The sequence below is a fragment of the Staphylococcus equorum genome (assembly GCF_029024965.1).
In the GTDB taxonomy this organism is placed as follows: domain Bacteria; phylum Bacillota; class Bacilli; order Staphylococcales; family Staphylococcaceae; genus Staphylococcus; species Staphylococcus equorum.
Map to the genome: position 1 here is coordinate 1,441,787 of NZ_CP118982.1, position 57,671 is coordinate 1,499,457.

At 32.0% G+C, this 57,671-nt stretch carries 54 protein-coding genes and 1 riboswitch (2 of these 55 running past the window's edge); of the genes, 35 read left to right on the top strand and 19 right to left on the bottom strand.

Annotation, left to right across the window (positions count from 1 at the left end; genetic code table 11):
* The 13 genes from PYW44_RS07055 to sucB all read left to right on the top strand — a co-directional run.
* A protein-coding gene (locus PYW44_RS07055) for a DegV family protein (RefSeq protein ID WP_002507604.1) crosses the window boundary here: on the top strand, positions 1-564 show its 3' portion. The gene continues 276 nt to the left of window position 1, outside the view; the window shows 564 of its 840 coding nt (coding positions 277-840); its start codon lies off the left edge, out of view; its stop codon occupies positions 562-564.
* A 134-nt stretch (positions 565-698) separates the two neighbouring features.
* Positions 699-1,226, top strand: a complete 528-nt coding sequence (gene msrA / locus PYW44_RS07060) for a peptide-methionine (S)-S-oxide reductase MsrA (RefSeq protein WP_002507605.1) — start codon at positions 699-701, stop codon at positions 1,224-1,226.
* Positions 1,219-1,647, top strand: a complete 429-nt coding sequence (msrB, locus tag PYW44_RS07065; protein WP_002507606.1) for a peptide-methionine (R)-S-oxide reductase MsrB — start codon at positions 1,219-1,221, stop codon at positions 1,645-1,647. The genes msrA and msrB overlap by 8 nt, the downstream gene beginning before the upstream one ends.
* Before the next feature lie 14 nt (positions 1,648-1,661).
* Positions 1,662-2,162, top strand: coding sequence for a PTS sugar transporter subunit IIA (locus PYW44_RS07070; RefSeq protein WP_115075999.1), 501 nt, complete (start codon positions 1,662-1,664; stop codon positions 2,160-2,162).
* Positions 2,162-2,383, top strand: a complete 222-nt coding sequence (locus tag PYW44_RS07075; RefSeq protein ID WP_064782920.1) for a YozE family protein — start codon at positions 2,162-2,164, stop codon at positions 2,381-2,383. The genes PYW44_RS07070 and PYW44_RS07075 overlap by 1 nt, the downstream gene beginning before the upstream one ends.
* 154 nt (positions 2,384-2,537) lie before the next feature.
* A complete protein-coding gene (locus tag PYW44_RS07080; protein ID WP_064782921.1) occupies positions 2,538-4,016 on the top strand; it encodes a S41 family peptidase in 1,479 nt (492 codons plus the stop codon).
* A gap of 21 nt (positions 4,017-4,037) precedes the next feature.
* Entirely contained in the window at positions 4,038-4,547 is a 510-nt protein-coding gene (locus PYW44_RS07085) for a GNAT family N-acetyltransferase (RefSeq protein WP_071665245.1), read from the top strand.
* Between the two features lie 10 nt (positions 4,548-4,557).
* The gene (locus PYW44_RS07090; RefSeq protein ID WP_021339183.1) at positions 4,558-5,631 is read left to right on the top strand and encodes an undecaprenyldiphospho-muramoylpentapeptide beta-N-acetylglucosaminyltransferase; all 1,074 of its coding nucleotides are present in this window, start codon (positions 4,558-4,560) and stop codon (positions 5,629-5,631) included.
* A 16-nt stretch (positions 5,632-5,647) separates the two neighbouring features.
* Entirely contained in the window at positions 5,648-6,262 is a 615-nt protein-coding gene (locus PYW44_RS07095; protein WP_064782923.1) for a phosphatase PAP2 family protein, read from the top strand.
* Positions 6,263-7,094: 832 nt separating this feature from the next.
* A complete protein-coding gene (locus tag PYW44_RS07100) occupies positions 7,095-7,757 on the top strand; it encodes a response regulator transcription factor (protein ID WP_115076000.1) in 663 nt (220 codons plus the stop codon).
* On the top strand, positions 7,754-9,109 hold the full coding sequence (locus PYW44_RS07105) for a HAMP domain-containing sensor histidine kinase (protein ID WP_021339182.1): 1,356 nt from the start codon (positions 7,754-7,756) through the stop codon (positions 9,107-9,109). The genes PYW44_RS07100 and PYW44_RS07105 overlap by 4 nt, the downstream gene beginning before the upstream one ends.
* Positions 9,110-9,307: 198 nt before the next feature.
* Positions 9,308-12,109, top strand: a complete 2,802-nt coding sequence (locus PYW44_RS07110; protein WP_021339181.1) for a 2-oxoglutarate dehydrogenase E1 component — start codon at positions 9,308-9,310, stop codon at positions 12,107-12,109.
* A 13-nt stretch (positions 12,110-12,122) separates the two neighbouring features.
* Positions 12,123-13,388, top strand: a complete 1,266-nt coding sequence (gene sucB / locus PYW44_RS07115) for a dihydrolipoyllysine-residue succinyltransferase (RefSeq protein WP_115076001.1) — start codon at positions 12,123-12,125, stop codon at positions 13,386-13,388.
* Positions 13,389-13,927: 539 nt separating this feature from the next.
* On the opposite strand, the gene PYW44_RS07120 is transcribed toward sucB, so the two are convergent.
* Both PYW44_RS07120 and PYW44_RS07125 read right to left on the bottom strand, forming a co-directional pair.
* Positions 13,928-14,476, bottom strand: a complete 549-nt coding sequence (locus tag PYW44_RS07120; RefSeq protein ID WP_071665247.1) for a helix-turn-helix domain-containing protein — start codon at positions 14,474-14,476, stop codon at positions 13,928-13,930.
* A gap of 513 nt (positions 14,477-14,989) precedes the next feature.
* A complete protein-coding gene (locus tag PYW44_RS07125) occupies positions 14,990-15,865 on the bottom strand; it encodes an AraC family transcriptional regulator (RefSeq protein ID WP_115076002.1) in 876 nt (291 codons plus the stop codon).
* A 120-nt stretch (positions 15,866-15,985) separates the two neighbouring features.
* On the opposite strand from PYW44_RS07125, the gene PYW44_RS07130 reads away from it, so the two are divergent.
* The 6 genes from PYW44_RS07130 to PYW44_RS07155 all read left to right on the top strand — a co-directional run bounded on the left by PYW44_RS07130 (position 15,986) and on the right by PYW44_RS07155 (position 21,754).
* Positions 15,986-16,852 (top strand): sugar phosphate isomerase/epimerase family protein, encoded by an 867-nt coding sequence (locus PYW44_RS07130; protein ID WP_021339177.1) that lies wholly within the window; start codon positions 15,986-15,988, stop codon positions 16,850-16,852.
* Between the two features lie 123 nt (positions 16,853-16,975).
* Positions 16,976-17,863 (top strand): sugar phosphate isomerase/epimerase family protein, encoded by an 888-nt coding sequence (locus PYW44_RS07135; protein WP_021339176.1) that lies wholly within the window; start codon positions 16,976-16,978, stop codon positions 17,861-17,863.
* The gene (locus tag PYW44_RS07140; RefSeq protein WP_021339175.1) at positions 17,863-19,005 is read left to right on the top strand and encodes a Gfo/Idh/MocA family protein; all 1,143 of its coding nucleotides are present in this window, start codon (positions 17,863-17,865) and stop codon (positions 19,003-19,005) included. Before PYW44_RS07135 ends, PYW44_RS07140 begins: the two co-directional genes overlap by 1 nt.
* 38 nt (positions 19,006-19,043) lie before the next feature.
* Positions 19,044-20,051 carry a Gfo/Idh/MocA family protein gene (locus tag PYW44_RS07145; protein ID WP_064782930.1) on the top strand — a complete coding sequence of 336 codons (1,008 nt, stop codon included), beginning with the start codon at positions 19,044-19,046 and terminating at the stop codon, positions 20,049-20,051.
* A gap of 283 nt (positions 20,052-20,334) precedes the next feature.
* Positions 20,335-20,898 carry a dihydrofolate reductase family protein gene (locus PYW44_RS07150; RefSeq protein ID WP_021339173.1) on the top strand — a complete coding sequence of 188 codons (564 nt, stop codon included), beginning with the start codon at positions 20,335-20,337 and terminating at the stop codon, positions 20,896-20,898.
* Positions 20,899-20,965: 67 nt separating this feature from the next.
* Complete coding sequence (locus PYW44_RS07155) at positions 20,966-21,754, top strand: ATP-binding cassette domain-containing protein (protein ID WP_226957231.1); 789 nt, start codon at positions 20,966-20,968, stop codon at positions 21,752-21,754.
* 252 nt (positions 21,755-22,006) lie between these two features.
* Here the strand turns inward: PYW44_RS07155 and PYW44_RS07160 are convergent, their stop codons facing one another.
* The gene (locus PYW44_RS07160) at positions 22,007-22,243 is read right to left on the bottom strand and encodes a hypothetical protein (RefSeq protein WP_275113465.1); all 237 of its coding nucleotides are present in this window, start codon (positions 22,241-22,243) and stop codon (positions 22,007-22,009) included.
* 481 nt (positions 22,244-22,724) lie between these two features.
* Positions 22,725-22,925, bottom strand: a complete 201-nt coding sequence (locus tag PYW44_RS07165) for a hypothetical protein (RefSeq protein ID WP_064782933.1) — start codon at positions 22,923-22,925, stop codon at positions 22,725-22,727.
* Between the two features lie 206 nt (positions 22,926-23,131).
* Between PYW44_RS07165 and PYW44_RS07170 the strand changes: the two genes are divergently transcribed.
* From PYW44_RS07170 to PYW44_RS07195, 6 genes are all read left to right on the top strand, one after another.
* A complete protein-coding gene (locus tag PYW44_RS07170) occupies positions 23,132-23,944 on the top strand; it encodes a VOC family protein (RefSeq protein ID WP_064782934.1) in 813 nt (270 codons plus the stop codon).
* Between the two features lie 18 nt (positions 23,945-23,962).
* The gene (locus PYW44_RS07175; protein ID WP_021339169.1) at positions 23,963-24,166 is read left to right on the top strand and encodes a DUF6501 family protein; all 204 of its coding nucleotides are present in this window, start codon (positions 23,963-23,965) and stop codon (positions 24,164-24,166) included.
* Between the two features lie 190 nt (positions 24,167-24,356).
* Positions 24,357-25,148: an ATP-binding protein gene (locus PYW44_RS07180; protein WP_002507631.1), complete on the top strand. Its 792-nt coding sequence runs from the start codon at positions 24,357-24,359 to the stop codon at positions 25,146-25,148.
* A gap of 12 nt (positions 25,149-25,160) precedes the next feature.
* Entirely contained in the window at positions 25,161-27,050 is a 1,890-nt protein-coding gene (locus PYW44_RS07185; protein WP_064782936.1) for a vWA domain-containing protein, read from the top strand.
* A 124-nt stretch (positions 27,051-27,174) separates the two neighbouring features.
* Positions 27,175-28,518, top strand: a complete 1,344-nt coding sequence (gene brnQ3 / locus PYW44_RS07190; protein WP_071665250.1) for a branched-chain amino acid-like transporter carrier protein BrnQ3 — start codon at positions 27,175-27,177, stop codon at positions 28,516-28,518.
* A 644-nt stretch (positions 28,519-29,162) separates the two neighbouring features.
* The gene (locus PYW44_RS07195; protein WP_021339165.1) at positions 29,163-30,692 is read left to right on the top strand and encodes a BCCT family transporter; all 1,530 of its coding nucleotides are present in this window, start codon (positions 29,163-29,165) and stop codon (positions 30,690-30,692) included.
* 173 nt (positions 30,693-30,865) lie between these two features.
* Here PYW44_RS07195 and PYW44_RS07200 read toward each other — a convergent pair whose 3' ends face one another.
* Genes PYW44_RS07200 through PYW44_RS07210 form a run of 3 tightly spaced genes read right to left on the bottom strand, consistent with a single transcriptional unit; the run spans position 30,866 to position 32,931 of the window.
* A complete protein-coding gene (locus PYW44_RS07200; RefSeq protein ID WP_064782939.1) occupies positions 30,866-31,999 on the bottom strand; it encodes a toxic anion resistance protein in 1,134 nt (377 codons plus the stop codon).
* A gap of 28 nt (positions 32,000-32,027) precedes the next feature.
* The gene (locus tag PYW44_RS07205; RefSeq protein ID WP_002507636.1) at positions 32,028-32,648 is read right to left on the bottom strand and encodes a 5-bromo-4-chloroindolyl phosphate hydrolysis family protein; all 621 of its coding nucleotides are present in this window, start codon (positions 32,646-32,648) and stop codon (positions 32,028-32,030) included.
* Between the two features lie 13 nt (positions 32,649-32,661).
* A complete protein-coding gene (locus PYW44_RS07210) occupies positions 32,662-32,931 on the bottom strand; it encodes an acylphosphatase (protein ID WP_021339163.1) in 270 nt (89 codons plus the stop codon).
* A gap of 349 nt (positions 32,932-33,280) precedes the next feature.
* Here PYW44_RS07210 and msaA point away from each other — a divergent pair, with 349 nt between their 5' ends.
* Both msaA and cspA read left to right on the top strand, forming a co-directional pair.
* Positions 33,281-33,589: a regulatory protein MsaA gene (msaA, locus tag PYW44_RS07215; RefSeq protein ID WP_021339162.1), complete on the top strand. Its 309-nt coding sequence runs from the start codon at positions 33,281-33,283 to the stop codon at positions 33,587-33,589.
* A 182-nt stretch (positions 33,590-33,771) separates the two neighbouring features.
* Positions 33,772-33,972 (top strand): cold shock protein CspA, encoded by a 201-nt coding sequence (gene cspA, locus PYW44_RS07220; RefSeq protein WP_002507639.1) that lies wholly within the window; start codon positions 33,772-33,774, stop codon positions 33,970-33,972.
* A gap of 489 nt (positions 33,973-34,461) precedes the next feature.
* Here cspA and lysA read toward each other — a convergent pair whose 3' ends face one another.
* From lysA to PYW44_RS07270, 10 genes are all read right to left on the bottom strand, one after another.
* On the bottom strand, positions 34,462-35,727 hold the full coding sequence (gene lysA, locus PYW44_RS07225) for a diaminopimelate decarboxylase (RefSeq protein ID WP_021339161.1): 1,266 nt from the start codon (positions 35,725-35,727) through the stop codon (positions 34,462-34,464).
* 3 nt (positions 35,728-35,730) lie between these two features.
* The gene (locus PYW44_RS07230; protein ID WP_021339160.1) at positions 35,731-36,804 is read right to left on the bottom strand and encodes an alanine racemase; all 1,074 of its coding nucleotides are present in this window, start codon (positions 36,802-36,804) and stop codon (positions 35,731-35,733) included.
* Complete coding sequence (locus PYW44_RS07235; RefSeq protein WP_021339159.1) at positions 36,801-37,958, bottom strand: M20 metallopeptidase family protein; 1,158 nt, start codon at positions 37,956-37,958, stop codon at positions 36,801-36,803. The genes PYW44_RS07230 and PYW44_RS07235 overlap by 4 nt, the downstream gene beginning before the upstream one ends.
* A gap of 301 nt (positions 37,959-38,259) precedes the next feature.
* Positions 38,260-38,979 carry a 2,3,4,5-tetrahydropyridine-2,6-dicarboxylate N-acetyltransferase gene (dapD, locus tag PYW44_RS07240; RefSeq protein ID WP_002507643.1) on the bottom strand — a complete coding sequence of 240 codons (720 nt, stop codon included), beginning with the start codon at positions 38,977-38,979 and terminating at the stop codon, positions 38,260-38,262.
* A gap of 22 nt (positions 38,980-39,001) precedes the next feature.
* Entirely contained in the window at positions 39,002-39,724 is a 723-nt protein-coding gene (gene dapB, locus PYW44_RS07245) for a 4-hydroxy-tetrahydrodipicolinate reductase (protein WP_021339158.1), read from the bottom strand.
* Positions 39,721-40,608: a 4-hydroxy-tetrahydrodipicolinate synthase gene (dapA, locus tag PYW44_RS07250; RefSeq protein WP_064782943.1), complete on the bottom strand. Its 888-nt coding sequence runs from the start codon at positions 40,606-40,608 to the stop codon at positions 39,721-39,723. Before dapA ends, dapB begins: the two co-directional genes overlap by 4 nt.
* A gap of 1 nt (position 40,609) precedes the next feature.
* A complete protein-coding gene (locus PYW44_RS07255; protein WP_021339156.1) occupies positions 40,610-41,599 on the bottom strand; it encodes an aspartate-semialdehyde dehydrogenase in 990 nt (329 codons plus the stop codon).
* 55 nt (positions 41,600-41,654) lie between these two features.
* Positions 41,655-42,857 carry an aspartate kinase gene (locus tag PYW44_RS07260; RefSeq protein ID WP_002507647.1) on the bottom strand — a complete coding sequence of 401 codons (1,203 nt, stop codon included), beginning with the start codon at positions 42,855-42,857 and terminating at the stop codon, positions 41,655-41,657.
* 86 nt (positions 42,858-42,943) lie between these two features.
* A riboswitch (Lysine riboswitch) is annotated at positions 42,944-43,122 on the bottom strand.
* Between the two features lie 180 nt (positions 43,123-43,302).
* Positions 43,303-44,133: an aldo/keto reductase gene (locus PYW44_RS07265; protein ID WP_115076003.1), complete on the bottom strand. Its 831-nt coding sequence runs from the start codon at positions 44,131-44,133 to the stop codon at positions 43,303-43,305.
* Positions 44,134-44,542: 409 nt separating this feature from the next.
* Positions 44,543-46,144, bottom strand: a complete 1,602-nt coding sequence (locus PYW44_RS07270; RefSeq protein ID WP_002507649.1) for an ABC-F family ATP-binding cassette domain-containing protein — start codon at positions 46,142-46,144, stop codon at positions 44,543-44,545.
* Between the two features lie 157 nt (positions 46,145-46,301).
* Here PYW44_RS07270 and cvfB point away from each other — a divergent pair, with 157 nt between their 5' ends.
* The 6 genes from cvfB to phoU all read left to right on the top strand — a co-directional run bounded on the left by cvfB (position 46,302) and on the right by phoU (position 52,176).
* Positions 46,302-47,201, top strand: coding sequence for an RNA-binding virulence regulatory protein CvfB (cvfB, locus tag PYW44_RS07275; protein ID WP_021339152.1), 900 nt, complete (start codon positions 46,302-46,304; stop codon positions 47,199-47,201).
* 397 nt (positions 47,202-47,598) lie between these two features.
* A complete protein-coding gene (locus PYW44_RS07280) occupies positions 47,599-48,549 on the top strand; it encodes a PstS family phosphate ABC transporter substrate-binding protein (protein WP_115076004.1) in 951 nt (316 codons plus the stop codon).
* 145 nt (positions 48,550-48,694) lie between these two features.
* The gene (gene pstC / locus PYW44_RS07285) at positions 48,695-49,624 is read left to right on the top strand and encodes a phosphate ABC transporter permease subunit PstC (protein ID WP_002507652.1); all 930 of its coding nucleotides are present in this window, start codon (positions 48,695-48,697) and stop codon (positions 49,622-49,624) included.
* Between the two features lies 1 nt (position 49,625).
* Positions 49,626-50,537: a phosphate ABC transporter permease PstA gene (pstA, locus tag PYW44_RS07290; RefSeq protein ID WP_002507653.1), complete on the top strand. Its 912-nt coding sequence runs from the start codon at positions 49,626-49,628 to the stop codon at positions 50,535-50,537.
* Positions 50,538-50,640: 103 nt separating this feature from the next.
* Entirely contained in the window at positions 50,641-51,522 is an 882-nt protein-coding gene (pstB, locus tag PYW44_RS07295; RefSeq protein WP_021339150.1) for a phosphate ABC transporter ATP-binding protein PstB, read from the top strand.
* A 3-nt stretch (positions 51,523-51,525) separates the two neighbouring features.
* The gene (gene phoU / locus PYW44_RS07300; RefSeq protein ID WP_002507655.1) at positions 51,526-52,176 is read left to right on the top strand and encodes a phosphate signaling complex protein PhoU; all 651 of its coding nucleotides are present in this window, start codon (positions 51,526-51,528) and stop codon (positions 52,174-52,176) included.
* A 112-nt stretch (positions 52,177-52,288) separates the two neighbouring features.
* Here phoU and pepF read toward each other — a convergent pair whose 3' ends face one another.
* On the bottom strand, positions 52,289-54,097 hold the full coding sequence (gene pepF, locus PYW44_RS07305; protein ID WP_021339149.1) for an oligoendopeptidase F: 1,809 nt from the start codon (positions 54,095-54,097) through the stop codon (positions 52,289-52,291).
* 249 nt (positions 54,098-54,346) lie between these two features.
* On the opposite strand from pepF, the gene PYW44_RS07310 reads away from it, so the two are divergent.
* Both PYW44_RS07310 and PYW44_RS07315 read left to right on the top strand, forming a co-directional pair.
* Positions 54,347-54,694 (top strand): DUF2651 family protein, encoded by a 348-nt coding sequence (locus PYW44_RS07310; protein WP_021339148.1) that lies wholly within the window; start codon positions 54,347-54,349, stop codon positions 54,692-54,694.
* 1,020 nt (positions 54,695-55,714) lie between these two features.
* The gene (locus tag PYW44_RS07315) at positions 55,715-56,236 is read left to right on the top strand and encodes an HdeD family acid-resistance protein (RefSeq protein WP_021338822.1); all 522 of its coding nucleotides are present in this window, start codon (positions 55,715-55,717) and stop codon (positions 56,234-56,236) included.
* 357 nt (positions 56,237-56,593) lie between these two features.
* On the opposite strand, the gene PYW44_RS07320 is transcribed toward PYW44_RS07315, so the two are convergent.
* On the bottom strand, positions 56,594-57,671 hold the 3' portion of the coding sequence (locus tag PYW44_RS07320) for an aminoacyltransferase (RefSeq protein WP_002507659.1). It continues 182 nt past the right edge of the window; the window shows 1,078 of its 1,260 coding nt (coding positions 183-1,260); its start codon lies off the right edge, out of view; it ends in the stop codon at positions 56,594-56,596.

The following is a 57,671-nucleotide window of genomic DNA, read 5'->3' on the forward strand; positions in this document are numbered from 1 at the left end:
AGTGGTACTTATCAAACTGCGCTACAAGCCAGTCAAATTACTGATAGCAATGTAACTGTTATAGACTCTAAATCAATTTCTTTTGGTTTAGGTTATCAAATTCAGCACGTTGTAGATTGGAATAATGAAGGTATTCCAACTGAAAAAATTATTGAAAAATTGAATGAATTGCAAAAAAACATTAAACTTTATGTCGTTATAGGCCAACTTAATCAACTTATTAAGGGTGGACGTATTAGTAAAACAAAAGGTTTAATTGGGAATATGATGAAAATTAAGCCAATCGGTACAATTGTTGATGGAAAACTTGAAATGTTACACAATTCACGTACGCAAAATGCAAGTGTTCAATTTTTAAAGAAAGAAATAAGTCACTTTATAGGTGATAAGAATATAAAATCTATTGGTATTGCTCATGCCAATGTCATCGAATTTGTAGATAAGGTTAAAAAGCAATTTTCTGAAGAATTTAATTTCAATCATTTTGATACTAATGTAACAACACCTGTTATTTCAACACATGCAGGTCAAGGTGCAATTGGTTTAATTGTTTTAAGATCTTAATATAATCTTGATTCATATACGTAGTTACTATTATTAAGAAAATTTACAGTATTTATATTATTTATAAACAATTTGATAGCATATCTCTTAAAATAATGGTAACTTTATGACAAAATAGATATAGGAGGTATATTATGGCTTATGCGACATTAGCTGGCGGTTGTTTCTGGTGTTTAGTTAAACCTTTTACTTCTTATCCAGGTATCGAAAATGTTGTTTCTGGTTATAGTGGTGGCCATTTGGATAATCCTACTTACGAAAGTGTAAGCACGAACCAAACTGGTCATGTAGAAGCAGTACAAATCACATATAACTCTGAAATCACTTCCTTCGAAAATATTTTAGATGTTTATTTCAAAACATTTGACCCAACTGATAATGGTGGCCAATTTTTTGATCGTGGTGAACACTACGAACCAGCCATTTTTTATCACAATGAAGAACAAAAGAAAGCTGCAGAGGCAAAAATACAGCAATTAAATGAACAGGCTATTTTTAATAATCCGGTAATTACACCCATTAAACCTTATAAAAACTTTTATCCTGCTGAATCACAACACCAAGATTATTATAAGAAAAATCCACTGCATTATGAGCAATATCAACGTGGATCAGGACGTAAAGCATTTATAGAAAAACATTGGGGGGAACAAAATGATTAAAAAAAGTAAAGATAGTTTAAATGAAATGGAATACCTAGTCACTCAAGAAAATGGAACAGAACCTCCATTCCAAAATGAGTACTGGAACCATTATGAAAAAGGCATTTATGTCGATAAAATTTCAGGAAAACCTTTATTCACCTCAGAAGAAAAATTTGAATCAGATTGTGGTTGGCCTAGTTTTTCTAAAGCTCTAGATGATGAAGAAGTAGTTGAACTTGTAGACAAAACTTTCGGCATGGTACGTACAGAAGTACGCTCAGAAGATGCAAATAGTCATCTAGGTCATGTATTTAATGATGGACCGAAAGAAAGTGGCGGTTTAAGATATTGTATTAATTCCGCGGCAGTTCAATTTATTCCTTTCGAAAAGCTTGAAGAATTAGGCTATGAAGATTTAATATCACATTTTGAAAAATAAGGAGCGAACAAGATATGTTTAAAAAATTATTCGGCAAAGGTAAAGAAGTCAATAAGGATAGCGTTATTTATGCGCCAATTACAGGGGAATATGTAAAAATCGAAGATATTCCAGATCCAGTTTTCGCACAAAAAATGATGGGCGAAGGTTTTGGAGTAAACCCAACAGAAGGCGAAGTCGTATCACCAATCGACGGAAAAGTAGATAATGTATTTCCTACTAAACATGCTATTGGTTTAAAAGCTGATAATGGTTTAGAATTACTCGTTCATATCGGTTTAGACACAGTTCAATTGGATGGTAAGGGATTTGAAGTTTTAGTCGAAAGTGGAGATGTAGTAAGCATTGGAGATCCATTATTACGTTTTGACTTAGATTATATTAAAGAAAATGCGAAATCTGTAATATCACCAATCATTATCACAAATTCTGATAATACATCATCTCTTAATATTGAGGATGTAAATTCTATTATTAAAGGCGAAACAAAAATCGTTGATGTGACAATGAACTAATGAAAGATCATTCATTTTATCAATTTGTGCTAACGGCAAGAGGTCGTAAAAATGAAAAAGGTGAATTAGCAGAAGCAATTTTTGATGATTTATCTTTTCCAAGGCAAGAGAAAGATTTTCATAATATATCTGATTATATAGAGACACAAGGTAATTATCCCATTTCAATGGCTGTGTTCGATGATTTATATGAAGAATATACAGAATGGCTAAAATTTTAAATCACTTAATATTTGTGTAAATAGATTCAAATATATTAAAATATTATAGTGTCATATAAGTAGCTGGGATTAATCGAATATGGTTCAATCCCAGCTTTTTTATTTTAGCTGAACTTTAACAGTAATTTTTACATATGTAGTAGGAAGTGATTAAATGTCAGATCATAATGACATATATGAGGAAAATAACAACGACAGTAATAACGATAATAATCACCAAAATAAATCTAAATTTTTAAATTTCAAACGCAGTCATTTTATTTTATTAATAATAGTTACTGTGATTATCACAGCACTCATTGCAGTATTTGCAACAATTGGCGTTAGTAATTGGAAAAGCGGATTAAATAGTGATCAACGAACAGAAATGCAAAAGGTCCAAGAAGTTTATAAAACTTTAAATGATGAATACTATAAAGAAACAGATTCCGAAAAATTATCTGAAGCTGCTATTAATGGAATGGTAAAAGAATTAGATGACCCGTATTCTGATTATATGACTAAAAAAGAAACAAAATCTTTTAATGAAGATGTTTCTGGAGACTTTGTAGGCATCGGCGCAGAAATGCAAAAGAAAGGTAATAAAATTGAAATTACAAGTCCAATGAAAGATTCACCAGCTGAAAAAGCAGGTATACAACCTAAAGATGTTGTGACTAAAGTTGATGGTAAATCTATTAAAGGGCAACCATTGGAAGCCATCGTAAAAAAAGTACGTGGCAAAAAAGGAACGAATGTTACTCTAACAATTGAAAGAGCTAATCAAGCCCATGATATTACAATTAAGCGTGATAAAATACACGTGAAAAGCGTTGAATATGAAAAACAAAATGACATTGGCGTTTTTACTATCAACAAATTCCAAGATAGTACTGCAGGTGAATTAAAATCTGCGATTATCAAAGCACATAAAAACGGCGTCCGCAAAATTGTTTTAGACTTAAGAAATAACCCAGGTGGTTTATTAGATGAAGCAATTAAAATGGCTAATATTTTTATTGATAAAGGTGAAACTGTCGTACAACTTCAAAAAGGCGATCACAAAGAAGAAATAACAGCTTCTAATGACGCGTTAAAAGAAGCAAAAGACATGGAAGTATCAATTCTTGTTAATAAAGGCTCTGCAAGTGCTTCCGAGGTGTTTACAGGCGCTATGAAAGACTATGACAAAGCCAAGGTTTATGGTTCTAAAACATTTGGTAAAGGTGTTGTTCAAACAACAAATGAATTCGATGACGGATCATTATTAAAATTTACCAATATGAAATGGCTAACACCAAATTCACACTACATTCATGGCAAGGGAATTAAGCCAGATGTGAAAATTAGTGAACCAGAATATCAAACTTTAAATGTTATACCTAATGATAAAACATATGAGTTAGGGGATAGCGATAAAAATGTTAAAACAATGAAGTTAGGATTATCTGCATTGGGCCATAAAGTAAATAATAACTCTAATGAATTTGATAATGCTTTGCAAACTGCTATTGAATCATTCCAAAAAGAAAATAATTTGGAAGTACATGGCACATTCGACAAAAAAACAAATGAAAAGTTCACTCAAGCGCTTGTCAACAAAGCCAATAAAGAAGACACTGTTTTACAAAAACTTCTTAAAAAATTAAATTAACTATAGTGAGGTACTATTTCTATGATTAGAATTGCCAACAAAAATGATTTATCAAGTGTGCTAAAAATTGTAAAAGAAGCTAAAGCAATCATGAAACAAGATAATAATAATCAGTGGGATGAAAAATATCCTTTGGAACAGCATTTTAAAGATGATATACAAAAAGGAACACTTTATGTACTAGAAGAAAATTCTATAATTTATGCTTTTATAGTTGTCGACCAACAACAATCAGAGTGGTATGATGAATTAGAATGGCCAATTGACAGAAGTGGTGCATATGTAATCCACAGACTTGCTGGATCAGCAACTTATAAAGGGGCTGCTACTCAGTTGTTTAACTTTGCCGTTAAACTTGCACTCGACCATGATATTCACGTTTTGGTGACAGATACATTTGCATTAAATAAGCGTGCACAAGTTCTGTTTAATAAATTTGGTTTTAAAAAAGTAGGCGAGACAGAAATTGATTATCCTCCTTTTAATAAAGGGGAACCCTTTTATGCCTATTATAAAAAATTAGAAGAATAGAGGTTATAATATGACTAAAATCGCATTTACTGGGGGAGGCACTGTTGGACATGTCTCAGTCAATTTAAGTTTAATACCCACTGCCTTAGAAGAAGGTTATGAAGCCTTTTACATTGGTTCAAAAAAAGGGATTGAACGCGAGATGATTGAATCTCAATTACCTGAAATCAAATATCATTCAATTTCTAGTGGTAAATTAAGACGTTATATTTCTTGGGACAATATAAAAGACGTATTCAAAGTACTAAAAGGTATATTAGATGCGAGAAAAGTATTAAAGAAAGAAAAACCTGATTTATTATTTTCAAAAGGTGGTTTTGTATCGGTCCCAGTAGTTATGGCTGCAAAATCTTTAAAAATTCCTACAATAATTCATGAATCAGATTTAACTCCTGGCTTAGCTAACAAGATTTCACTCAAATTTGCTAAGAAAATCTACACTACTTTTGAAGATACATTACAGTATCTTCCTAAAGATAAAGCAGATTTCGTTGGTGCAACAGTACGTGAAGATTTGAAAACTGGTGATAAAAACCGAGGTTATCAACTTACTAAATTTACTAAAAATAAAAAAGTATTGCTCGTTATGGGAGGCAGTCTAGGCAGTAAAAAATTAAATGAAATCATACGACAAAATTTAGATGCACTTAATGAAAACTATCAAGTTGTACATTTAACTGGTAAAGGATTGTTAGAAAAACAATATTCAAATAAAGAGGGGTATACTCAATTTGAATTTGTGAAAGATGATTTAACAGACTTATTAGCAATTACTGATACAGTTATTAGTCGTGCTGGCTCAAATGCGATTTATGAATTTTTAGCACTTAGAATTCCTATGCTATTAATTCCACTTGGTTTAGATCAGTCCCGTGGTGATCAAATTGATAACGCTAAGAATTTTGAATCTAAAGGTTTTGGTAAAACATTACCAGAAGATACGTTAACTGAAACACAATTAATAACACAGCTCAGTGAAATTGAAGCTAACCGTGAATCAATAGTTAAACAAATGCAAACATATAAAGAAAGCTATACGCGTCAAGATTTATTCAACAAAATTATTAATGACGCACTAAACTAATGGGAGGTCATATGCAATGAGTCGATGGAAACGAATATCATTACTAATCATTTTCACTTTAATATTTGGCATCATTGCATTTTTTCATGAATCTAGATTAGGAAAATGGATTGATAATGAAGTATATGAATTTATCTATTCTTCTGAAAGTTTTATTACGACTACTTTCTTCTTAGGCGTTACTAAGATTGGTGAAGTATGGGCGATGGTCTGTTTATCACTATTATTAATTGCTTATTTAATGCTAAAACGATTAAATATTGAAGCTTTATTTTTTACTATTGCAATGAGTTTATCTGGCACTTTAAACCCTTTGCTAAAAAACCTCTTTGATAGAGAACGTCCAACATTGCTAAGGCTCATCGATATTTCTGGGTTTAGTTTCCCAAGTGGTCATGCTATGGGCTCCGCCACATTCTTTGGCAGTACAATGTATATCGCTAATAGAGTACTACAAGGTAAATCTAGAGCATTTATGATAGGATTATCTGCATTATTTATCATCCTAATATCATCATCTCGTGTATACCTTGGTGTACACTATCCAACTGATATCATTGCTGGTGTAATTGGTGGCGCGTTCTGTGTCGTACTACCAACGCTTATTTTAAGACATAAACTACAAGTCTAGTGTTTATTGATAGTTATTAACAATAAGACAGGGAATGAGACAGAAATCTATCGTTTCTAACAAGTTTCTTGTCGTCGCACCCCACAGCACACCTGACTAAAAAATGAAATACAAGAGCCGAAGCGCTTGTATAATAACTACTTGTCTTCATAAACGAAGTAGTAGTACTTTAAAAGCTTGCTATAAGTACACTTTCAAATTAGTCAGCCACTGTCAATATAATGATTGAGGCTGAGACATGTATTTATGCCCGATCCTCTAAATAGCTGCCGAAAAGTTAGTGACTTTTCGGCAGCTATTTATTTATGATTCTGTAAAGATCTTGTCTTAATTTAATCGAAAAAAACAAGCCAAACGTCAATATTAACGTTTGGCTTGCCTAAATTCTTAGCAACTCGATATATAACTCAACTTGTTGCTTTTGTGTCAAAATTTATTATAAAAACCGATTTTACAAAGTAAAACCGGTCTTTATATTCACTTTGTCTCGCAACGTTAGTCTTTTACGGGCATATAAAAGGGGATATTTCTGAAAATGATCAATCCAATAAGATCGAAATTCGTGTGGGGGGAATGTCTTATGTTTGGAATTGATAATCATTTTCAATTACATTATACAACACTGAGAATTATTGTCAATTAGAATTGGGTATTTTTTATAATTTCTTATATATCAAAATTCAATATCCTTTAAAAGGTTAACATAGCGCTATATTATATGATTTATTAGTTTGAATATTTCTCGTATAAAAGCAACAAAAATTATACAATTATTAGTAATAACTTCCTACATGATGTATTTTCATTTAAAATATAATTTGAGGTGCAACTTATGACAAAAATATTAATAGTAGAAGATGAACAAAATCTTGCTCGCTTTATAGAACTTGAACTTGAACACGAAGATTACACTGTAGATATAGAATACGATGGACGTCCTGGTCTAGAAAAAGCATTATCCAATAATTACGACCTTATACTCTTGGATTTGATGCTACCAAATATCAATGGCTTAGAAATTTGTCGTCAAATTCGTCAAAAACAAACAACACCAATTATTATTATTACTGCAAAAAGTGATACATATGATAAAGTCACAGGTTTAGATTATGGCGCTGACGATTATATTGTTAAACCATTTGATATAGAAGAATTACTAGCTAGAATACGTGCTATGCTTCGTAGACAGCCACAAAAGAATGTCATCGATATCAAAGGTATCATTATAGATAAGGATGCTTTTAAGGTCACTGTAGAGGGGGAATCATTAGATTTGACGAAAACAGAATATGATTTATTATATTTACTTGCTGTTAATAAAAATCATGTTTTACAAAGAGAACAAATTATTACTGATGTCTGGGGATATGATACTGAAGTTGAAACGAACGTTGTAGATGTTTATATTCGTTATTTAAGAAACAAACTCAAACCCTATGGTAAAGATAAATACATCGAAACAGTTCGTGGTGTTGGCTATGTGGTTAGACAATGAAGCAAAGAAAATTAAAAACAAAATGGATGATGATTACAACAACAATAACGTTTTCAACGATATTTATTTTTAGTTTAATTATTATATTCTTCTTGAGTAATAGTTTACGCCACAATGAATTTACTGAGGCAGAACGTAGTTCGTCAGATATTGTAAATCTTTTTGAAACTAAACAAATTGAAGATATAACACCCTTAGATTTAAATGCTTCTTTAGGCAACTTTCAGAAAGTGATACTATACAATGACGACGGCAACAAATTAATGGAAACTTCAAATGATAATACGATAGGCTACACGCCCAATTTTGCGACTAAAGATGCAAATCAAGCGTCCATTAAAAATCACCATAATACAGAATACTTGACTATAACGCAACGTATCGATTCTCAAAGTTTCAAAGGATATAGTGTCATTGTCCATTCATTAGAAGACTATAATACACTCGTAAACTCTTTATATTTTATTGCGCTTATTTTCGGCATCATTGCAACGTTTATCACTGCCATTGTTAGTTACTTTTTCTCATCACAAATTACAAAGCCATTAATATTGATGTCTAACAAAATGCAACAAATACGTAGAGATGGTTTCCAAGAAAAAGTAGAATTAAATACAAACTATGAAGAAACAGATAATTTAATCGTTACGTTTAACGAAATGATGTTCCAATTGGAAGAATCTTTTAATCAACAAAGACAATTCGTGGAAGACGCTTCTCACGAATTACGTACGCCATTGCAAATTATCCAAGGTCATTTAAATTTAATTCAACGTTGGGGAAAAAAAGATGCAGCAATACTCGAAGAATCTTTAGACATTTCCTTAGAAGAAATGATGAGGATTACAAAATTAGTAGAAGAACTTCTCTTACTCACAAAAGATAATAATAATAGTCGTGATGGAGAAATCGAAAATGTAGATATCAATCAGGAAATTACTTCTCGCATAAAATCATTAAAACAATTACATCAGGACTATAAATTTGAATTTGAAGCTTTTCCTAAACCACTTAATATTAAAATTAACCGTTATCAATTAGAGCAAATACTAATTATTTTCATTGATAACGCTATGAAATATGATCAACATAACAAACATATTCATATTCAAACCAATCTGAGAAATAAACAAATTTCTATTGAGATAACAGACCATGGTGTTGGTATTCCTAAAGAAGACATCGAATTTATCTTTGACCGTTTTTATAGAGTCGATAAATCACGATCTCGTAAATTAGGTGGAAATGGACTTGGTCTATCTATTGCTAAAAAAATAATTGAATTGAATCATGGCACCATTCAAGTTGAAAGTGAAATAGGTAAATATACAACTTTTAAAATCACTTTTTAACACGTATAATCTAGCATTTAAAAAGTTAAAATTTAGCAAAACCTACGTCACATTATTATATATATTACAAAAGTAACAGAATCTATTTCATTTAGGTTCTGTTTTTTCATATAAGTAGGCTATTGGTACTTTAATTTGCGCTTGTTTAATGCTATTATTGATTTGTAAGCGTTTCAACTATTTTGTGGAGGGTGTAATATGAGCAACGAAAGACAGGTTTCCGAGGCACCTGTAAATTTCGGGGCAAATCTTGGATATGTTTTAGATTTATATGACGTATATCTAAATGATCCGACTTCAGTCCCAGAAGATTTGCAAGTCCTATTTAGTACAATTAAAAACGGTGAAGCTAACATCGTAACAAATAAGGAAGGTCAAAGTAATGTGACTAAAGGTGATAGCACAATCAAACGTGTTATGCGCTTAATAGATAATATCCGCCAATATGGGCATTTATCAGCAGATATTTATCCCGTCAATAGACCTGTAAGAGAAAATGTTCCAAAGTTAAACTTTGAAGATTTTAATTTAGACAAAGAAACACTTGAATCTATTTCTGCAGGTATTGTATCAGAGCATTTCAAAGATATTTATGACAATGCTTATGAAGCTATTGTACGTATGGAAAAACGTTACAAAGGACCAATCGCCTTTGAGTACACGCATATCAACAATAATAGAGAACGTGTATGGTTAAAACGCAGAATTGAAACACCGTACAAAGCAACTTTAAATGACAATCAAAAAATCGAACTTTTTAAAAATTTAGCACATGTTGAAGGTTTTGAAAAATATCTACACAAAAACTTTGTAGGCGCAAAGCGCTTTTCAATTGAAGGTGTAGACACATTAGTCCCAATGTTACAGCAAACTTTAAAACTTGCGAGTGACGAGGGTATTCAAAACATTCAAATTGGTATGGCTCACCGTGGGAGATTAAACGTACTCACACATGTTTTAGAAAAGCCATATGAAATGATGATTTCTGAATTTATGCACACAGATCCAATGAAGTTTTTACCAGAAGACGGAAGCTTAAAATTAACTTCTGGATGGTCTGGCGATGTTAAATATCACCTTGGTGGCGTGAAAACAACGCGTTCATATGGTAGTGAACAACGTATTTCATTAGCTAATAACCCAAGTCATTTAGAAATCGTAGCGCCTGTTGTTTTAGGTAAAACACGTGCAACACAAGACAATACAGATAAACCTGGTGCAGTAACAACTGAATTCGAAAAATCAATGCCAATATTAATTCATGGTGATGCAGCTTATCCTGGTCAAGGTATCAATTTTGAAGCAATGAACTTAGGTAGTCTTGATGGTTATTCTACTGGCGGTACACTCCACGTTATTACAAATAACCGTATCGGCTTTACAACAGAACCTGAAGAAGGTCGTTCTACAACATATTCTTCAGATGTTGCAAAAGGATATGATGTGCCAATTATGCATGTTAATGCAGACAACGTTGAAGCAACAATTGAAGCAATTGAAATTGCTATGGCTTTCAGAAAAGAATTCCATAAAGATGTTGTTATTGATTTAGTTGGTTACCGTCGATATGGTCATAATGAAATGGATGAACCATCAATCACAAACCCACTACAATATCATGAAATACGTAAACATGACTCCGTTGAACTTTTATACGGAAGACAACTCGTTGATGAGAATATTATTACAGAAGATCAAATGAATAATATTATGGATGAAGTACAAAAATCATTACGAGCAGCTCATGACAAAATCGATAAAAATGATAAAATGGATAATCCAAATATGCAAAAACCAGACGATTTGGCAGAACCAATTCAAAGTCAAGATACAGAATTAAGTTTTGAACATCTAAAAGAAATTAATGATGCGATGCTTACGTATCCTTCAAATTTCAATGTATTGAAGAAACTTAATAAAGTATTGGAGAAACGTAGAGAGCCGTTTGAAAAAGAAGATGGATTAGTTGACTGGGCTCAAGCAGAACAATTAGCTTTTGCGACGATCACTCAAAACGGCAATCCAATACGCTTAACAGGTCAAGATAGTGAACGTGGTACTTTCAGTCATCGTCACGCAGTATTACATGACCCAGAGACTGGTGAGAAGTATACACCGTTACATCATGTACCTGATCAAAAAGCGACGTTTGAAGTACGAAATTCACCATTATCAGAAGCTGCGGTAGTTGGCTTTGAATATGGTTATAACGTTCAAAATAAATCATGTATGACAATTTGGGAAGCTCAATATGGTGATTTTTCAAATATGTCTCAAATGATTTTTGATAACTTCTTATTTAGTTCAAGAGCTAAATGGGGCGAACGTTCTGCTTTAACATTATTGTTACCTCATTCATTTGAAGGACAAGGACCAGAACATTCATCTGCACGTTTAGAAAGATTCTTGCAACTTGCAGGAGAAAATAATGCGACAATCGTTAATTTATCTAGTTCAAGTAATTATTTCCATTTATTACGTGCCCAAGCTGCTACATTAGGTACAGAATCTATGAGACCTTTAGTAGTAATGTCACCGAAAAGCTTATTACGTAATAAAACTGTAGCAGATCCTATTAGTAAATTTACTACGGGCAAATTTGAAGCGATTTTACCAGAAGAACATCAAAAAGACGCTGTAAGAAAAGTTATTTTAGCTTCAGGAAAAATGTTTATTGATTTAAAAGAGTATTTGGCTAAAAATCCAAATGATTCTATATTAGTTGTTGCAGTTGAAAGACTTTACCCATTCCCTGTAACAGAAATCGAAGCATTATTAAATGAATTGCCGAATTTAGAAAACGTAGCTTGGGTACAAGAAGAACCTAAGAACCAAGGTGCATGGTCATTTGTTTATCCATATCTAAAAGAATTAACTACAGATAAATACGATTTAAGTTATCATGGTCGTATACAACGTTCGGCACCAGCTGAAGGTGATGGTGAAATTCACAAACTCGTTCAAAATATGATACTCGAACAAAGTACAAAAATTAACTAGGGGGAAGTCAAGCATGCCAGAGGTAAAAGTTCCAGAATTAGCAGAATCCATAACAGAAGGTACCATTACAGAATGGTTAAAACAAGTAGGCGATAACGTAGATAAAGGTGAAGCTATCGTTGAACTAGAAACAGATAAAGTAAACGTTGAAGTTGTTTCAGAAGAAGCAGGTGTTCTTCAAGAATTACTTGCAAACGAAGGCGATACAGTTGAAGTAGGCCAGTCTATCGCTGTCGTTGGAGAAGGTAGCGGAAACAACGCTTCAGAAGCATCAGCTAAACAAGATGATGCTAAAGACGATTCATCATCAGAAAAAGCTCAACCACAACAATCTGAAACACAAAATGATAAATCAGAAGAAAAAGATCAAGACAATGGGCAACGTGTTAATGCAACACCGTCAGCACGTAAATATGCTCGTGAAAAAGGTATCGACTTATCTGAAGTAGCAGCGCAATCAAATGATGTTGTAAGAAAAGAACATGTTGATCAAAGTCAAAATCAAGCAAGCTCAAAACAAGAAGCACCAGCCGCTAAAGAAGAAGCGAAAAAACCAGCACAACAAAATCCATCAAAACCAGTAGTGAGAGAAAAAATGTCTCGTCGTAAGAAAACAGCTGCTAAGAAATTATTAGAAGTTTCTAATAATACAGCTATGTTAACTACGTTTAACGAAATTGATATGACTAACGTAATGAATTTACGTAAACGTAAAAAAGAACAATTCATCAAAGACCATGATGGTACTAAACTCGGATTCATGTCATTCTTTACAAAAGCAGCTGTTGCAGCGCTGAAAAAATTCCCAGGTGTGAATGCTGAGATAGACGGCGACGATATGATTACTAAACAATTCTATGATATCGGTGTGGCAGTATCTACTGACGATGGTTTACTTGTTCCTTTCGTTAGAGATTGTGACAAGAAAAACTTTGCTGAAATCGAAGAAGAAATTGGTAATTTAGCTAAAAAAGCACGCGATAAAAAACTCGGCCTAGACGATATGGTAAATGGTTCATTCACAATTACTAATGGCGGTATCTTTGGTTCAATGATGTCTACACCAATCATCAATGGTAGCCAAGCTGCTATTCTAGGTATGCACTCAATTATTACACGTCCAATTGCTGTCGATGCAGATACAATTGAAAACCGTCCAATGATGTACATTGCATTAAGCTATGATCACAGAATCATTGATGGTAAAGAAGCAGTAGGATTCTTAAAAATGATTAAAGATTTAATTGAAAACCCAGAAGATTTACTATTAGAATCTTAATCCAAAACACAAAATAGTTTATTAATCCCAATACAACGGCGCTAAGCGTCGTTGTATTTTTTTAAATTTTAATTACTTTAAAATCCAAATAAGGAGCGTGAACATGAAATCAAAATTCGACTTCGTATTCACGCCCCAAGCTAATCAAAAAATAAAGGCGATGATTAATATTATCAAGCCACACGTTAAACAAATATAACCGGAAGCCTTTGAGCGTTGTCTTAGAAGAAAAATACTAAAACTAATTATGGCAACACTTAAAATCAACGATGTTATTAAGTTTAACCATGAATTTAATAAAAATAGATAGTATTAGAAAACCGAGTTATGTCTTTGACTATACTTAACAGATATATGGAATTATAAAAATATGCTCATTTAAAAGGACATATACAACAACAATAACTCAAAAGGTATATTTAATCACAAAATAAGACATCAACTTAAAATCGCACTTAAATTACAATGTGAGCGATTAGTATGCAGTTACTTATATTTTTATTACAACCTGAAAACAGTTAAATATTTCTGCAAAGAAATTAATAATGCACAATCATATTAAATCGAACTGATGAATTATTTTCATTTGAGTAAAAATGGAAGATATTAGCGTTAAATTTAATAGATTCATCTTTGTGAACCGTATAGTTGTCTCCATCCAATTTAAGCGTTAGTGTACCTTCATAAACCGTTATGTACTCTATAGATCCAGAACCATGTGGCGAATCTTTCATAAGACCGTCAGGCTCTATAATAACCATATGACTCTCAAACTTTTTCTCAATATCAAACTTAAAAAATGGATATACTTTATATTTATTATCTTCTGAAGTTAATGGCTTCAACTCATTCGCAGATATCTTTCTAATATATTCAATATTTTCTTGTGTAAGTTCAGAGAATGAAACTTTTAAACCGTTGGCAATTTTCCATAATGTTGTAATCGATGGAATAGATTCTTTACGTTCAATTTGTCCAAGCATCGTTTTACTTACTTCAGTCAAAGTGGATAAATATTCTAATGAATAACCATTTTGTTTTCTATACAACTTAAGGTTTTCAGCAATAATATCATTAATTTCTTTCATAGATTTTCCCGCCTTTATTTTTATAATCTAACGTAAGGAAACTTCATTTTAAATCATAAAACGTTATAACGTCATTATACACGTTATAACGTTTTATTAAAGAGGGGAGGTAGTAAAGACATTGTATAAAAACTATAAACCTTATGATAGCAGTGTTAGTGTAACTATTTATTAATTTGAATATTCTGGGTTTTAAACACGTAAAACAGCAGATTTCATGTTTGAAATCTATAGTAGCTACGATATTTCTATTTATTCTGATGATCACAGTTCATTATTCTATTTCAATAACTAGCTTATTATATTTTACTTTTGACCATTCAAATAATGATTACTAACCGTTACACATTGCTAGAGTATAAACTTAATTTTTGTATCTTTAAAAGCATAGATGCATTTTTATCATGTTAAGTACTTTTTCATAATCGGTCTTTCCATTAAAAAAAGCCATCACTATAGACTCACTAGCTGAGACAATTTTAAAGTAATGGCATTTCTCTACTATATTAGCATTTAATTTTTGACGTGTTTTTGATAATAATCACGTGGGCTGCATCCATAAGACGTTTTGAATTTTCGATAAAAGTTAGAATAATCGCTAAAACCACATAAGTTGGCAACTTGTTGTGGACTTTCTCCATTTTTCAACATACGTTGCGCATTTTGTAATCGTTTCTGTAATAAATAGCGATAAGGTGGGTAACCTACAAGGCGAGTAAAATGTTGAGTAATTTTATAGCGACTAACATAGAATTTCTTTTCCAAATCTTCTAATGAAATAGGATCTGCATAATGTAACTCCATGTAATCTAATACTTGTCTTACTAACTCCGATTCCGGATCATCTAGCACTGATACCTGTTCATTAGCAATAGACACTCTATTTAAAAGTATAAAAAATTGAGTGAGCAATGCTTCTTCTGCTAATTTCTTCCCGAATTTCTGAATATTTTGTTCATTAATTAAACCCTGAAGCAAATAATATAGTTCTCTTTTTTGCGATTCTGACAATTGTAGTAAATTTTTAAAATTTGGTGATTTTGTGTCAAAGCATCCACTTAAATCACATTTATCTGTAGACAAATATTCTAATAAATGTGCATCAAACCTTAATCCAATACGTTCGGCATGCCCATCCATTTGTTCATTTAATTGATGAAACTCATATGGCGTAATGAGCAATAAAGAACCTACGTCTAACTGATATTTTCTACCTTCAATGGTATATAGCATATTACCTGATAGTGAGAAAAATATTTCATAATGGTCGTGATAATGTAATTCATTGCCAAAGTGACCATCACTTATCCTGTGCCATGCTGCATACTCTCCATCAAAAGGTAACGAGATAGAATCAAATTTAAACTTAATATCCCCATTATCTTTCATTAAATTACCTCCCACTCAAAAAACAATCTTTTTCCCTTTATTTACAATGTTGTTAATTTTCACTCAATATATAATTAAATTATAACACTAAAGCAATATTAAATTGAAAGGATGATTTATATGACTGAACCACAAATTGGAGTTCAAATGATGATGCTTAAAGATAAGGTAGCTGAAGATGGAATATACAACGTTTTAAATAAAGTAAATGAGCTTGGCTACCATGCTGTTGAAGTATCTCAAATAGAAATGACAGAACAGAACATTACTGAAATGCAACGTGCAATTAAAGATTTTGGCATGAATATCGCAGCAATGTCTTGCGGGGTTGAAGATATTTCTGAAGAACAAAAATACCCAGGTGATACATTACAAAATGATTTTGATAAAATTGTAGCAGATTGTAAAGCTGTAGATTGTACAATTTTACGTATTGGCATGCTTCCTATGAATTATATGGGTTCTAAAGAAAGTACGCTTAAATTTGCCGAAATCTGTGAGGAATATGCTAAACGTTTAAAAGAACATGGCATCGATCTATACTATCATGCGCATAACATAGAATTCGTTCGTTATAATGGAGAGCTCATGTTAGATTTAATGCGTGATAATACTGAACATTTAGGCTTTGAGTTAGATATACATTGGATTTGGCGCGCTGGTATAGACCCAGCTAAATTCATACCAACATACGCAAACCGTATTCGTGCCATTCACTTAAAAGATTACCGCATTGGAGAAATTGACTGGAACCAATACCCTGGAGAAGGCGTTGAGAAGGTATATTATATGCTACATATGATTACACAATTTGCTGAACTTGGTGAAGGTACTTTACCTTTACGAGATATCATAGAAGCTGGCCTTGAAAGTGGCAGTGAATATTTCTTTGTTGAGCAAGATGAATTGTACGGTGCCGATCCCTATGATTGCTTAATCACAAGTCGTGACCACTTAATTGATTTAGGTTATAAAACATGGTTCTAATTTAAATTAATCGTCTATTTACACCTTGATAGGTGCTTTTTAAAGCAAAATTATGTAAGCGATTGCAATTAACTATTTTATAAAAGTTAAGTTATATTTATTAAAAATGGAGGTATTTTTATAATGAAAAATATCGCAATATCAGGATTTTCTGATGAAATATCATCAGAATTAGATACTCAGTTAAAAACTGTCAGTGAATTAGGTATGCGCTATATCTCACTGCGCGGTGTTGATGGTGAAAATATTAGCAAATACTCAGTTGAAAGCATACAAAAAGATGTCTTACCAAGGTTGGAAAAATGGAACATTGGTGTTTCATCCATTGGATCTCCAATCGGTAAAATTTATATTAATGATGATGCCGCTTTTGAAGCACAATTAGAAATATTAAAAACATTATGCCAAATATCAAATGCTTTAGATTGTAAATACATTAGAATATTTAGTTTTTATATACCAAAAGAAGATAATTTTGATGATTATGAAAAAGAAGTCATTGCTAAATTAAAGCAATTTGCCAAAATTGCTGAACAATATAATGTGATATTACTTCATGAAAATGAAAAAGATATCTTTGGGGATATTGCTCGACGTTGCAATGTTATTTTAAATGAAGTCGGTTCAGAACATTTTAAGGCAATCTTTGATTTCGCAAATTTTGTTCAATGTGACGAGGATCCACAAGCATGTTATGAATTATTGACTCCACATATTGAATATATTCATATTAAAGATGCTGTTTATGAAGATAGCGTCAATGTCTTATGTGGCACGGGGGATGGTCAAATTGAATCGATACTTAAACAAGCAATCGACCGCGGCTACGAAGGTTTTTTAACACTAGAACCTCATCTCGTTGTGTTTGATTCACTTAAAGATTTAGAACTTGAACATTCCACAGAGACAATCCAAAACACAGTAGCTAAAGATGGTGCTGAAGGATATAAAATGCAATATGAAGCTTTACTTAAAATACTATCTAATATTGAACAAGAGGAGAATGCATAATGGAAAAAGTTCGTTTAGGAATTATTGGTTTAGGTGCACAAGGTGGTACTTATGCAGGTTTTATTCATAGCGGAGAAGTAGATAAACTAGAAATCGGTGCAATATGTGATATTGATCCAGAGAAAAAAGCGTTAAGTGCTGAAAAGTATCCTGATGTACCATTCTACGACAACTATATTGATATGTTAGAAAGTGGTGATGTAGATGCAGTCGTTACGACAGTGCCTCATTACCTCCATACAGAAATAGGCAAAGAAGCATTGTCTAGAGATATTCATGCACTTTTAGAAAAACCTGCAGATATCTATGCTGAAAAAGTTAAAGAAATTAGTGATTTAGCAGCTTCTAAACCGGAATTAACATTTGGTATTTTCTTTAATCAAAGAACTAACCCTTTATATCAAAAAGTTAAAGCATTAATTGATGATGGTGAAATTGGTCAAATTCGTCGTACAAATTGGATTATCACTACATGGTGGCGTCCACAAGCATATTATGATCAAAGTTCTTGGAGAGCAACTTGGGATGGAGAAGGTGGTGGTGTTTTAGTAAACCAAGCGCCACACCAAATCGATCTACTCCAGTGGTTATGTGGCTTACCTGAAAAAGTATTTTCAAATGTCAAATATGGTTACCAAAGAGAATTAAACGTCGATGATGATGTAACAACTATATTAGATTATGGCAACGGAGCAACAGGTGTATTCATTACATGTACACATGACATTATCGGAACAGACCGTTTAGAAATCACTGGCGATAAAGGTAAAATATTAGTAGAAGATAGTAAAAAAATTACACTGACTCGCCTAAAAGATTCTGAAACAGATATGAATCGTAATATGTCGTGGGAAGATGCTGCCAAAATTTTCACTGGCAATGGTTTTGACGATATCTATGATCAAGAAACATTTGAATTTGAAAGTGTGTGGGGTCAACAACACATCAGCGTATTAGAAAACTTTGCAGCTAATATTATCGATGATACACCATTGATTGCCCCAGGCAGTGACGGTATTAATGGTGTTAACTTCGTAAATGCCATTTACCTTTCAAGTTGGTTAGGCAAAGAGGTATCACTACCAGTAGATCCAACAGAATTTAAAAATGCATTACAAGAAAAAATTCAATCAGAACAATAAATTAACTCATAAAAGCATAAATAAACGGAGATGGTCATATGCTTAAAATTGGAATTGTTGGACTAGGTGATATCGCTCAAGTACATATTCAAGCGATTGATGATAATCCAGAAGCTCAATTAGTAGCAGTTTGTGATGAAAATGAATTATTTAAAAATAAAGTGCCTCATGCTCATTTTTATAAAGATTTAAATGAAATGTTAGATTCAGAAGCGTTAGATTGTGTTCATATTTGTTTACCTCACTATTTACACTTATCAGCGACAACGACTTGTGTCGAAAAAGGCGTTCATGTGCTTCAAGAAAAACCACTCGCAATTAATGCCAAAGAAGGACTTGAATTAGTGAAATTAGAACGTAAATACCCAGAAATAAAAATTGGTATTTGCTTTCAGAATCGCTATAACGACACCTTTCAAACACTACAACAAATCGTCGAAAGTGGTAAACATGGCAACATCATCGGCGTAAAAGGTCTCGTAACTTGGTTTAGACCTGAAGCTTATTATACAGAGAAACCTTGGCGCGGTAAGATGGACACTGCTGGTGGTGGCGTGTTAATCAATCAAGCCATTCACACACTTGATTTAATGCAATTACTTTGCGGCAAAATCTCGTCTATTAAAGGCAATGTCTCACAACTATTAGATTACGATATTGAAGTAGAGGATACCGCAGCAGCACATATAGAATTTGAAAATAAAGCAAATGGCATGTTTTTCGCTACAAATGCCAGTATTGGAAATTCTAGTGTTGAGCTTCAAGTCATCTTTGAAAATGAAAAATTCACAATTAAGGATAATATTCTGACACGCGTAAATGAAGACGGTTATAAAATACAAGTTATAGAAGATGCTAAAGCACCTAAAACAAAATCTTATTATGGACCAAGTCATGGTAAACTGATTAATCAATTTTATGACTGCATACATTACGATACGCAAAATTATGTACATGCTGATGATGCACTCGCATCCATAGCTATGATAGATGCAATTCAAATGTCTTCTGAATCAAATCATACCGTAACATTTGCCAGTGATTAAATTTTCACTACCTTAAAGATCTATTCAGCGCAAGGGACATAAATACAACATGTTATTTTATAAATGTAAATAATATATTTCACTGTAGTGGTCTGTATTAATTCAGCAATGTGGGAGCAGGGTAAGAAACCAAAATTTGATTTCTTACCTTGCTCCTTTTTATTCGAACATTTTTGATTTTAAAAGTACATGTTTGCTTGGAATATAGAATGATTGTTTTTTTATTTAAGCTTCATTACAATAAATATATAATAATATATCTTAATGAATGAAGGTGCCTTTTATGATCAATAATAGCAAAATCATATTAGATCTTGCTGTAACTTTAGATGGATTTATAGAAGGGGCCAATGGTGAAATTGATTGGTGCATCATGGATCCAGAAATGAATTTCAATGCATTTTTAAACCAAATAGACGCTATTATTTATGGTAGAAAAAGCTATGACTTATGGGGAACGTTCCAACCGCACGCAGATGATAATATCAATGGAGACCAGTTGATGTGGGACAATATTCATAGCAAAAGGAAATATGTATTTACACGTCAACATATTCCCGATCAAACAACAACTGAATTTATTAATAATCCTGACATTATCAAGTCAGTAGAACAAATCAAATTAGCCCATACAAAGGACATCTGGTTATATGGTGGGTCTAGTATTATCACCTCATTTATAGATAATAATTTAATTGATGAGTATCGTTTATCTATTCACCCTGTAGTGTTAGGTTCTGGAAAACCATTATTTGAAAATATGAGTCAGAGATTGAATTTGTCATTGCTAAAAACACATACTTATCAAAGTGGTGTCGTACAGCTCATTTATGGCAAAGGTAAATAATAAACTTTTATAGAAAAAGGAATGATTTTCAGTGCACATAGCGATTGAAGCTAAAAACGTATCAAAAATGCTTAACCAAAATCTAATCATTAATGATTTGTCCTTTAAAATCCCCAAAAATTCCATAACTTTAGTAAAAGGAATAAATGGAGTGGGTAAAAGCTTAACATTAAAACTTATTTCCAAATTACAGTTACCAAGTAACGGCAATATTTATACTGATTCTAAAATTAGCTATGCCCCGGATACATTTCCTAAAAACATTAAAGTAACAGTAAAACAATTTTTATTATTCATAATTAACTCAAATGATCAAATTAATAAAAAACAAGTACATACTATACTGCAAAATTATTTGGATTTATTTTATTTAACTGAATTTCAAGATTTGAAGTTGCATCGTTTATCTAAAGGAACATTACAAAAAGTTAATATTATACAGTGTCTATTAGCGGATGCTGACATTTTAATTTTCGACGAACCATTTTCAGGTCTAGATAATAAATCAGAAAAACGATTTATAAATCATTTAAAACAATTAGTTAAAACGAAAACAATTATTTTAACAGCGCATGATTACAATTTTGAAAATACTGTAGTCACTCATATACTCAATTTAGATGATTACACATTTAAATCCATCTCTAAGCAAGATACGCAGAAATTAATTATTGTGCAAAGCCATAAACAAAATCACAACAACTTAATTATGGCAAATAATGAAGATTCTATAGTTTCTACAATAAAAATTAGCGACAATAAGTTAGCGATACAAGTATATAAATCAAAATCTAACTTAGTTATACAAAATTTAATAGATTATAATTATGAAATTATAGAAGTAAAGGACTTATAATATGCTACTTACTTTTTTAAAATATGAAAATTTAAAGTTTTTAAAATCTTATATTTTTATACCACCTATTTTTATTTACTTATTATGTCTAATAAGCATCTATATCTATAAAGATGTCCCTGTATTATCTAGTTATGGTTCCACATCAATTGTACTATTTCTTATAATGACTTGGCTTACAATTATTAATTTCAAGCACGATACTATTAACGAACGCTATATTTTATATATCCAATTAAGATCTAAAAACAATTATTTAAAACTTAAAGTTTTATATCTTTTTCTAGTTAGCTGTTTATTAATACTACTTTCACTATCATATCCATTATTAATCCATGTTTTTAATAAAGATGTTACATTAAATTTAATTTCCATAGGTTTAATCACACATATATTAATGGGTTTATTTGGGATATTATTAGGTTCTTTTGTAACAAATACAAAAATTGCTAGTAAAAACTTTAATTGGCTTCTTACAATACTTATCATAATTGTTACACTTACCAAGGATTTATTAATAGAACAATTTTCATTTTTGCAATGGATATTATGGACTCTTCCACCTATAAGCAGTATTTTATATCTATTAAATAAGGATTCCATTCATATATTTAACCTAGACTTTATAATGTTATGCATCCATTCTTTTATATATATAGTTATATTTTTTCAAATGATCAAATATTTTTTCAATAGGCAATAAGATAAGTAAATGTTGTTAATACAAAAAGGGTTTAGTTATACGAAAACAAGTAGACGCTTTACTATCATTAAAAATTAAATAGGAAGCCCAAATCTATCAGTTTTTCTAATAGATTTGGGCTTCCTAATAGAGCATGAGATAATTTTATCCCAAACCTTTTAAATTTTACTATGGCTTTATTATTCAAGTATAACAACTACATGTTATTTTAAATTTTAACTCCAATAATCTCGATTAAATTTACATGTCTTAAAAAATGTAAATTTATTAAGCTATATACACAAAAAGCTCAATAATAGCTAGAATTAAAAATACTAAGAAAACTACGCCATAGATATTATTTTTCTTAACACTTTTAGCATTAGCACTTTTTTGCTTTGCTTTATTATTTATATTTGAAAAGAAAGTAATTCCAGAATACACTGCTATAAGCACAGTGATACCAAATACAACCCATACTGTTAACATTTTAAAACCTCCTTCTAATTCAATAAATCTATTTTCAAATTTGTCATGAACAATAATAAATCACGATATAGATACATTTTAATACATTTTCTTAATTCGTCCAATGTATAATCGTTATAATTTTGTAAAACCATTATTCATCATACAAATAATACTTAAAGTAAGTTATAATTAGTTGAAAAGATATGAATAGAGGGGTTAATATAATGAATGGTCTTAGAAGTGTTACTACAGGGACAAATGATTTAGAAAAAACTAAAACTTTATTTAAAGATATACTCGGACTCAATGTGACAAACAAAGGGCAAGCGCTACGTTTTGGAGATGCTGAACTTAATTCTGGTACACGTATACATTTCGTAGAAATACCTAACTATATTAACAATAATAATCATATAGATAATATTGGTTTGCGCGTACCAAGTGATGAAGGTCTGGATGAGTATAAATCAGTATTAGATAATCAACACATTAACCATGGTGGAATTACAGATTTAAATGGTCATAAATATTTTGATTTTAAAGACCAAAATGATCAAACTTTTAATATTTACTCAAACGAACATAATACTGGAGCACCATTAGGTATGCCATCATTTGAAAGTACTGTAAATCCGTTACACCAAATCCAAGGTTTAGGACCTGTCATATTGAAAGTTAATGAACTCATATTAACGCAATCTATTTTAACTAAAGTTTTTGGACTCATACATTTTGCTGAATACGTACCAACAGACGATGCCGATTACAAAGTACAAGTATTTCGTATTGGAGACGGTGGGCTAGGTGGCGAGCTACATATCTATGCTGCAAAAGATGAAGTTAAAATGCCTGAACATGGTATAGTTGAACAAATTGAATTTGCTACTGAATCAAAAGCACATTTTCAAAATGCATTACAACAACTTGAAGTCATTGGGATTCCTTATCAAACATTAGATCAAGATGGTGAACGTTCTTTAAGAATTAGTGAAAAAAGCGGCATCACATTTATTTTAACTTTAGAAATAAAACAATAAAGAGAGGTTTTTATAATTATGTTACATGAAACTTGGAAAACAAATACACCTATTAAAAAAGTCGAAGTTGAACATGCGGAAGCGAAAAAATTCACGGTATCTGATATGCTAACAGTAGGAAAGCAATATAACGTTATTAATGAAACCGAAGAATATTATCAAATCATCGATAACTCTGGTCTAGTTGGCGGATATTATAAAGAGTATTTTAAAGAAGTATAATATTTTAAATATATCGTATTGAACCATGAAAGCAACGAACAATTACTCACAATAGATTGTGAGTTTATATATTTTCTTATTAAAAATAGACTAGGGCAAAATATGATAATGTATTCTTGTCCCAGTCTATTTTTAATGGTTTTTAACAATTATCAGACAAACATGTAAATGCCAAAGGAGACATTTAAAAATGACAAACGCACAATATATTAATAGAGATGAAACTGTTTTTAATGATGCCAAATCATTAATGCAATTAAATAAAAATATACTGTTAAAAGGACCAACAGGTTCTGGTAAAACGAAACTCGCTGAAACATTAAGTGAAACTTTAAATAGACCAATGCACCAAATTAACTGTTCCGTCGATTTAGATGCAGAAAGTTTATTAGGATTTAAAACAATACAAACAAATGAAAATGGATCACAGGAAATTGTCTTTATAGACGGACCTGTCATACAAGCTATGAAAGAAGGAAATATTCTTTATATCGATGAGATTAATATGGCGAAACCAGAAACGCTTCCAATACTAAATGGTGTATTAGACTATCGAAGAAAATTAACAAATCCATTTACCGGGGAAGTTGTAAGTGCGGCACCAGGTTTTAATGTTATTGCAGCAATAAACGTAGGATACATTGGTACATTACCTATGAATGAAGCATTAAAAAACCGTTTCGTTGTTATTGAAGTAGATTATATTGATGGTGATATTTTAAGTGACGTTATTAAAAATCAAAGTCAGTTAAAAGACGATGCTGTTATCCAAAGCATTATAAAATTCAATGAAGATTTGAGAACAATGACAAAACAAGGTCAAATTTCTGAAGAAGCAGCAAGTATTCGAGCACTAATCGATTTGAGTGATTTAGCAACCATCATGCCAATAGAACGTGCGATACAACGTACGATTATAGATAAATTAGAAGATGAACGTGAACAACAAGCAATTAAAAACGCAGTAGAATTAAACTTTTAGTGAGGGATAACCATGAGTGATCGTTTTATAAAATTTAATGACGAACAGCTTGATGCAAAGCAAGTCATGATGCTACAAGATTTAGCTCGTCTTTTACTGAAAAATGAACAAGCACATGTTAAGATTCAAAAATTTCCATATTATGATCCTATCAACCATACGCTAATTACAAGTTCATTTTGGTCACATAGAAGCAAAGAAATAGAATCAACTGGATTAAAATCAGATGTATTACTTGCTACTTATGGCTATCAAATGATGGATGAAAAGATTGTTAATGAAGTCATTCATAATCGTGAGTTTCAACATCCTAAATTCTTCCAACAACTTTTCAAATTATTAGAAGACAAACGTGTATTAAATACCATAGTACAATTACGTCCATCTACAAAACCTATAATTCAAATGCGTAATGAAGTCAGATTGAACTATACTCAGACACAAATCAAAGTTTATAAAACTAAAACAACCTTTACAGACTTACTTTTTTTATATCTAGAAGCATCTTTTTTAACAGAAAACTTTTATGATGTACCACAAATACACCCTCAAATTGATGATGTTTTAAATCATATGTATCAATATTTACCTAATTTCTTCTATAATGAAACGTCTGAAGATAACATGTATTTAGCAGAACGTATCATGTATCAAATTGATGGTATTTTAAAAGAAGATATGTTGAATGAATATTATCATTTACCGAAAAAAGTTTATGAAGCAATACAAGAACTTAATTTTGAGGATTTAACGAGAACTGATGCAAGTAACTCAGATGGACAGTCTGATGAACAAAACGATGAAGAAGTTGTAAGTGAAGAAATGGAATCTAATAATCAAGATAGTGCGTCTGAAGGTGGCGCTTATTTAGAAATGGAATTGCATGAAGGTGAAAATAGTGATGTCATGGGAGATAATGACACCGCACGTGAAGGCGATGCGAGCGATGATATGACTGATATGCAAACAAAAAAGGGCAAAGGATCTACTGATAATGTTGAAGATGACGAAGGTGGTTCTGTCGGTCATAATCAAGCGTTCGCACTCAAAGGTATCAATCAAAATGTAGAGATTAAATGGAATATCCCAGACATTGAACCACAATATATCAATGATTATCATAACGTTGAATCTGAGGTTCAGTTTGAAACAAAAGATTTAATTCAAATTATTAAGAAAACAATTGATAGAGAATATCAAGATGAACGTCGTAATTTAACTAAAGGAAGATTACAGAAAAATCTACTTAATTGGTTTATTGATGATCAATATAAGTTATTTTATAAGAAACAAGATTTAAGTCAATCCTTTGATGCTACTTTTACATTGTTAGTTGATGCATCTGCAAGTATGCAAGATAAGATGGAAGAAACCATCAAGGGTGTTGTTCTATTCCATGAAACTTTAAAATCATTAAATGTTAAACATGAGATACTTGCATTTAACGAAGACGCGTTCGATGCTGATGATGCAAATCAACCTAATATTATTGACGAAATCATTTCATACGACCGCTCAACCTTAGAAAAAGATGGACCTAGAATTATGGCATTAGAGCCTCAAGATGATAATAGAGATGGCGTAGCAATTAGAATAGGGAGTGAACGATTAATGCGTCGTTCGCATAACCAACGCTTTCTAATTGTATTTTCAGATGGTGAACCTTCAGCATATAATTATAGTCAAGATGGTATTTTAGACACTTATGAAGCTGTTGAAACCGCTAGAAAAATGGGAATTGAAGTATTCAATGTATTTTTAAGTCAGGAACCTATTACAGAAGACATTGAACAAACGATTCATAATATTTATGGTCAGTATGCAATCTTTGTAGAAGGCGTAGAAAATTTGCCAAGTCATTTGTCACCATTATTGAAAAAACTTTTATTAAAATCATTTTAGCTAGACTAATTTTTATAAATAAATCGCTATATATTTAAATATTCTGAAATTTATATAGACGGCATCTAATTAAACGTGATAGAATAGGTAATATTATTTTATTGGATTAAAAGGAGAACGTCATATGAATAAAAATACATGGATTATAGGTTTCACATTGTTTGCAATGTTCTTTGGCGCTGGCAACCTTATATTCCCACCTAATTTAGGTTTAGATAGTGGGGAATATTTCTGGCCATCCATTTTAGCATTTGCATTAACTGGAATCGGATTACCGTTGTTAGGCGTTGTCGTGGGAGCGTTAGATAAACAAGGCTACATCGGTTCATTAAATAAAATTTCACCGAAGTTTTCAGTAGTATTCTTAGTAATTATATACTTAACAATAGGTCCGTTATTTGCAATTCCACGTACAGCATCAACATCATTTGAGATGACTGTTACACCGATTGCACAAACAAATAGTAGTTTAGCATTATTTATATTTACAGTTATTTATTTCTTAATTGTATTATATTTATGTATCAACCCTAGTAAAATGATTAATCGTATCGGCTCATTGTTAACACCATTACTACTTGTTACTATTTTAGCAATGATCATTAAAGGATTTGTAGATTTTGGTGGTAATGCTCCAAGTCAATCTGCCGAAGCGTTTACTTCTGGCTTTGCTGGATTTTCACAAGGTTTTACGAATGGTTACTTGACGATGGACGCTATTGCAGCAATTGCCTTTTCAATGATTGTAGTTAATGCTGTAAAAGCGACAGGCGTTACAAACGCGAATAAGATATTCAAGCAAACATTGCTAGCTGGTCTAATCGCTGCAATTGCCTTAATGTTCATCTATATTTCTCTAGGTTTTATAGGGAATCACATGGATGTATCACAAGAAAAAATTGCTAGTTTAACAGCAAAAGATCAAAACATAGGCACATACTTATTAACTACAATGGCAGGTGTAGGTTTTGGAACTTTTGGTAAATATTTATTAGGCATTATTGTTGCACTTGCGTGTTTAACTACTGCATGTGGTTTAATCGTTTCAGTGTCAGAATATTTCCATAGAATTTTACCGAAAATTTCTTATAAAATGTATGTAATTGGTTTTACTCTAATTAGTTTTATATTAGCAAACCAAGGTCTAAATTCAGTAATTTCAATGTCTGTACCAGTACTTAGCATTGTATATCCAGTAGCAATCACTTCAGTATTGCTGATATTGATTGCACGTTTTGTACCAACTAAGCCAATTGCACAACAAATTCCAGTTGCGATTGTTTCTATTGTTTCAATATTAAGTGTAGTACACACACAAGGCTGGATAAAAATGAGCTTTATTGATAGCTTACCTTTAAAAGACTATTCATTAGAATGGTTCCCAATTGCTATAGTAACTACAATTATAGGTTATATTGTAGCTACCATGGTTAAAAATCAAAAGCCTATCGTTTACGAAAAAGATTAAAAAGTTCATTTAAGTAGATACTGCTCAATATTTAAATGCAACATTTTTGTAATGATCAACCCCTTCAAAGTAATCACTTTTTTAAGTGACTACTTTGAAGGGATTTTTTATGTGTAACACTTTTATTTTGGTGTTGGGAACCTTAATTTAATTCAAAAAATCATTTTTTAAGATGGTGAATTTTCCAAGTGCATGATTAATATATAATTATTTAATCTTAAAAATTATAACAATTTTGCAAAGTCCAATTGATTACTAAGAAGAAGTGGGCTATAATCTTAACTTCAAGTGTTTCGTCAGTGACGATAGTAAGTCTCTTGTCACTATCATAAATAGACTTACATATTTTTTATTAAAGATGGTAAATACACGTATTCATATTCACAAAAACACCATTTGCTATAGCGTGAGATTTCATTTTCATACTTATAATCTTGAATTCTAAAACAATATTCAATGATATTCGTAAGCATTTCAATAAGTATTGAAAAAGCTAACTATTTATTATAAAAGACTTAATATAAAGAAAAATAGAGAGAAACTAAAAAGAGGAGTAGAATAACATTAAATTTTCTTATTGGAAAGATAAACTAGATTGGCCAGTGTTTCTTATTAGCGGTGGCGTACTTGTATTATTTGTAATTATGTCATCACTATTTACTACAGCAACTTCGGATTTCGTGCAAAAAGGATTTGAACTTTCAATTTCATATTTTGGTGCATTTTGGCAAGTTTTATTGCTAGCAACATTTGCAGTAGGTGCTGTTTTAGCTTTTTCAAAGTATGGCCGTGTGAGACTCGGAAATGCTTCTAAACCTGAAATGAGTTACTTCAGATGGGCAGCAATTGTGATTACATCAGGATTAGGCGCAGGCGCTATATTTTGGGCTGCTGCTGAACCTATGTATTATTTTATTGATGTGCCACCAACTATGGATTCAAGTATCAAAGATAGTAGTACAGCAGCTATACCCGCAGCAATGGCCCAAAGTTTCACATCATGGGGCTTTACAGCATGGGCGGTTTACGGTGCTGTAAGTGGCATTATAATCATGTATGCACATTATAATAAAGGGATGAAAATGCGTCCAAGAACAATTTTATACCCAGTATTTGGTGAAAAGATTGAACATACAAAGACAGGCTCAATGATAGATGTCTTTTGTATTTTAGGAGCAGTAGCTGGAACAATTGGAACAATTGGATTTTTCGGTTTTCAATTTAGTTACTGGTTACATAGTATTTTTGGTATTCCAGATAACATTATTACTCAAGTCTTATCTGTTGCAGGACTTATGGTCATAGTATCTATATCTGCAACTACAGGAATAGATAAAGGTATACAGTTTCTTAGCAAACTAAATATATGGTTAGCAATAGCGCTTGCCGTCTTTATATTATTAATAGGCCCTGGTGGCTTTATTATTGATACATTTATTTCTTCTTACGGAACATACATCACTAATTTCTTAGAAATCAGTACCTTTAGAGGTGATAATCAATGGGCTGGCGCATGGATGCTTTTCTTCTTTGGTTGGTTCATAGGCTATGGTCCTTTGATGGCTATGTTAGTTGCCCGTGTATCAAAAGGGCGTACAATTAGAGAAATCTTCATACTTGTTTCAGTCGTAGCAGCTGTGGTTTCTCACTTTTGGTTTTCTATTCTAGGTGGAAGTGGCTTGTTTTATGAATCTAAAAATAACGGTTCAATTAGCGATCCTTTATCTGAAAATGGTTTACCTGCAGCAGTTATCTCAATTGCTACACAATTACCTTTAGGCAACGTACTAGTTATAGCTTTACTCATTTTGACGCTTATATTTGTGATAACAACTGCCGATACAATGTCATATTCAATTTCTATGTCAGTTACCGGCGAGGGAGACCCACCTAAAATCATCAGATTATTCTGGGTTGCCATTATGGGTGTAATCTCAATTATTCTTATTAATATTGGCGAGGGCAGTATTAGCGCAATACAGTCCTTTATAATCGTAACGGCAGTACCTATATCGATTATAATGCTCCCTGTCGTTTGGACAGCACCGAAAATTGCTCACAAACTTGCTGTTGAACAAAATATAGTAACGACTCAATCTACAGACACAGTTGACGATACAGATAATTTAATTAAAAAATCAACAACTCAACATACAGAAGATAGTAAGCATTAAATAGGGAGATTAGAATAAAATCTCTAATCTCAAAATTAAAATACCATTCTATTGGTTTAATCTAATAGAATGGTATTTTTTAATGCATATAGAAAAAGTAGATGGGTATGGGGAAGAAATCTAATTTTGATTTTCTGGCCCAATTCCATCTACTTTTTTTGTTAATAAAAATCTTATTTATTATCTTTCATATCTAACAATTGATTTTGTAATTCTGATTCAAGTTGATTTAATTCTGTTTCTGCTTGCTTACGTTTAGTACGGCCTTGTTCTTGTATTTGAAGTGTCTGTTCAATTGTTTCGATAATATCATTTTGTGTTGTTTTTAGTGTCTCGATATCAACGACACCACGTTCATTTTCAGTAGCTGTTTCTAATGCATTTTGTTTTAATAATTCAGAGTTTTTTAATAGTAAGTCATTCGTAGTATCTGTAACGGCCTTTTGAGCAGATACAGCATTACGTTGTCTCATCAATGTTAACGCAATAGACATTTGGTTTTTCCATAACGGTATACTCGTTAAAATTGAACTTTGAATTTTTTCAGCAAGAGCTTGGTTTACATTTTGAATCATACGTATTTGAGGCGCTGTTTGAATTGCAATTTGTCTTGATAACTGCAAATCGTAAATACGTTTATCTAAACGATCTATAAATTGTTCCATATCAGATGCGGCTTGCACATCCATTTGATTACCTGTCGCTTTTGCTTGTGTTCTAAGTTTAGGCACTTCAGTCTGTTGTAGGGCATGCTGTTTCTTTTTAGCTGCTTCAATATATAAAGACAATTCTTCAAAATAATCTTTATTCATATTGTATAATTCATCTAACATGTCTATATCTTTTTTTAAGTTATTTTTATGCTTATCTAACTCAATAGAAATGCGATCAATCTGAGAACCTACAGACTGCATTTTCGAAAATATTTCATTAACAGATGCTTTCGTGCGTTTAAATATGCGTTTCAACTTAGATTGATTTTCTGGATTAAGTTCTTCTGGATTAACTGATTTTAATTTACTCATTAAACCATTCAGAGATTCACCGACAGGCCCAACATCTGTAGTGTTAACTTCATTTAAAATACGGTGTGAGAACTGCGACATATTTGATTGTGCTTGTGTACCATAATTCAGTAAACCATCATTATCCATTGGCTTTATTTGTTCACTCAACTTATCGATTTTTTGTTGTTCCTCTTGAGTATATTGTGTTTTATTATTGATTATTTCATTTTGATTAGCTGACTGTTCATCAATATATTTGTCCAATGGATGTGAACTTAAAAAATCTTGTTCTTTAGCCATTCAATTTCTCTCCATTCTTAATTCTATGTTATTTATTTCTTTTCTGTTCCATTTTGTTTAATTCCATCTCTATATCTAACTGGCTATAGTCTTCGTTATTAATTCTCTTCAAGTCAGCAACTAAAGTTCTTTTCACTTCGTCTAAAGTAATTCTTGTTTGTTCTAATTTTTGTTTTTCTTCTTTAGATTTTTTAGGTGACTTAGACAATCTTGTATATGCTTCAATTAAATTCAATGCATTATCAATATGTGAATAGAAGAAACCTTCTACTTTGAAAAATGAACCCGGTTGTTGTTTCACTGCAAAATAAATTGCACGAGAAATTCGGTATATTTCATTCACTTGTTTAAAATCTTTAATAGATCTCACATTTACAAATGTTTTCAAAATTCTTCTAATCTTATCTTGTGCATTATTTAACTGGCTATTTACAAAATGATAATCACGACGTGACAGACCAATTTCATTTAAATATTTTCTAGAAGTTAAACGTTGAGTAGGGAAGTAAATTGCCAAAAACGTTACCGCAGAAATAAGAAAATCAAATATAACATAAATATCTAGAGCAAAAACACTAGTAAACCATGCGATAACTGCTACTGGAAAAGCTATAATTGTCCCAAAAATACGTGAAATAGTATATCTCAAACTTCATCTTCCTTTATATAGTTTTAAAATCCTTTAATGTTTCATCAATATTTAATTCTTCTATAGTATAATCTTCAACATGCGAGGCAGGTGACGCACCGTCTATAACTGCATTTAAAAATGAAGTTAATGCTTTTTCATTTCCTTGCGCATAAATATCAACATAATTATCAATATTCTCAACTGTGCCCACAATATTATACTTTCTAGCTATCTTCTGTGTATAGTATCGGAAACCAACACCTTGCACCATTCCAAATACTTTAACATGTTTGCACTGCATATTATCACCTCTTATTAGTATTATACGAAATTTTAGGCCACAAAACTAATATTTACGTTTGAGCAACTGATGTATATAGGTCAAAAGTATGAGTCAGATAACTTGATTTTGTATATTATCTAGTTAAAATATTACTCATAGACAAATTGTGCGACTCTAATTAAATTATATAAAGTATATAACTAGTTTTATTCATATCTATTTATAAACGTGGGGGATTTTATTTAGAGTGAATGTATGAAGACATACATAAGTATAATCAACTTGTTCTATTAAGCTTAAAATTTTGAACATGATATTTAAATGTTTTGAAAATATTTTTGAGCTGACTATGAAAGGGTGAAAGAAAATGTGGACAGTTGCAAAAATTCGGGCTGATTATGAAGGCTGGTGGTTATTTAGTGACTGGACTGATCATATCGTAGAACAACATAATTTTGAGACATATAACGAGATGTTAAGCCAATACCAATCAATCATTTTAAAATGTAAAAAAGATTATGATAATTATTTAGTTGGTAAATATAATATTCATGCTTTTTATAATAATTGCGATTTAGGATTTTGTGAAGATTGCGATGAAGATTTACAAATATTCTATAGTTTTATTGTTTTATATAATAATGAAGTATATTATAAATTACCTATTGTTGAATAAACAGTTTATTCAGATTTGTATTGCAATTTTATTTAAATTGCTTTATACTGTTAGTCAAGCAATAGTTTTATTCCATATTGCAAAGAATATTGTACTAACAGACTTAAACTGTGAAATTGTATTTTTTGTAATATGCGAATAACGCATATTGAATGAATATTAGTCTTGGAGGTTTCACAGTTATGAAACAAGGTACAGTAAAATGGTTTAACGCCGAAAAAGGTTTTGGTTTTATCGAAGTTGAAGGAGAAAACGACGTGTTCGTACACTTCTCAGCAATTAACCAAGAAGGATACAAATCATTAGAAGAAGGTCAATCAGTTGAATTTGAAGTAGTTGAAGGCGACCGCGGTCCTCAAGCTGCAAACGTTGCTAAACTATAATATAGATTGCTATATTGACTTTATGTAAAAAAGAACCTTGTCAAAGGTTCTTTTTTTTATATATAGAAAGCCTTACTCGATGAAATCGAGTTAGTCTTTCTTAATGCATGCGCAAGGCATGTAATCCGCTAATGCTTTTAAGATTACATTTTCAATATGTTAGGGCGCCTTAATGCATGCGACAAGCATGTAAACCTTTATTTCTGTCGATGAAATCGAGTTAGGCTTTCTTAATACATGTGCTTAACATGTAAATTTCTAATATTTTCCAAGATTACTTTTAAGGTTAGAGGTTCTTAATGTCTTCAATATACATACATTCATTCAATACAGGCATTTAAAGAGCTTTCAATTATAATCATGACCAAATTAATCCAGAACTTTATATTGTTTGTTTAAAACGCTTAAAACACCATTTTAAAAACATAAAAAAGGTTGTTAACATGCCCAGTAGGGAATAGCTAACAACCTTTTTTCTTATATAATCATTTATCTTGTATCATTAATGATTAATTGACGCAATGATTGACGTTTAATAACTTCTCTTGCCTTACCATCTTTTAAGAAAAATACGGACGGTTTCTGCATTTGGTTATAATTTGATGCCATTGAATAATGATAAGCACCAGTTGATAAAATAGCTAAATAATCGCCACGTTTAACTGTACTTGGCAATTGTGCATCTTTGATAATAATATCTCCAGATTCACATAATTTACCTGCCAGTGTTACAGTTTCATCCTTTGGATCATTTCGATTGACCAGTAGAGCTTCATACTTCGCATCATAGAGAGAGGTACGAATATGATCACTCATGCCACCATCGATAGACACATATTTATTTACATTAGGGATGTCTTTAATTGTACCTACTTCATATAAAGTAATACCTGCTTCACCAACAATTGAACGTCCAGGTTCAATACCAATTTCTGGAATAGGGTAATCAGCTTCTTGTGCTATCTTTTTAATTGCTTCAGTTATTTCTGCAATACCATCTTCGATAGGGAAGCTCACATCGCCTTCAACATACTTAATACTAAAGCCGCCACCTAAATTGATTAATTCTATTTGAATATCATTTTCTTTCAGCCATTGAACAACTAATTTAGTAGTTTCAATCATAGCTTCAGTACCTTCAATTTGAGAACCTACATGGAAGTGAACACCTTTAAGATTTAAGCGCTTAGCATCTTTAACTTTTTTGACACCTTCAATCGCCAAACCATGTTTGATAGACAAGCCAAATTTACTATCTTCTTGTCCAGTTTGAATAAACTCATGTGTATGTGCTTCAACTCCAGGATTTAACCTTAACACTACATTCACTTCTTCACTTGCATAACGGTTAATAAGATCAATTTCTTCTAAAGAGTCAATAACGATATAACCCACTTTACTTTCTAAGGCATATTGGATTTCACGTTTTGTCTTATTATTACCATGAAAATGTATGTGTTGCGCATCAAAACCAGCAGCTAGTGCTGTGTATAATTCACCTTCAGATACTACATCTAATTCGAGTCCTTCTTCTTCTACTAATTTAACCATTTGTAAACAAGTAAATGCTTTAGAAGCATATGAAATATTATAGTTTAATTCGCTCTTTTGAAAAGCTTCGTGAAAACGTCTCATTTGCGTTCTAATTTGCGTTTCATCATAAACAATTGTAGGCGTCCCAAAACTTTGTGCTATCGTTTTGAGGCTTGTACCTCCAATTGTAAGCTCTCCTTTATCATTGTATTCTACTACCATAATTTATCTATACTCCTTTATTAGTGAGTCATGATTCATCGCGCTTAATTGTTCAGAATTTGCGCCCACACCCTTAAATGTGAACTCATCTACGCGTATATCGTTATTATATAGTATCACTTCATCTTGTGCACGAACATTGCTATCTACTTCCACAAACATATGACTCATCATTAACGCACGTATAGGGTAGCGTTTACCGTTAATCAATGCTTCATGTTGTGCTCTTGATTTAAGTATACCATCGCCATAACCAACATCTACGACTGCTAATCTTGTTTCATCTTGCGTAGCTTCATAAGCAAAACTATACCCACAGTAATCTCCCTGATTAACTTCACGTACTTGAATGACATTACCTTTCACAGTTAATGATTGTTTAATTTCTGTTTCTTCTACATCACTATAGGGTCTTGAACCGTACAATGCAATGCCAACACGCGCATGTGTATGATGGGGGAAAACACCATCTTCTCGATAGTAACTCGCACTATTTTGCGCATGAATTAGATCAAACTGATAACCGTCAGTTAATAACGTATCTACAAGATCTAGCCATGCTTTTCGCTCAATTTCATAATCCGGAACATCAAATTCGTCTGCATATCCAAAGTGTGTCCATAGGCCAGTTATTATCATACGCTGTTCATTTCTATTTTGCGCATGATGTATAAGGACTTCTCTCATTTCTGCAATTGATTTTAATCCTGAACGATGTAATAAATTTTCATATTCTAAATGAACTTGAATATCATATAAATCTTCTACATGTTCATAATAGAAATCTAGAGAAGGTAAAGTCATCTGAATATGATAAGCACGTAATTTATCGAATTCATAAACTGCATTCATTAAAAATATCGTAGCATCGGGCGCAAGTTTACGAATTCGAATTGCTTCCCTTAAAGAAGTTGTACTAAAAGTTTGAATACCAACTTTTTTGAATTGTTGAACAGCAAATTCTAAACCGTAATGATAAGCATTATTTTTAACTACTGCCATGAGCTGGTTGCCTTGCGCTACATTTACTGCATTTTCATAAAATTTCTCTGTGTCTACTGACCAAATGGCTGTCATTGTACACGCACCTCGCTGTAGGATTTTAGAAGTTGTTCATAATAATCTGCAATACGTATGAGCATATATTCATTAAAATTTAAATGAGCAGTATGTAAGCCAGTCACATAACCCTTCGCTTCATCACGTACACCGACAAATACAAAATAACTCGGTGCAAGTTGACTATAAAAACTGAAATCTTCACCAAATAAATAAGGCGTAGGTTTATCTATAATTTCAAAATCTGCATTATCTAATCCATGTTCAACATGTTTACGTAGTAATGGATCATTATAAGTAGGCGGGTAACCTTCTTCAAACTTAACTTCACATTCTACATTAAATAATAAGCTTACACTTTCAGCAATTTTGGCCATTTGTTGTTTTACGATTTCTAAATCACGCACATCATATGTTCTGATTGTACCTTCTAAATAACCATGACTAGGGACAGTATTAATCGCTTCTCCAGCTTCAAAATGACCCATATGGACAATATTTCGTTTTAAACCGTTCAAATGATATTGTTGAATTTGTCCCACTTGGCTTAATACATGCTGTAATGCTTCTCCACAAGAATGTCCTTGTTCTTTATCCGCAACATGACTTGAAAGGCCATTTAAATAAAATCTATATTCCGTAGCACTTGCCGTTATTTCTTCATCTCGAATAACAACTTTGCCTTCATTTTCAAAGGGCATAACATGAATACCAAACACGGCTTCAATATCATAATTTTTAAAGGCACCAGCACGAATTAATCGATTTGCACCGCCACCTGTTTCTTCAGCAGGTTGAAATATAAAAACAATACTTTGCGGTAACGTTCCTTGGTCAGCCATCGCTTTACATCGCTTTACAAACAGCATTAACGCAGTAGTGTGCCCATCATGTCCGCAAGCATGCATCACATTATCTGTTAAACTTTTGTAAGCTACATCGTTTTCTTCAAAAATAGGTAATGCATCAATATCTGCACGATAAGCTATCGTATGCTCACCGTTCCCAGGTAGATAAGCAACTAATCCTGTATCAAGAGGGCGTTCATAACTGATTCCTAATTCATCTAAGAAAGCAGCAATATAGGTAGTAGTCTCATATTCATGTAGACTTAACTCTGGGTTTTGATGCAAATGACGTCTATGTGTTGTTACGAATTCTAATTCATTCACTTAAAATCAAATCCTTTTAGTTTTATTAATTAACTTCAGACTTTATTCTAAAGTCCTTTATTTATATGTATAAAAAAGCGAAAAATATAATATTAAAAAAATGAGGAGGTAAGACGGATTTATCAATGTATAATGGATAGCAACTTTTTAAAAGTTATAAACGCCATCATTAATTACATCTTGTCTCGCCTTAAACCTCCTACATTAATATTTATTGATGTTCGTACTAAGAAGTATAGTCCTTATTTATTTGGAACAATAACTAACTTAGTAAAAGTGGAAATTGCATGAAATTTAAGCTTTAGTCATTCAATTTTCTTAAAGCTGAAACAATTTCACGTTTTGAATCTTCAACTTCACTTGTCTGTTTAATCACTTTAGCAGGTGTACCTGCAACAACTGATCCAGCTGGCACGTCTTGCGTTACAATTGCACCTGCAGCCACAATAGAGCCTTTACCAACACGAACACCTTCAAGAATAACTGCATTCGCACCAATAAGTACATCATCTTCGATTACTACTGGTGAAGCACTAGGTGGTTCAATGACACCAGCTAATACTGAGCCTGCACCAACATGTACATTTTTACCAGTAGTTGCACGGCCGCCAAGTGTTGCATTCATATCTACCATTGTACCTTCACCAACTACAGCACCAATATTAATTGTTGCGCCCATCATAATCACTGCGCCATCTTCAATAATAGCTTGTTCACGAATGAAAGCGCCTGGTTCAATACGTGCATTTGTGTTAGTTAAATCTTTTAATGGAATAGCCGAATTACGACGATCCATTTCAACTTCTATTGTTTCAATGCTAGATTGATTCGCTTCGTAGAATGTTTTCCATTCATCCGCTTCACAGAAAACAACTTTTGAATCAGGTGAACCAAACACTTTGAAACTATCAGGGAAGGTTACATTTTCAAAATTCCCATTAATATAAACCTTTAAGGGTGTAGATTTCTTTGCATCACTAATATATTTAATAATTTCTTCTGCCGTTAAATGTTGTACCATAATTTAATACGCTCCTTAGTTTTTATAGGTTATCAAATGTATAATAGTCATTTGCCTTATTGATTAATTTTTCTGCTGCACCAATTGCACCATTTGCAAAAATATCTTTTGACTGTGCTCGATGCGTAATCTCTATTGTCTCATCAGTACCAGCAAATAGCACGTCATGTTCTCCTACAATCGTGCCACCCCGAATGGAATGGATACCGATTTCATCTTGTGTGCGTTTTTCAGTATGCTCATGTCTATCATAGACTGGTGTAGATTTTTCTCGCAAGTCATCAATCACATCATATAATTTTACTAATGTACCACTTGGCGCATCCACTTTTTTATTATGATGTGCTTCCGTAAGTTCAATGTCAAAATCTTGTAATAGGGGCACTGCCGCTTCTAAAATTTTTGTTAAAGCATGTACACCATAACTCATATTCGCACTGAAAAAGACTGGCATTTGATTACTTAACGCTTGAAGTTTATTGATTATTTCTTCTTTTTCACCAGTCGTTGCTATTACTAATGGTAAATTAAAGTCTTCATCCAATAATGGTAATAACAGTTCTGGGTTTGAGAAATCTATTGCAACATCTGCTTCTTTAGCATCTGCAATACGTTCAAATGTAGGGTACGGGTAATCCTTGGTAGCATCTCGTACAATAACACCAATTATTTCATGTCCTTTTGATTCAGCTAATCTTGCGACACGTTGATTCATCGCACCATAGCCTATTAATACTATCTTCATGCTTTGTCACCTGCTTTAAATTGTTCGTACGCATTTTCTAACGTTTTACGGTCTTCATCTTCTAAAGGTACAAGTGGTAAACGCACCTCATAATTTCCGAAACCTTCTACCGCTGTGAGTGCCTTCACTGGAATAGGGTTCACATCCACTGCTAATGCATCTAACAATGTTTGAATCGGTTGGAATTGTTTTTCAATATCTTCTCCATTTTGTTTTGCATCGTATAACGCTTGAAAAGATTTTGGGATCACGTTAGCAACTACTGAGATAACGCCATGTCCATCTTTATTAAAATAGTTAACTACATTGTCATCATTACCACTATAAAGCGCAAAGTCATTTAAGTTGATACGTTTTTTTACTTCTTCTAAATATTCAAAATCGTTGGTCGCATCTTTTAATGCAATAATATATTCATTCTTGCTTAATGTTTCAACTGTATCTGGTTCTATAGTCATATTTGTACGAGAAGGCACATTGTATAACACGACTGGTAATTTAATTGCATCTGCTATTTTCGTAAAATGAGCAATTAAACCACGTTGATTCGTCTTATTGTAGTAGGGTGTGATCAGCATAATTGCATCTGCACCCATTTCTTTAGCACGAACTGAAGCTTGAATTGATTTTTGTGTATTATTCGTACCTGTTCCAGCAATTACAGGAATGCGTCCATCTACATAATTTACGACTGCTTCTAGTATTTGATCTTTTTCGCCATCAGTTAATGCTGGATTTTCAGCTGTAGTACCATTTACAACAATCGATTTCACATCATTTTCAATTAAATATTTCAAATGTCTTCTAAGTGCATCATAATCTACTTCATTGTGTGTAAAAGGTGTTGTTAAAGCGACACCTACGCCTTCAAAAATATGTCCCATATTATTTTACTCCTTTCAAGCTCATAACTTGTTCAAGTATTTGCACTGCATTCAATGCCGCACCTTTCAATAAGTTGTCAGAAGTACACCATACGTGGAATGTATTATCTAATGTTTCATCACGGCGAATACGTCCTACAAAAATTTCATCTCTGTCAGTAGAATTAATCGCTAATGGATATACATTATTTTGTGGATCATCTTCAAGTACCACACGGTCATCATTTTCAAATAATTCTTGGATTGCACTCACTGTAGCTTCTTTTTCTAACGTTACACTCATGTGAACACTATGACTGTCTTGGACTGGCACACGTACACAAGTAGCTGTAACTTTTAATTCATCATCTTTTAAGATTTTACGTGTCTCGTCTATCATTTTTTGTTCTTCTTTTGTATACCCATCTTCAAGGAAAGTATCTATATGGGGTAACACATTATTATAAATAGGGTGTGGATATGCTTCAGGCGCTTTACCATTTGCTCCTTCTGCTAAATCTTGTTTACCTTTTACCCCAGAACCTGAAACCGCTTGGTATGTCGTATATGCAACACGTTTCAAGCCAAATTGTTCTTGTAATGGTTTAAGTGGTACGACTGATTGTATTGTTGAGCAATTTGGATTTGCAATAATTTTTCTATCTAATACAGGCTCGTTAACCTCTGGAACGATTAAGTCTACACCTTCAGTCATTCTCCATTGACTTGAATTATCAATGACAATTGCACCCGCTTGTTCAAAAATAGGGGAGAAGTGTTCACTTGTGCTACCGCCAGCACTCATTAATACATAATCAAATGATTCCTTAGCTGCGTCTTCCGTCAATTCTCTAACAGTGTAGTTTTTACCTTGAAATTCAATGTTTTCACCTGCTGAGCGAGCCGAAGAGAACAACACTAACTCATCAAATTCAACGCCTTTGCGATCTATTGTTTCTAACATTTTTCTTCCTACTAATCCTGTTGCGCCTGCCAATGCTAATTTTGTCATATACCATACACTCCATTTTTATTATTTTAATAAATATTAATTATAGTCCGAAAATTCAGATATCAAAAGCTTGATAAAGGGCTCGAACAGCTCGTTCGCCATTCTCAGCATCTATTACACATGAAATGCTTATTTCTGATGTTGTAGTTTGATAAAAAGAAATATCGTTTTCAATTAAAGTAATGAATGCTTTTGATGCTACACCAGAAATATCACGCATACCAGAGCCAATTAAAGAGATTTTAACGTATTCTTCATTAATCTTGAAGTCTAATGCATTAAATTGTTCTTTTAAAGTTTCTAATATAGTTGAAATCTGAAAAGCATCTGTATCTTTAATAGTAAAGGACATTTGTAATCCTTCCAAGTTAATAATCTGAGAAATCATATCAACATTTACTGAACCTTCTTCCAATTGAGTAAAAAGCTCAGTAAGTAATCTATTATCTGGTAAGGGATAACTAATTGTAACGTGCATCATATGTGTATCTAACGCCACACCTGTAACTGCTTTTTTTTCTAATAATTCTGCTTGTGACATAATCCATGTTCCTTTCACATTTGATAAAGTTCTTCCTAAATAAAGCGGAATATTATAGTTGTTTGCTAATTCGACGCTTCTTGTTTCTAACACACCTGCACCTAATGCGCTCATCTCCATCATTTCTTCATAAGAAACGTATTCAAGTCGTTTTGCTTCTTTATATAATCTTGGGTCAGTAGCATAGACACCATCGACATCGGTATAAATCTCACATGCCGTGTCGTTACTTGCTGCTAAGGCAACAGCAGTAGTATCTGAACCACCTCGACCTAACGTCGTCACTTCAAGCGATTCATTTATGCCTTGGAAACCAGCAACTACCAAAACATCATTTTCTGTAAATGCGATTTCGAATGTATCAGGATTAATTTCTGCTATTCGACTTTTTAAATGATGTCCAATTGTCTTAATACCCGCTTGATATCCGGTCATCGCTTTGGCGTTTACACCGATATCATTTAAAACCATAGATAAGTAAGAAACTGTCTGTTGTTCACCCGTAGTTAATAATAGTGCAAGTTCTTGATCTTTAGGGTTGGTAGTTAATGCAGAGACATTAGCCATAAGCTCATCTGTTGTCTTGCCCATGGCACTAACAACAACAATAAGCTGTTCACCTTGATCAACTCTTATTTTCAACATTTCCGCTATATTTTTTATTTTGGTAAAATCACTTACTGAAGAACCTCCAAATTTCAAAACACTTCTGTTCAATTCTATATCCTCCTCAATCAATAGGGGAGAATCACAGTATTAAAAAAAGAACAAGTTCGGGATGCGAACTTGTTCTATAATTTATATACAAGTGATGCACTCCATTATCTTACAATAATGACAGACTCTTAGCTCTTAACCATAAAGTCCAACGTGTTATAAGCTGCTATTATAACTATTTCGGCATCTCACCCTTTCAAAATTAGCTGCTAGCAGGCAGGTTCTTCTAATATTTACTAATGATTGATGCGCCTCATCAAAACCATATTTAATTTTTGTTTGTTTATGATTCATATTATACATATGCTTATATGTACTGTAAACCGCTTTTGTGAAGTTTTTTAAATTTACTGAAAAATACAACATTATATTTATACATTTTACGTTATAAGTGTAAATATAATTAAAATTGTTTAGTGACAATCATTTTCCGATATTTTCAATTTTAAAATTCTTCATATATTGCAGGGTCTTGACCTTTTAATCTACCATCTTTTTGAGATAAGTTGTTTATCTTTTCTACGTCTTCAACTTCTAAGTTAAAATCAAAAACATTTAGATTCTGAATTTGTCTCGTTATAGAAGTAGATTTTGGAATTGGTACTACACCTAATTGAACGTGCCATCTTAATATAATTTGAGGTATTGTTTTATTATATTTTTCGGCAATTACAGCGATATCTTTATCTTTTATTACTTCAGATGCACGACCTAATGGACTCCATGCTTCTGTAATAATTCCTTTTTTATTATGATACTCAATCATATCTTGTTGATTAAAATACGGATGTAATTCAATCTGATTCACTGTTGGTAAGACACCAGTTTCTTTTTCTAATTTTTCTATATGTTCTGGTAAGAAATTACAAACACCAATAGATTTAATTAGTCCCGCTTTTTGAGCATCAATCATCGCTTGCCAAGCTTCAACATATTTATTGTGTCTTGGATTTGGCCAATGAATTAAATATAAATCAATATAATCGACATTTAATCGATAAATAGATTCTTGTATAGCTGTTAATGCTGCATCATAGTCTTGATAACGACCTGGTAATTTCGAAGTGACAATGATTTGATCTCTTGAAACATGACTTCTTTCAATTGCTTTACCCACTGTACCTTCATTTTCATAGTTATAGGCTGTATCTAAGATTCTGTATCCTTGATTTAACGCATTAACGATTGCATGTACGCCTTGCGCACCATTTAATTTATATGTACCGAAACCGATTTGTGGTAAAAGTTGTCCATCAATCATATTTAAATTTTCCATTGAAATAACTCCTCCGTTCATTTGAATTAATTATGATTATATAATTCAAAAATTCATTTTGAAAGTAATTAGCCCAAACAATGGGGCGTTTCATCCTAAATAAGATGAACAAAGTGGGGGACATCCTTAACTTAAGGTCTTCGTTTAGTGCTTTATTAATTTGTAAGTAGTTAGCTCAAATCACTACAATTTTAAATAACAATAAAATGATTCAACCAACCAATTTCATAGATTTAACTCATATAAAGATAAAAGAACATGAAAAAGACACCCCTAATACCTTTATAGTATTGGGGTGCCTATATTTTAAGAGGGGAGTAAGACAGGAATCTAATTGTTCTAACAAGATTACGTCGTCTCAGCCTCCGCTTATTTATTGCGTTATATTTAAATCAATAACACATGGTTATTATTTTAATACACCAGTTTCTTCTAAATAGGCTCTATAAGTCGTTTCTTTAGAAAGACCACCAGTTGGATTTAAATCAATGACACGGTTTGCAATCGTATTGATGAATTCAAAGTCATAAGATGTAAAGATAATAGAACCTTTGAATGATTTCAAGCCATCATTGACTGCAGTAATACTTTCTAAGTCTAAATGGTTTGTAGGTTCATCCAGTAGTAACACGTTAGAACTTGATAACATCATTTTACTTAGCATACAACGTACTTTCTCTCCACCAGATAAGACACTCGCTTTTTTCTTAACTTCTTCACCGCTAAATAGCATACGTCCTAGGAATCCACGTAAAAATGTCTCTGTTTGTTCATCTTCAGGTGCGTATTGACGTAACCAGTCAACTAAGTTTGTATCTACACCATCGAAGTAGAATGAGTTATCTTTAGGTAAGAAACTTTGAGAAGTTGTTACGCCCCATCTTACTGTACCTTCATCTGGTTCCATTTCACCAGCTAAGATTTTAAGTAATGTTGATTTAGCAAATTCACTATCACCAACTAATACAGCTTTATCGTTAGGATCCATAGAGAATGAAATATTATCTAATATCTTTACGCCGTCGATTGTTTTAGAAACATTGTCGACATGTAATAAATCATTACCAATTTCACGTTCAGGTGTGAATTTCACAAAAGGATAACGACGAGAAGAAGGTTGAATATCATCAATCTCGATTTTTTCTAATTGTTTCTTACGACTTGTTGCTTGTTTTGATTTAGAGGCGTTTGCAGAGAAACGTGCCACGAAATCTTGTAATTCTTTAACTTTTTCTTCTTTTTTCTTGTTTTGATCTTGAGCCATTTTCATAGCAAGTTGACTTGATTGGTACCAGAAATCATAGTTACCAACAAACAATTTAATTTTGCCATAATCTAAGTCAGCAATATGCGTACAAACATTATTTAAAAAGTGTCTATCATGAGACACAACAATAACTGTGTTTTCAAAATTAATTAAGAAATCTTCTAACCAGCTTATTGCAGGGATATCTAAACCATTGGTAGGCTCATCTAGTAATAATACGTCAGGTTTACCAAAAAGACTTTGTGCTAATAACACTTTAACTTTTTGATTGTTTTCTAATTCAGACATTGTTTTATCTTGTAGGTCTGCTTTGATACCTAGTCCAGAAAGTAGGGTACCCGCATCTGCTTCGGCATTCCAGCCGTCCATTTCAGCAAATTCGCCTTCTAGTTCTGCAGCTCTAATACCATCTTCATCACTGAAGTCTGGTTTCATATAGATTTCATCTTTTTCTTTCATTACTTCATATAAACGTTCGTGTCCTTTAACAACAACATCAATTACACGTTCATCTTCAAATGCAAAGTGATCCTGTTTTAAAACTGCTAAACGTTCGTCTTTCCCCATAGAAACATGACCAGTTTGAGCGTCTAATTCACCCGATAAAATCTTTAAGAACGTTGATTTACCTGCGCCATTAGCTCCTATTAATCCATAACAATTGCCATCTGTAAATTTAATATTTACATCTTCAAATAGCTTACGATCACCAAATCGCAAACTTACATCAGTAACTTGTAACATGCATTTACTCCTTTTCGTTATCCTTTTCGTTAATCTACCGGACAAATTATAACACACTTATCAACTTGTTTCGACCATTCTCGATGTAGTGATGCTAGTTTCTTCATAGCATGTTATAATAAGTAAGAATAAATCTGTATGTACGAAGGAGAAAAGTATGGCCCAAGATGAAAAAGATATTGTAGGTTCTATAGAATTTCTTGAAGTTGTTGGATTAGAAGGTTCAACATATAAGTTAAAAGGACCAAACGGAGAAGAAGTTAAACTCAATCAATCCGAAGTAAAAGATGAAGATGAATTAAATATAGGGGAAGAATATAGTTTCTTTATTTACCCAAATAGATCAGGTGCATTATTTGCTACACAAAATATGCCTGACGTAACGACTGATAAATACGACTTTGTAAAAGTATTAAAAGTTGATCGCGATGGTGCACATGTCGATGTAGGTTTACCAAGAGAAGTATTAATACCTTGGGAAGATTTACCAAAAGTTAAATCAGTTTGGCCAGTACAAGGTGATGAGTTATTCGTTACGTTACGTATTGATAGAGATAACAATATGTTCGCACGTTTAGCAACAGAAACAATAGTAGAACAAACATATAAGTCTGTTTTCGATAATGAATTGAAAAATAAAATCATCGAAGCAAGACCATATCGTTTATTACGCATAGGTAGTTTCTTACTATCAAAAGAGGGTTATAAAATATTCGTTCATGAAACAGAACGTAAAGAGGAACCACGTCTCGGTGAAAATGTAAAAGTCCGTATCATTGGTCAAAACGATAAAGGTGAATTGAACGGTTCATTTTTACCACTTGCACACGAAAGACTTGATGATGATGGTCAAAATATTTTTGACTTACTCGTAGAGTACGATGGGGAATTACCTTTCTCAGACAAATCGAGTCCCGAAGCTATTAAAGAAATTTTTAATATGAGTAAAGGTTCGTTCAAAAGAGCAATCGGGCACTTATATAAAAACAAAATTATCACGATAGACTCTGGTAAAATCGCTTTAACTAAAAAAGGTTGGGAAAGAATAGAAAAGTAATTCCTTCTATTATAAAGTGATGTTTTTATCTAAGTTGTTTTATAACAATAATAATAACAATTTATAAAATGAATTGGACTTCAAAATACAATTCTCAACAAAACAATCCTGAAATCACTATTTTTATATAGTGATTTCAGGATTGTTTCTTTTTTTATATTACAATTTCATAGTTATTTGTAATATATGCTTTGAACAAAACGTTGTATTATCAACATTTACAAGTCACTCCTATATTATTTCATACCATTTATAAACTTTGTAAATAGAAGCTCTCATAACTTAACGAAAGATTTACAATATCTATATTTGTATTTAATAAATTGTGTGTAATATAGGAACTGTAAGAAATACATATAACTTTTAAGGGTTATTTATTTATTAGGAGGATGTTTCAATGAAAAAATGGCAAGTATTTGGAACTACAGTAATTGGCTCTTCACTTTTATTAGGCGCTTGTGGCGGCGGAAATGCTGGTTCTGGTGGCGGCGAAGGCGAAGTTAAAGGCGACGGTTCATCAACAGTAGGTCCAATCATTGAAAAATTAAACGAAAAATTTGCTGAAGAAAATTCCGATGTTACAGTTTCATCTGGTACATCTGGTACTGGTGGCGGATTCGAAAAATTCATTTCAGGGAATACTGATTTTTCAAACGCATCTAGACCAATAAAAGATGAAGAGAAGAAAAAATTAGAAGATAAAGGTATTAAATATAATGAATTTGAAGTTGCAAAAGATGGCGTAACAATTGCAGTTAATAAAGAAAACGATTTTGTAAACGAATTAACTAAAGATCAATTGAAAGATATTTATTCTGGCGAAGCAAAATCATGGAAAGATGTTAATCCTGAATGGCCAGATAAAGAAATTAAATCATTTTCTCCAGACCAATCACATGGTACGTATGATTTCTTCACTGAAGAAGTTATGGATGACGGAGATATCAAAGCAGAGAAAAACGCTGATACAAACGTAATCGTTCAATCAGTTCAAAAAAATGAACAAGGTATTGGTTACTTCGGTTATAATTTCTTTGAAGAAAATAAAGATAAATTAAAAGCCGTTGAAATCAAAGATGATAGTGGTGAAGTTACTAAACCAACTAAAGAATCAATTCAAAATGGCTCATATGCTTTAAGTAGACCACTGTTCATTTATACAAACGAGAAAAAACTAAAAGAAAATGAAGGATTCCAAGATTTCATGAAATTTATCTTTGAAGACAAAGGTAAATCAGCTGAAGAAGCAGGATTTGTAGCTCTACCAGAAAAAGATTACCAAAAACAACTAGATGAATTAAAAGAGATTACTGGTAAAGAAAGCAAAGACAAAGAAGAAGATAAATAACACATAGCTGTAAATCTTAAAGGTCGGGATTCTGTATTAGAAAACAAAGTGGCGATGGGAATAACGTCCACTTTGTTTCTCTATTTCTAAACATCCCAACCTTTTTTTATAAATTTCGGAGTCTATATGAAGGAAGGAAATTTACATGGCGAATAAAAACCGCTCCGTAAGCGAAATGATAGAAAAAAACAATGCCAATAAAAAAGGTGCAAGTGATAAAATTGTTCCAATTATTTTAGGTACAATAGCAATTTTTTCTATATTAGCGACAATCGGTATTGTAGTCACATTATTAACAGAAACCATTACGTTTTTCACACGTATTCCTATTACAGAATTTCTCTTTTCGATGGAATGGACACCATTCTCATCTGATCCTAAATTTGGAATTTGGCCATTAATATTAGGTACGTTGAAGATAACTGTAATAGCTACAATCGTAGCAGTGCCATTAGGTCTGGGTGCAGCACTTTACTTAAGTGAATATGCTTCGCCACGTGCTAAAAGTATTATCAAACCAATATTAGAAATATTATCTGGTATTCCAACAATCGTATTCGGTTTCTTTGCTCTAACATTTGTTACACCGTTAATACGTGGAATCTTTCCAGACATAGGCAGTTTCAACTCTATTAGTCCAGGTCTTGTAGTTGGTGTAATGATTATTCCATTAATATCAAGTATGAGTGAAGATGCAATGTCATCGGTACCAAACAAAATGCGTGAAGGTGCACTAGGTTTAGGTGCTACAAAATTTGAAGTAGCAACTAAAGTTATTTTACCAGCTGCAACTTCAGGTATTATGGCCTCAATTGTATTAGCGATTTCACGTGCAATTGGCGAAACTATGATCGTATCTCTTGCTGCAGGTAGTACACCGAGTGCATCACTAGATATAACAGGCTCTATCCAAACAATGACAGGTTATATCGTTCAAGTAGCAACAGGTGATGCAACATTTGGTACTGATACTTACTATAGTATCTATGCGGTAGGATTCACTTTATTCTTATTCACATTAGCAATGAATTTGATTTCTCAATGGATTACGAAACGTTTCAGAGAGGAGTATTAATATGACTGAAACAAACAAAAATGTGCTCGTAGACCAACAAACAGTTGAAAAGAAACTCTCTGGAAGGTTAACGACAAATAAAGTTAATAAATGGGCTTTCTTTGCCTGTACAATGGTTGGTTTGCTTGTATTAGCGGCATTACTCATTGATACACTTATAAAAGGTGCTGGACACTTAACTCCATCATTTTTCACTAATTTCTCATCATCAACGCCTTCAATGGCAGGGATTAAAGGTGCTTTTATCGGTACTATATGGTTAATGGTTACTATTATCCCGATAACAATTACTTTAGGTGTTGGTACTGCAATATATTTAGAAGAATATGCTAAAGAAAATGCACTTACAAACTTTATTAAAGTGAGTATCTCAAACTTAGCTGGTGTACCTTCAGTCGTGTTTGGTTTACTCGGTCTTACAATTTTTGTAAGAGGTATGGGTATCGATTCAATTGCACTCGGCAACTCTGTTTTAGCGGCTGCATTAACAATGTCGTTACTTATCTTACCGGTAATCATTGTAGCTAGCCAAGAAGCAATCAGATCTGTACCTAGTTCTGTAAAGGAAGCTTCATACGGACTAGGTGCCAACAAATGGCAAACAATACGCCGTGTTGTGTTACCAGCGGCGATTCCTGGTATTTTGACAGGTTTCATCTTAGCACTATCTCGTGCATTAGGTGAGACAGCACCATTAATTTTAATTGGTATACCAACGATTTTATTACAGCTACCATCTACAATATTCGATCAATTCCAAGCGTTACCAATGTCAATTTATAGCTGGACAAAATTACCACAAGAAGAATTCCAAAACGTTGCATCGGCAGGAATTATCGTATTACTCGTTATATTACTATTAATGAATGCAATAGCGATATTCTTAAGAAATAAATATAGTAAAAAATACTAAACTTAAGATACAAGAAATACTATTTAAATAAGGCTAGTAAATGGGAATATGCTAGAATTTCAGTAAAATCTTAGCATCTAGTCTATAAAAAGGAGTTTTAATTATGAATAAACAAATTATAGATAATAACGATACGAACGATACATTAAAATCACATACTGACCGTAATGACTCACCAATAGCAACTATTGAGCCAAATCATTCAGAGAATAAAATTCCAGATAGCCAAAAGAAAATTGTCTATTCAACTAAAAATCTTGATTTATGGTATGGAGAAAATCATGCTTTAAAAAATATTAATTTAGATATTTTAGAAAATAATGTAACAGCAATTATTGGACCTTCAGGTTGTGGTAAGTCAACATATATTAAAGCATTAAATCGTATGGTTGAACTTGTGCCATCTGTTAAAACTGCTGGTAAAATAATGTATCGTGATAAAAATATTTTCGATAATAAATATTCAGTTGAAAAATTGAGAACAAATGTAGGTATGGTATTCCAACAACCAAATCCATTCCCTAAATCAATTTATGACAATATCACTTATGGTCCTAAAATCCATGGTATTAAAAACAAAAAAGTCTTAGATGAAATTGTTGAAAAATCTCTACGTGGCGCTGCAATTTGGGATGAATTAAAAGATGACTTAGACAAAAATGCTTATAGTTTATCTGGTGGACAACAACAACGTGTTTGTATTGCTCGTACGTTAGCTATTGAACCAGATGTTATATTGATGGATGAGCCAACATCAGCTTTAGATCCAATATCAACATTAAAAATTGAAGAACTTGTTCAAGAGCTTAAAGAACAATATTCAATCATTATTGTTACACATAATATGCAACAAGCTGCTCGTGTTTCTGATAAAACTGCTTTCTTCCTTAACGGCTATGTTAATGAATACGACGACACTGATAAGATCTTCTCCAATCCTGCAGATAAGCAAACTGAAGATTATATCTCAGGTCGCTTCGGTTAATCTATGGCAACAATTAGACATAAATATGAAGGCCAACTAGACGGACTTATTAAAGATCTACGTCGACTTGGTCTTTATGTATATCGTAATATAGAATTTGGACTAACGTCGTTAAGTGAAGAAGATCGTAATTATGCTAGACAAACAATAGCTAAGGATAAAGAAATCAATGAGCAAGAAACTGCAATTAATGAAAAAGTAGTCCTGCTTATCACTAAGCAACAGCCGATTGCTACTGATTTACGTTTAATGATGGCTGCTTTAAAAATTGCTACTGATTTTGAACGTATAGGCGACAATGCAGCAAGTATAGCGAAAATTAGATTACGTGCAAAAATTATTGACGAATATGTACTGACGAGACTTAACACTATGGGCAAACTTGCACTCTTAATGTTAAAAGACTTAGATGATGCAGTTAATGATAATGATATTACCTTAATAAAAGAAATCATTGATCGCGATAAAGATATTGATGATATCTATAAAAATATTGTAAACACAACTTATTTAATAGATAACGATCCTTTCGTTGCAGGTCAAGCACATTTAGCTGCAAGACATTTAGAACGTATTGGAGATCACATTTGCAATATAGCAGAAAACATTTATTTCTTTATTACAGGTGAACGTTATGAATCCTATAATAAATAAAAATGTTCCACATAATAAAAGCACAATGGCTTTACAAAGATAACTCGCTTTCAAATAAATGAAAGTAGATGATCTTCAAAATTGCCATTGTGCTTTTTAATTTTATAAAATACTATTTATTTTCAATTTCCTCAGTCAGTGTTTCTAATTCATCAACAAGTTTGCCAATATAGCCAATTGTTGATTTTAATGGTTGTTCAGTTCGGATATCAATACCTGCAATTTCAGCTAAATCTACTGGTGATTTACTACCTCCAGCTTTTAAGGTATCTAACCAAGCATCAACAGCTGGTTGTCCTTCATTTTGAATGCGTTGAGACATCACTGTACCAATCGTTAAGCCAGCTGAATACGTGTAAGAGTATAATCCCATATAATAGTGTGGTTGTCTCATCCAAGTTAGCTCTGTACCTTCCGTAAGTTTCACGCTGTCTCCAAAGAATTGACTATAGACATCAAGCATAATGTCATTAAGTACTGGTGCAGTCAATGATTCTCCTTGATCGACTTTATTGTAAACTTCACGTTGGAAAGCAGCTTCAAGTAAATGTGTAACCATATTATGGTAATATGTTCTTGAAATAATAGAACCTGTTACCCAACGTTTAAATTTAGCATCATTACTATTTTTAAATAAGTAGTTCGCCATAAGCATTTCATTCATAGTAGAAGGTGCTTCTACAAAGTACATCGAAGCTTCTGATTCTAAATAATTTTGATGCGCTTGTGCTAATGTAAAGTGGCCCGCATGACCTAATTCATGCGCTAACACGAAAGTTTCAGTCATTTTACCAGTCCATGATATAAAAACATATGAGTGTGAAGCATAGGGACTCGCACAATAAGCACCTGTTTCTTTACCTTTGTTTTGCGCAAAATCTATCCATCTCTCTTTATAAGCAGCTTCAACCATTTCTAAATAATCTTCACCAAGTACATTTAAAGCACCATAAATATATTGTTTAGAATCTTCAATTGAAATTTCTGGCTCGTAGTTTGGATCAATAGAAACCTTTAAATCTTCAAAATGCATTACATCTAAGCCATGGACACGTTTAACTAATTTCGCATATTTTTGCATAATAGGTGCTAAATCACTCATAATCACATCAATTTGTCTGTTAAACATGTCTCGCGTCACTTCTTGCTCTTGTAGTAAATAATCAATAACAGAATCATATCCTCTTAAATCTGCTTCGATTTTCTCTTGTTGCACTTGCATATTATATGTCGCTGCTGTCGTATGTTGGTACTTACTTAATGCATTACTAAAATGTTTGAAACTTATTCTTCTAAATGCTTCATTTGGGTTATCTTCATATTCATTCTCAAAAGTAGCATAATCTAAAGGATATGTTTGTTGATTATATTCAAATGGTTCAAATTCAATATCCAACATTTTTGTAGTTCCATAAAGTTCAAATGCGCTCTCAAAAGTAGGGGACAAACTTGCTAATACTTTTTCAACTTCTGGAGTTAATTGATGTGCCTTATTCGCTTTTAATTTCGTTAAAAAATGGGGATACTTTGATGTTTGAATAAGTTGTTCAAGTGTTTGATCAGATAGCTCTAATATTTCTGAAACTACAAATGAAAGTTCACTAGCGATTTTTCCATAAGATGTAGACAATTTTGCGCTTAATGTCTGTGCATGTTCATTAGCTGTATCAACACTCAATCTTAACTCAGCATAATTTGCCATTCTATCTAATTGAATTAATAGTTCAGAATATGCATCCAGTGCATCTTCAACAATATTCACTTCAATTAATTGCTCTGCATATTGTTGATTAAATGCCTTAGCTTGTTCCAATGTATCATTCAGTGTGTTATAAAATGCATCATCAGAACTAAATAAGTCAGTTACGTCCCATGTTTCTTCAATTGGAACATTATTTCTAAATGGTAGTGTTTCAGCCATATAATCTACTCCTCTACATTTATATTGTATTCATAATTAATTATACATGAATGACCCGCATAAATGATAACCGAAAGTTTATCTATATTAAAAGTGGGGAACAGTAAACCAAACTGGATTGACACGTATTTTATATTAATTTAATATAAAATTATACTGCTCAAGACTGAATGTATTTATATAGAAAATATAGTATGATATATATAATGTAAGTAAAGTATAAATATTAAATAAAAAGGAGTGGAATAAATGACTATTTTTGATATGCCTAATTTTTTATGGATTACTATAGTTGCTGTCATATTAGTAACAGTATTTTGCAATCTTGTCTTAAATAAATGGTTTACTGCACCAATCTTAACGTTAGTAGTATTAGCAATAGCTGCATTTTTAATACCAAATTTCCAAGATATTACATATGAACCTTTATTAGGTTTTGCTGCGTTTATGACGATATTAAGTTTAATTCTAAGCTTTGTAATATGGTACATGACACGTAACTGGAGACGTAAACGCCGCGAAAAGAAAGCTAGAAAAGAAATACGTAAACGTGGTGGCATCCCAAAAGATGAATTAGAAGATTATAAACAAAAATAAAAAATGAACTGTAGCTATAATTTAAGTTACAGTTCATTTTTTATTTACATCTTTAAATTTAAGGTGATGATTTAATAGCATGTTTAAGTAATTCAAGCGAAGTTTTAAAATGTGATTTAGTAAAATGTTATATCATAATTTAAACCACAGCATATACTATATATGAGGTTTAAACCAATATAGTAAAGTCGATAATTTGATAGCATCAGTAAAGTATAATAGTAACAAGCTAATCAAAGATATAAGCTATCGTAATACATGCATAATGAACAAGAAGAAATTACATCAAAGTACTTGAAAGAATGATTGCATTAACAAGCATATATAACATAATAGGTAGTGAATTAACAATTAGGGTATTTTCTATCAAATTATAATAACTTCCTATAATATATATTATGTAAACTAAAAAGTAAATTTTAAAACTTACATATCTATATAGCTATTTTACTAATTTATTATGTATTTAGCATTTATACTTATTAATCCTAGTTTAGCTTTTTCATAAATATACTACATTACATCATTAAATATTTACGCATCTCATTTAATGTCTTGTTATAATTGTCATATATTAACTCTTAAACTATCTACAATCAATTATATGGTAATATCATTCGTTACATAGATATATCTAAACATATTTAGCTTTAGCTGTGTGGATCTTAGAAACTTATTTTGCTTATTGCTATGCTTTATATAATGATCAAGCTCATAATGTTACGTGTATTCGGATGGATATAGACCAACAAACTCATATTTAAATGCCAAGAAATCGACTTCTCAGCGCCTTGTTTTTAATGACTTTATAATTTTAAGATTAAATAATACTTTTTGCTTTAATTTTGCTATTATTTTGGCTTATCCTTGGTTTTTATAGCAATCCTTAGAAAAAAGGTTTTTTATTTAAACCAAATACTTATAGGGTTACATAACATAAATATAGGCACCTATAAAAAACGTGTTCTTTTTTGTCATTTGGGTATATACTATTTAGATAATCATTTAGGAGTGAAATTTATGCAGGAACGTTCCCGAATCAAATGGTCGAGTTTAGTGATTGGCGTCATTTTTCTAATTATTGGCGTGTTTATTTTAAGTTTTCCTGAAGAAAACTTATTTGCTATTACATGGCTCATAGGTCTACTATTTATTATTAACGGTTTTTTAGAAATTTTCGTTCGTCGTGTAATGAAAAAAACAGATAAAAATGCCTCAACCATAGTACTTGTACTTGGTGTAATTAATATTATTTTAGGGTTATTGATTTTATTTAATATCGTTACAAGTACGACATTTATTGTTTATTTATTTGCTATTTGGTTTATTATTAATGCGTTATTTAATATGTTTACGGTAACGCCACTTGAAAAATCAAATAAAGGTTTTCATATTGTATCGGTTATTTTGAACATTATTACCGTTGTTTTCGGTATTATTTTACTGTTCAATCCACTTATGGCGGCAATTTTAGTTGCTATCTTCATGAGTGCGGTATTCTTTATTATTGGTATAACTTATATCATTAAAGCATTATCTTAATGATCCGTAACTTATAAATAATTAAATAGGGCGTATTTTGAAAAATCACGCTAGAAAGCGCACTACAAGTCGTCTTGTAGTGCGCTTCTCACATTTTCATAACAATTATATATATATTACTTTAAATATGTTATAAAAATAAATTTTACTATAAAATTATTATAATGTAAGGTTATTGCATTGCTGAAATCCTATGCTATACTAAAAATTGTGGAGAACAACAAGAATTAACATCTCAGACTAATCCACATTTAGTTCATTGTTATATTGGAATTGCCATCCTAGTATAACTAACTTCAGAACGAAAGAAAGCATACTGATTAGGGCTTACATACCAGAATGCTTTCTTTTTTTATGCTATTTTTTAACTTTTTTTCTAACATTATTCAACGTATTAAATAACCAATATTTTGTTTTCTTAATTGGTTTATAAAAATCGCCGATTAATTCTTCAATTTGCACATTAAATCCACGTTTAAAGCGATATACTCCGTAATCTTCACTATTTTCAGTGAAATCGCCTGATAAACCATAGAAATTGTAGCGACCATAACCATTGTCAAAACAATAGTTCAACATGTACCAATGCATCATATAAGGTCCCATATATTGATTATATTTTTCTGATGAACCACCAGAGAAGTAGTTTACTTCATATGCATTTGCAAAATAAACACCAGCAGCTAAATTTAATATAGCACCATCTGTTAATCTTAATTCACTTGCATGCATTAACTCTTTTTTATCATGCTCTATTTGTTTATCCAGTTCTGTAATTTTCTTCAACTGTTTATCTGTTTTATTTTCATTCTGCATGATTTGATCTCTACGTGATTCTTTATCATTAATACTCTCTTGTGTATTTTCAATATATTCATTTAAGTCTATATATGCTAAAGGTATTAAAGCTTTATCACCATAGTTATCAATAAAATTATAGAAATATTCATCTGTTTTAGATACGAAGCCAGCACGCTTTTCAGTTTCTCGATAAAGATCTAAGAAAAGACCGAATTCATCTCTATTTAACAACCTAACTTTAACACCAAAATTGATTGCTTTATTGATATTACGTTTTCTTTGGCTATCAAATTGTTTTTTTAGAGAAGCTGGTGTTTGTCCATCTAAGTTCAATACACCCATCCATCTTACTTGGCTAGATGTATCATATTCAGTCGTAAAGCCGTGATGTGTATACCCATGAGATTTAAATAAGTTGACTAATGCGTCATTCTTATCTGGTTCTGGCAATGGATTGATATCTTTATCGTATATTTTATAGATCCAGTACGGGTCCATTTTGACATATAAACAATTATGGTGTTGAAGATAATGATCTAATTCACGTAAATAGAAATCTACTAAACCTAAATCATTGTAATCCATAACTGGACCACGATTAGAATAATAAACATAGCTTCCCATTGTAGGAATT

Excerpts from the sequence above, each read along its gene's own strand:
- msrA (WP_002507605.1), top strand. The coding sequence starts at position 699 with ATGGCTTATGCGACATTAGCTGGCGGTTGTTTCTGGTGTTTAGTTAAA.
- msrB (WP_002507606.1), top strand. The coding sequence starts at position 1,219 with ATGATTAAAAAAAGTAAAGATAGTTTAAATGAAATGGAATACCTAGTC.
- PYW44_RS07070 (WP_115075999.1), top strand. The coding sequence starts at position 1,662 with ATGTTTAAAAAATTATTCGGCAAAGGTAAAGAAGTCAATAAGGATAGC.
- PYW44_RS07075 (WP_064782920.1), top strand. The coding sequence starts at position 2,162 with ATGAAAGATCATTCATTTTATCAATTTGTGCTAACGGCAAGAGGTCGT.
- PYW44_RS07080 (WP_064782921.1), top strand. The coding sequence starts at position 2,538 with ATGTCAGATCATAATGACATATATGAGGAAAATAACAACGACAGTAAT.
- PYW44_RS07085 (WP_071665245.1), top strand. The coding sequence starts at position 4,038 with ATGATTAGAATTGCCAACAAAAATGATTTATCAAGTGTGCTAAAAATT.
- PYW44_RS07090 (WP_021339183.1), top strand. The coding sequence starts at position 4,558 with ATGACTAAAATCGCATTTACTGGGGGAGGCACTGTTGGACATGTCTCA.
- PYW44_RS07095 (WP_064782923.1), top strand. The coding sequence starts at position 5,648 with ATGAGTCGATGGAAACGAATATCATTACTAATCATTTTCACTTTAATA.
- PYW44_RS07100 (WP_115076000.1), top strand. The coding sequence starts at position 7,095 with ATGACAAAAATATTAATAGTAGAAGATGAACAAAATCTTGCTCGCTTT.
- PYW44_RS07105 (WP_021339182.1), top strand. The coding sequence starts at position 7,754 with ATGAAGCAAAGAAAATTAAAAACAAAATGGATGATGATTACAACAACA.
- PYW44_RS07110 (WP_021339181.1), top strand. The coding sequence starts at position 9,308 with ATGAGCAACGAAAGACAGGTTTCCGAGGCACCTGTAAATTTCGGGGCA.
- sucB (WP_115076001.1), top strand. The coding sequence starts at position 12,123 with ATGCCAGAGGTAAAAGTTCCAGAATTAGCAGAATCCATAACAGAAGGT.
- PYW44_RS07120 (WP_071665247.1), bottom strand. The coding sequence starts at position 14,476 with ATGAAAGAAATTAATGATATTATTGCTGAAAACCTTAAGTTGTATAGA.
- PYW44_RS07125 (WP_115076002.1), bottom strand. The coding sequence starts at position 15,865 with ATGAAAGATAATGGGGATATTAAGTTTAAATTTGATTCTATCTCGTTA.
- PYW44_RS07130 (WP_021339177.1), top strand. The coding sequence starts at position 15,986 with ATGACTGAACCACAAATTGGAGTTCAAATGATGATGCTTAAAGATAAG.
- PYW44_RS07135 (WP_021339176.1), top strand. The coding sequence starts at position 16,976 with ATGAAAAATATCGCAATATCAGGATTTTCTGATGAAATATCATCAGAA.
- PYW44_RS07140 (WP_021339175.1), top strand. The coding sequence starts at position 17,863 with ATGGAAAAAGTTCGTTTAGGAATTATTGGTTTAGGTGCACAAGGTGGT.
- PYW44_RS07145 (WP_064782930.1), top strand. The coding sequence starts at position 19,044 with ATGCTTAAAATTGGAATTGTTGGACTAGGTGATATCGCTCAAGTACAT.
- PYW44_RS07150 (WP_021339173.1), top strand. The coding sequence starts at position 20,335 with ATGATCAATAATAGCAAAATCATATTAGATCTTGCTGTAACTTTAGAT.
- PYW44_RS07155 (WP_226957231.1), top strand. The coding sequence starts at position 20,966 with ATGCTTAACCAAAATCTAATCATTAATGATTTGTCCTTTAAAATCCCC.
- PYW44_RS07160 (WP_275113465.1), bottom strand. The coding sequence starts at position 22,243 with ATGATAAGTATTGTAAGAAGCCAATTAAAGTTTTTACTAGCAATTTTT.
- PYW44_RS07165 (WP_064782933.1), bottom strand. The coding sequence starts at position 22,925 with ATGTTAACAGTATGGGTTGTATTTGGTATCACTGTGCTTATAGCAGTG.
- PYW44_RS07170 (WP_064782934.1), top strand. The coding sequence starts at position 23,132 with ATGAATGGTCTTAGAAGTGTTACTACAGGGACAAATGATTTAGAAAAA.
- PYW44_RS07175 (WP_021339169.1), top strand. The coding sequence starts at position 23,963 with ATGTTACATGAAACTTGGAAAACAAATACACCTATTAAAAAAGTCGAA.
- PYW44_RS07180 (WP_002507631.1), top strand. The coding sequence starts at position 24,357 with ATGACAAACGCACAATATATTAATAGAGATGAAACTGTTTTTAATGAT.
- PYW44_RS07185 (WP_064782936.1), top strand. The coding sequence starts at position 25,161 with ATGAGTGATCGTTTTATAAAATTTAATGACGAACAGCTTGATGCAAAG.
- brnQ3 (WP_071665250.1), top strand. The coding sequence starts at position 27,175 with ATGAATAAAAATACATGGATTATAGGTTTCACATTGTTTGCAATGTTC.
- PYW44_RS07195 (WP_021339165.1), top strand. The coding sequence starts at position 29,163 with ATGTCATCACTATTTACTACAGCAACTTCGGATTTCGTGCAAAAAGGA.
- PYW44_RS07200 (WP_064782939.1), bottom strand. The coding sequence starts at position 31,999 with ATGGCTAAAGAACAAGATTTTTTAAGTTCACATCCATTGGACAAATAT.
- PYW44_RS07210 (WP_021339163.1), bottom strand. The coding sequence starts at position 32,931 with ATGCAGTGCAAACATGTTAAAGTATTTGGAATGGTGCAAGGTGTTGGT.
- msaA (WP_021339162.1), top strand. The coding sequence starts at position 33,281 with ATGTGGACAGTTGCAAAAATTCGGGCTGATTATGAAGGCTGGTGGTTA.
- cspA (WP_002507639.1), top strand. The coding sequence starts at position 33,772 with ATGAAACAAGGTACAGTAAAATGGTTTAACGCCGAAAAAGGTTTTGGT.
- lysA (WP_021339161.1), bottom strand. The coding sequence starts at position 35,727 with ATGGTAGTAGAATACAATGATAAAGGAGAGCTTACAATTGGAGGTACA.
- PYW44_RS07230 (WP_021339160.1), bottom strand. The coding sequence starts at position 36,804 with ATGACAGCCATTTGGTCAGTAGACACAGAGAAATTTTATGAAAATGCA.
- dapD (WP_002507643.1), bottom strand. The coding sequence starts at position 38,979 with ATGGTACAACATTTAACGGCAGAAGAAATTATTAAATATATTAGTGAT.
- dapB (WP_021339158.1), bottom strand. The coding sequence starts at position 39,724 with ATGAAGATAGTATTAATAGGCTATGGTGCGATGAATCAACGTGTCGCA.
- dapA (WP_064782943.1), bottom strand. The coding sequence starts at position 40,608 with ATGGGACATATTTTTGAAGGCGTAGGTGTCGCTTTAACAACACCTTTT.
- PYW44_RS07255 (WP_021339156.1), bottom strand. The coding sequence starts at position 41,599 with ATGACAAAATTAGCATTGGCAGGCGCAACAGGATTAGTAGGAAGAAAA.
- PYW44_RS07265 (WP_115076003.1), bottom strand. The coding sequence starts at position 44,133 with ATGGAAAATTTAAATATGATTGATGGACAACTTTTACCACAAATCGGT.
- PYW44_RS07270 (WP_002507649.1), bottom strand. The coding sequence starts at position 46,144 with ATGTTACAAGTTACTGATGTAAGTTTGCGATTTGGTGATCGTAAGCTA.
- cvfB (WP_021339152.1), top strand. The coding sequence starts at position 46,302 with ATGGCCCAAGATGAAAAAGATATTGTAGGTTCTATAGAATTTCTTGAA.
- PYW44_RS07280 (WP_115076004.1), top strand. The coding sequence starts at position 47,599 with ATGAAAAAATGGCAAGTATTTGGAACTACAGTAATTGGCTCTTCACTT.
- pstC (WP_002507652.1), top strand. The coding sequence starts at position 48,695 with ATGGCGAATAAAAACCGCTCCGTAAGCGAAATGATAGAAAAAAACAAT.
- pstA (WP_002507653.1), top strand. The coding sequence starts at position 49,626 with ATGACTGAAACAAACAAAAATGTGCTCGTAGACCAACAAACAGTTGAA.
- pstB (WP_021339150.1), top strand. The coding sequence starts at position 50,641 with ATGAATAAACAAATTATAGATAATAACGATACGAACGATACATTAAAA.
- phoU (WP_002507655.1), top strand. The coding sequence starts at position 51,526 with ATGGCAACAATTAGACATAAATATGAAGGCCAACTAGACGGACTTATT.
- pepF (WP_021339149.1), bottom strand. The coding sequence starts at position 54,097 with ATGGCTGAAACACTACCATTTAGAAATAATGTTCCAATTGAAGAAACA.
- PYW44_RS07310 (WP_021339148.1), top strand. The coding sequence starts at position 54,347 with ATGACTATTTTTGATATGCCTAATTTTTTATGGATTACTATAGTTGCT.
- PYW44_RS07315 (WP_021338822.1), top strand. The coding sequence starts at position 55,715 with ATGCAGGAACGTTCCCGAATCAAATGGTCGAGTTTAGTGATTGGCGTC.